55 protein-coding genes, 1 tRNA gene and 1 riboswitch (2 of these 57 running past the window's edge) are annotated in these 56,064 nt (G+C 64.5%); of the genes, 28 read left to right on the forward strand and 28 right to left on the reverse strand.

Translation table 11 applies throughout. The features are described 5' to 3' along the window. A protein-coding gene (locus FHS54_RS00605) for a DUF488 domain-containing protein (RefSeq protein ID WP_167301856.1) crosses the window boundary here: on the reverse strand, window positions 1-205 show its start. 227 nt of this gene lie to the left of the window's left edge; only the first 205 of its 432 coding nucleotides appear in the window; its start codon is at window positions 203-205; the stop codon falls past the left edge of the window. Window positions 206-310: 105 nt separating this feature from the next. On the opposite strand from FHS54_RS00605, the gene FHS54_RS00610 reads away from it, so the two are divergent. The 8 genes from FHS54_RS00610 to FHS54_RS00645 all read left to right on the forward strand — a co-directional run bounded on the left by FHS54_RS00610 (window position 311) and on the right by FHS54_RS00645 (window position 7,027). Then, on the forward strand, window positions 311-1,306 hold the full coding sequence (locus FHS54_RS00610; protein ID WP_167301857.1) for an aspartate carbamoyltransferase catalytic subunit: 996 nt from the start codon (window positions 311-313) through the stop codon (window positions 1,304-1,306). Between the two features lie 32 nt (window positions 1,307-1,338). Then, window positions 1,339-2,562, forward strand: coding sequence for a dihydroorotase (locus FHS54_RS00615; RefSeq protein WP_167301858.1), 1,224 nt, complete (start codon window positions 1,339-1,341; stop codon window positions 2,560-2,562). A 68-nt stretch (window positions 2,563-2,630) separates the two neighbouring features. Beyond that, window positions 2,631-2,706: transfer RNA gene (locus FHS54_RS00620), tRNA-Trp, on the forward strand. Window positions 2,707-2,873: 167 nt separating this feature from the next. Beyond that, window positions 2,874-3,080 carry a preprotein translocase subunit SecE gene (secE, locus tag FHS54_RS00625; RefSeq protein ID WP_167301859.1) on the forward strand — a complete coding sequence of 69 codons (207 nt, stop codon included), beginning with the start codon at window positions 2,874-2,876 and terminating at the stop codon, window positions 3,078-3,080. Window positions 3,081-3,161: 81 nt separating this feature from the next. Then, complete coding sequence (gene nusG / locus FHS54_RS00630; RefSeq protein WP_167301860.1) at window positions 3,162-3,698, forward strand: transcription termination/antitermination protein NusG; 537 nt, start codon at window positions 3,162-3,164, stop codon at window positions 3,696-3,698. A gap of 215 nt (window positions 3,699-3,913) precedes the next feature. After that, window positions 3,914-4,345, forward strand: a complete 432-nt coding sequence (rplK, locus tag FHS54_RS00635) for a 50S ribosomal protein L11 (RefSeq protein ID WP_167301861.1) — start codon at window positions 3,914-3,916, stop codon at window positions 4,343-4,345. 3 nt (window positions 4,346-4,348) lie between these two features. Continuing rightward, on the forward strand, window positions 4,349-5,047 hold the full coding sequence (gene rplA, locus FHS54_RS00640; RefSeq protein WP_167301862.1) for a 50S ribosomal protein L1: 699 nt from the start codon (window positions 4,349-4,351) through the stop codon (window positions 5,045-5,047). A 231-nt stretch (window positions 5,048-5,278) separates the two neighbouring features. Then, window positions 5,279-7,027 carry a DEAD/DEAH box helicase gene (locus FHS54_RS00645; protein ID WP_167301863.1) on the forward strand — a complete coding sequence of 583 codons (1,749 nt, stop codon included), beginning with the start codon at window positions 5,279-5,281 and terminating at the stop codon, window positions 7,025-7,027. Between the two features lie 63 nt (window positions 7,028-7,090). Here the strand turns inward: FHS54_RS00645 and ybaL are convergent, their stop codons facing one another. Next, window positions 7,091-8,731 carry a YbaL family putative K(+) efflux transporter gene (ybaL, locus tag FHS54_RS00650; protein WP_167301864.1) on the reverse strand — a complete coding sequence of 547 codons (1,641 nt, stop codon included), beginning with the start codon at window positions 8,729-8,731 and terminating at the stop codon, window positions 7,091-7,093. A 771-nt stretch (window positions 8,732-9,502) separates the two neighbouring features. On the opposite strand from ybaL, the gene rplU reads away from it, so the two are divergent. The 6 genes from rplU (at window position 9,503) to FHS54_RS00680 (ending at window position 14,353) form a co-directional block, all read left to right on the forward strand. Next, on the forward strand, window positions 9,503-9,802 hold the full coding sequence (rplU, locus tag FHS54_RS00655; RefSeq protein ID WP_167301865.1) for a 50S ribosomal protein L21: 300 nt from the start codon (window positions 9,503-9,505) through the stop codon (window positions 9,800-9,802). A 36-nt stretch (window positions 9,803-9,838) separates the two neighbouring features. Then, window positions 9,839-10,108 (forward strand): 50S ribosomal protein L27, encoded by a 270-nt coding sequence (rpmA, locus tag FHS54_RS00660; RefSeq protein WP_167301866.1) that lies wholly within the window; start codon window positions 9,839-9,841, stop codon window positions 10,106-10,108. A 271-nt stretch (window positions 10,109-10,379) separates the two neighbouring features. Continuing rightward, a complete protein-coding gene (locus tag FHS54_RS00665) occupies window positions 10,380-10,955 on the forward strand; it encodes a GNAT family N-acetyltransferase (RefSeq protein WP_167301867.1) in 576 nt (191 codons plus the stop codon). A gap of 154 nt (window positions 10,956-11,109) precedes the next feature. Further along, window positions 11,110-12,207: a GTPase ObgE gene (obgE, locus tag FHS54_RS00670; protein WP_167301868.1), complete on the forward strand. Its 1,098-nt coding sequence runs from the start codon at window positions 11,110-11,112 to the stop codon at window positions 12,205-12,207. Window positions 12,208-12,301: 94 nt separating this feature from the next. Then, window positions 12,302-13,432, forward strand: coding sequence for a glutamate 5-kinase (gene proB / locus FHS54_RS00675; RefSeq protein WP_167301869.1), 1,131 nt, complete (start codon window positions 12,302-12,304; stop codon window positions 13,430-13,432). 6 nt (window positions 13,433-13,438) lie between these two features. Continuing rightward, complete coding sequence (locus FHS54_RS00680) at window positions 13,439-14,353, forward strand: NAD-dependent epimerase/dehydratase family protein (protein ID WP_208404705.1); 915 nt, start codon at window positions 13,439-13,441, stop codon at window positions 14,351-14,353. 3 nt (window positions 14,354-14,356) lie between these two features. Here FHS54_RS00680 and FHS54_RS00685 read toward each other — a convergent pair whose 3' ends face one another. Together FHS54_RS00685 and radA are read right to left on the reverse strand one after the other, a co-directional pair. Beyond that, window positions 14,357-14,875: a CvpA family protein gene (locus FHS54_RS00685; RefSeq protein WP_167301870.1), complete on the reverse strand. Its 519-nt coding sequence runs from the start codon at window positions 14,873-14,875 to the stop codon at window positions 14,357-14,359. A 10-nt stretch (window positions 14,876-14,885) separates the two neighbouring features. Beyond that, on the reverse strand, window positions 14,886-16,253 hold the full coding sequence (radA, locus tag FHS54_RS00690; protein ID WP_167301871.1) for a DNA repair protein RadA: 1,368 nt from the start codon (window positions 16,251-16,253) through the stop codon (window positions 14,886-14,888). A 100-nt stretch (window positions 16,254-16,353) separates the two neighbouring features. Here radA and FHS54_RS00695 point away from each other — a divergent pair, with 100 nt between their 5' ends. The 7 genes from FHS54_RS00695 to FHS54_RS00725 all read left to right on the forward strand — a co-directional run bounded on the left by FHS54_RS00695 (window position 16,354) and on the right by FHS54_RS00725 (window position 22,510). Next, a complete protein-coding gene (locus FHS54_RS00695) occupies window positions 16,354-17,049 on the forward strand; it encodes an endonuclease/exonuclease/phosphatase family protein (protein WP_208404706.1) in 696 nt (231 codons plus the stop codon). Next, a complete protein-coding gene (locus FHS54_RS00700) occupies window positions 17,046-19,451 on the forward strand; it encodes a patatin-like protein (RefSeq protein WP_167301873.1) in 2,406 nt (801 codons plus the stop codon). The genes FHS54_RS00695 and FHS54_RS00700 overlap by 4 nt, the downstream gene beginning before the upstream one ends. Next, complete coding sequence (locus tag FHS54_RS00705) at window positions 19,414-19,890, forward strand: hypothetical protein (RefSeq protein WP_243855542.1); 477 nt, start codon at window positions 19,414-19,416, stop codon at window positions 19,888-19,890. Before FHS54_RS00700 ends, FHS54_RS00705 begins: the two co-directional genes overlap by 38 nt. A gap of 74 nt (window positions 19,891-19,964) precedes the next feature. Continuing rightward, window positions 19,965-20,372: a metallopeptidase family protein gene (locus FHS54_RS00710; RefSeq protein WP_167301874.1), complete on the forward strand. Its 408-nt coding sequence runs from the start codon at window positions 19,965-19,967 to the stop codon at window positions 20,370-20,372. Continuing rightward, on the forward strand, window positions 20,369-20,971 hold the full coding sequence (gene ccmA, locus FHS54_RS00715) for a heme ABC exporter ATP-binding protein CcmA (RefSeq protein WP_167301875.1): 603 nt from the start codon (window positions 20,369-20,371) through the stop codon (window positions 20,969-20,971). The genes FHS54_RS00710 and ccmA overlap by 4 nt, the downstream gene beginning before the upstream one ends. Next, window positions 20,968-21,615 carry a heme exporter protein CcmB gene (locus tag FHS54_RS00720; protein ID WP_167301876.1) on the forward strand — a complete coding sequence of 216 codons (648 nt, stop codon included), beginning with the start codon at window positions 20,968-20,970 and terminating at the stop codon, window positions 21,613-21,615. Before ccmA ends, FHS54_RS00720 begins: the two co-directional genes overlap by 4 nt. 7 nt (window positions 21,616-21,622) lie before the next feature. Beyond that, a complete protein-coding gene (locus FHS54_RS00725; RefSeq protein WP_167301877.1) occupies window positions 21,623-22,510 on the forward strand; it encodes a DMT family transporter in 888 nt (295 codons plus the stop codon). A gap of 4 nt (window positions 22,511-22,514) precedes the next feature. Here FHS54_RS00725 and FHS54_RS00730 read toward each other — a convergent pair whose 3' ends face one another. Further along, complete coding sequence (locus FHS54_RS00730; protein WP_167301878.1) at window positions 22,515-22,793, reverse strand: chorismate mutase; 279 nt, start codon at window positions 22,791-22,793, stop codon at window positions 22,515-22,517. Between the two features lie 101 nt (window positions 22,794-22,894). On the opposite strand from FHS54_RS00730, the gene FHS54_RS00735 reads away from it, so the two are divergent. From FHS54_RS00735 to FHS54_RS00765, 7 genes are all read left to right on the forward strand, one after another. Continuing rightward, entirely contained in the window at window positions 22,895-23,923 is a 1,029-nt protein-coding gene (locus FHS54_RS00735) for a polyprenyl synthetase family protein (protein WP_167301879.1), read from the forward strand. A 91-nt stretch (window positions 23,924-24,014) separates the two neighbouring features. Then, entirely contained in the window at window positions 24,015-24,794 is a 780-nt protein-coding gene (locus FHS54_RS00740; protein ID WP_167301880.1) for a TSUP family transporter, read from the forward strand. Window positions 24,795-24,832: 38 nt separating this feature from the next. Continuing rightward, window positions 24,833-27,280: an ATP-dependent helicase HrpB gene (gene hrpB / locus FHS54_RS00745; RefSeq protein WP_167301881.1), complete on the forward strand. Its 2,448-nt coding sequence runs from the start codon at window positions 24,833-24,835 to the stop codon at window positions 27,278-27,280. Window positions 27,281-27,340: 60 nt separating this feature from the next. After that, window positions 27,341-27,619 (forward strand): ETC complex I subunit, encoded by a 279-nt coding sequence (locus FHS54_RS00750; protein ID WP_167301882.1) that lies wholly within the window; start codon window positions 27,341-27,343, stop codon window positions 27,617-27,619. A 117-nt stretch (window positions 27,620-27,736) separates the two neighbouring features. Beyond that, the gene (locus tag FHS54_RS00755; protein ID WP_167301883.1) at window positions 27,737-27,979 is read left to right on the forward strand and encodes an acyl carrier protein; all 243 of its coding nucleotides are present in this window, start codon (window positions 27,737-27,739) and stop codon (window positions 27,977-27,979) included. 151 nt (window positions 27,980-28,130) lie between these two features. Continuing rightward, window positions 28,131-29,393 carry a serine palmitoyltransferase gene (spt, locus tag FHS54_RS00760; RefSeq protein ID WP_167301884.1) on the forward strand — a complete coding sequence of 421 codons (1,263 nt, stop codon included), beginning with the start codon at window positions 28,131-28,133 and terminating at the stop codon, window positions 29,391-29,393. A 140-nt stretch (window positions 29,394-29,533) separates the two neighbouring features. Beyond that, window positions 29,534-31,507, forward strand: a complete 1,974-nt coding sequence (locus FHS54_RS00765; RefSeq protein ID WP_167302636.1) for an ATP-binding protein — start codon at window positions 29,534-29,536, stop codon at window positions 31,505-31,507. On the opposite strand, the gene FHS54_RS00770 is transcribed toward FHS54_RS00765, so the two are convergent. The 23 genes from FHS54_RS00770 to FHS54_RS00875 all read right to left on the reverse strand — a co-directional run. Next, entirely contained in the window at window positions 31,464-32,360 is an 897-nt protein-coding gene (locus FHS54_RS00770; protein ID WP_167301885.1) for a hypothetical protein, read from the reverse strand. The genes FHS54_RS00765 and FHS54_RS00770 overlap by 44 nt on opposite strands. Window positions 32,361-32,455: 95 nt before the next feature. After that, on the reverse strand, window positions 32,456-33,103 hold the full coding sequence (locus FHS54_RS00775; RefSeq protein WP_167301886.1) for a DUF938 domain-containing protein: 648 nt from the start codon (window positions 33,101-33,103) through the stop codon (window positions 32,456-32,458). Further along, on the reverse strand, window positions 33,100-34,671 hold the full coding sequence (gene gcvPB / locus FHS54_RS00780) for an aminomethyl-transferring glycine dehydrogenase subunit GcvPB (protein WP_167301887.1): 1,572 nt from the start codon (window positions 34,669-34,671) through the stop codon (window positions 33,100-33,102). Before gcvPB ends, FHS54_RS00775 begins: the two co-directional genes overlap by 4 nt. Further along, on the reverse strand, window positions 34,668-34,793 hold the full coding sequence (locus FHS54_RS16500; protein WP_279589084.1) for a hypothetical protein: 126 nt from the start codon (window positions 34,791-34,793) through the stop codon (window positions 34,668-34,670). Before FHS54_RS16500 ends, gcvPB begins: the two co-directional genes overlap by 4 nt. Further along, window positions 34,790-36,148, reverse strand: coding sequence for an aminomethyl-transferring glycine dehydrogenase subunit GcvPA (gene gcvPA / locus FHS54_RS00785; protein WP_167301888.1), 1,359 nt, complete (start codon window positions 36,146-36,148; stop codon window positions 34,790-34,792). The genes FHS54_RS16500 and gcvPA overlap by 4 nt, the downstream gene beginning before the upstream one ends. Window positions 36,149-36,294: 146 nt before the next feature. Then, window positions 36,295-36,666 carry a glycine cleavage system protein GcvH gene (gene gcvH / locus FHS54_RS00790; RefSeq protein WP_167301889.1) on the reverse strand — a complete coding sequence of 124 codons (372 nt, stop codon included), beginning with the start codon at window positions 36,664-36,666 and terminating at the stop codon, window positions 36,295-36,297. 26 nt (window positions 36,667-36,692) lie between these two features. Then, the gene (gene gcvT / locus FHS54_RS00795; RefSeq protein ID WP_167301890.1) at window positions 36,693-37,856 is read right to left on the reverse strand and encodes a glycine cleavage system aminomethyltransferase GcvT; all 1,164 of its coding nucleotides are present in this window, start codon (window positions 37,854-37,856) and stop codon (window positions 36,693-36,695) included. A gap of 177 nt (window positions 37,857-38,033) precedes the next feature. Beyond that, window positions 38,034-38,133: riboswitch (glycine riboswitch) on the reverse strand. A gap of 69 nt (window positions 38,134-38,202) precedes the next feature. Beyond that, on the reverse strand, window positions 38,203-38,493 hold the full coding sequence (locus tag FHS54_RS00800) for a hypothetical protein (RefSeq protein WP_167301891.1): 291 nt from the start codon (window positions 38,491-38,493) through the stop codon (window positions 38,203-38,205). Between the two features lie 47 nt (window positions 38,494-38,540). Next, entirely contained in the window at window positions 38,541-39,698 is a 1,158-nt protein-coding gene (locus tag FHS54_RS00805; protein ID WP_167301892.1) for a deoxyguanosinetriphosphate triphosphohydrolase, read from the reverse strand. Between the two features lie 10 nt (window positions 39,699-39,708). Then, entirely contained in the window at window positions 39,709-41,382 is a 1,674-nt protein-coding gene (locus tag FHS54_RS00810; RefSeq protein ID WP_167301893.1) for a tetratricopeptide repeat protein, read from the reverse strand. Window positions 41,383-41,566: 184 nt separating this feature from the next. Beyond that, a complete protein-coding gene (ftsZ, locus tag FHS54_RS00815) occupies window positions 41,567-43,030 on the reverse strand; it encodes a cell division protein FtsZ (RefSeq protein ID WP_167301894.1) in 1,464 nt (487 codons plus the stop codon). Window positions 43,031-43,139: 109 nt separating this feature from the next. After that, window positions 43,140-44,426 (reverse strand): cell division protein FtsA, encoded by a 1,287-nt coding sequence (ftsA, locus tag FHS54_RS00820; RefSeq protein WP_167301895.1) that lies wholly within the window; start codon window positions 44,424-44,426, stop codon window positions 43,140-43,142. A gap of 4 nt (window positions 44,427-44,430) precedes the next feature. After that, entirely contained in the window at window positions 44,431-45,387 is a 957-nt protein-coding gene (locus FHS54_RS00825; RefSeq protein WP_167301896.1) for a cell division protein FtsQ/DivIB, read from the reverse strand. Continuing rightward, window positions 45,380-46,339 (reverse strand): D-alanine--D-alanine ligase, encoded by a 960-nt coding sequence (locus tag FHS54_RS00830; protein ID WP_167301897.1) that lies wholly within the window; start codon window positions 46,337-46,339, stop codon window positions 45,380-45,382. Before FHS54_RS00830 ends, FHS54_RS00825 begins: the two co-directional genes overlap by 8 nt. Further along, window positions 46,336-47,286, reverse strand: a complete 951-nt coding sequence (gene murB, locus FHS54_RS00835) for a UDP-N-acetylmuramate dehydrogenase (protein WP_167301898.1) — start codon at window positions 47,284-47,286, stop codon at window positions 46,336-46,338. Before murB ends, FHS54_RS00830 begins: the two co-directional genes overlap by 4 nt. Continuing rightward, the gene (locus tag FHS54_RS00840; RefSeq protein ID WP_167301899.1) at window positions 47,268-47,465 is read right to left on the reverse strand and encodes a hypothetical protein; all 198 of its coding nucleotides are present in this window, start codon (window positions 47,463-47,465) and stop codon (window positions 47,268-47,270) included. The genes murB and FHS54_RS00840 overlap by 19 nt, the downstream gene beginning before the upstream one ends. Further along, window positions 47,465-48,901: a UDP-N-acetylmuramate--L-alanine ligase gene (murC, locus tag FHS54_RS00845; protein ID WP_167301900.1), complete on the reverse strand. Its 1,437-nt coding sequence runs from the start codon at window positions 48,899-48,901 to the stop codon at window positions 47,465-47,467. Before murC ends, FHS54_RS00840 begins: the two co-directional genes overlap by 1 nt. A gap of 64 nt (window positions 48,902-48,965) precedes the next feature. Next, on the reverse strand, window positions 48,966-50,132 hold the full coding sequence (gene murG, locus FHS54_RS00850; protein WP_167301901.1) for an undecaprenyldiphospho-muramoylpentapeptide beta-N-acetylglucosaminyltransferase: 1,167 nt from the start codon (window positions 50,130-50,132) through the stop codon (window positions 48,966-48,968). After that, on the reverse strand, window positions 50,129-51,331 hold the full coding sequence (locus FHS54_RS00855; protein WP_167301902.1) for an FtsW/RodA/SpoVE family cell cycle protein: 1,203 nt from the start codon (window positions 51,329-51,331) through the stop codon (window positions 50,129-50,131). The genes murG and FHS54_RS00855 overlap by 4 nt, the downstream gene beginning before the upstream one ends. A 33-nt stretch (window positions 51,332-51,364) precedes the next feature. Continuing rightward, window positions 51,365-52,687, reverse strand: a complete 1,323-nt coding sequence (murD, locus tag FHS54_RS00860; RefSeq protein WP_208404710.1) for a UDP-N-acetylmuramoyl-L-alanine--D-glutamate ligase — start codon at window positions 52,685-52,687, stop codon at window positions 51,365-51,367. Window positions 52,688-52,692: 5 nt separating this feature from the next. Next, complete coding sequence (gene mraY, locus FHS54_RS00865) at window positions 52,693-53,766, reverse strand: phospho-N-acetylmuramoyl-pentapeptide-transferase (RefSeq protein WP_167301903.1); 1,074 nt, start codon at window positions 53,764-53,766, stop codon at window positions 52,693-52,695. A gap of 6 nt (window positions 53,767-53,772) precedes the next feature. Beyond that, window positions 53,773-55,158, reverse strand: coding sequence for a UDP-N-acetylmuramoyl-tripeptide--D-alanyl-D-alanine ligase (locus FHS54_RS00870; protein ID WP_167301904.1), 1,386 nt, complete (start codon window positions 55,156-55,158; stop codon window positions 53,773-53,775). Beyond that, window positions 55,155-56,064, reverse strand: the 3' portion of a protein-coding gene (locus FHS54_RS00875) for a UDP-N-acetylmuramoyl-L-alanyl-D-glutamate--2,6-diaminopimelate ligase (protein WP_167301905.1). The gene runs 533 nt beyond the window's last position; the window shows 910 of its 1,443 coding nt (coding positions 534-1,443); its start codon lies beyond the right edge, outside the window — the gene reads right to left on this strand; the stop codon is at window positions 55,155-55,157. The genes FHS54_RS00870 and FHS54_RS00875 overlap by 4 nt, the downstream gene beginning before the upstream one ends.

The raw sequence follows: 56,064 nt of genomic DNA on the forward strand, positions 1-56,064 counted from the left end.
CAGGCGGCGTTCCCAGCGCTTTCAAACCCACATAGTCTATCCCCGCCTCCCGAAGCCCGGCTGCCAATATATTCTTCGAAAAGCCGGGTCGCCGGGACAATGGCACCGCCCTGACATCGGCCAACAGCGTCACGCCCGCCTGCTGGAGCGCGGCGATGACGTCCGCCTGCGTGGCCCCTTCATATCCGATCGTGAAAATGCGCATGCAGGCAAGATAGGGAGGAAGGACGACTTTCCAACAGGGCGCCTGCCACAAGGCTTTGCCCGTCCATCTTGCCCTCTTTCCCAGCCTCGCTTAAAGGGTCCGTTCATGCCCGACATCACCGTTCCATCCGCCTCGCCTGACCTGACTGGTCGGGCGCTGTTTCCGCATCGGCATCTGCTGTCCATCGCGGACCTGAAGCCTTGGGAAATCCGCTTCCTGCTTGATGAGGCGGAACATTGGGCGAAGACCAATCGCGACAATGCGCGCAAGCATGATGACCGACTGGCGGGAATGACGCAGATCAACGCCTTTTTCGAAAACAGCACGCGGACGCTGCTGTCTTTCGAGATCGCGGGCAAGCGGTTGGGCGCGGATGTCGTGAACATGCATGCGGGCCAGTCGAGCGTGAAGAAGGGCGAGACCCTGATCGATACCGCGATGACGCTGAACGCCATGGCTGCTGACGTCATCGTCATCCGCCATGCCAGTTCCGGGGCGGTGGCGCTCATCGCGGACAAGGTGGACTGCCCGGTGCTGAATGCAGGCGATGGCTGGCACCAGCACCCGACCCAGGCCTTGCTCGACGCGCTGACCATTCGTCGGCGTAAAGGTGGATTTGAAGGGTTGATCGTCGCGATCTGTGGCGACGTGCTGCACAGCCGGGTCGCCCGGTCCAACATGCTTTGCCTTGCCGCACTCGGCGCTCAGGTTCGGGCGGTAGCCCCACCGACACTAATGCCGCCAGAGGTGGAGATGCTGGGCGCTACACCATTCTACCGCATGGATGATGGACTCGACGGTGCCGATGTGGTGATGATGCTGCGGCTTCAGAATGAGCGCATGGACGGAGCTTTCATCCCCTCGCCACGCGAATATCATATGCTCTACGGCCTGACGCCTGAACGGCTTGCCATTGCCAAGCCGGACGCTCTGGTGATGCACCCCGGGCCGATGAACCGCGGGGTCGAAATCTCCAGCGTCGTCGCGGATCATCCTGAACGGTCGGCCATTACCGAACAGGTGGAAATGGGGGTCGCCATCCGCATGGCATGCCTGGATGTGCTGACCCGCGGCGCGCGCGGCGTGGAGGGATGGTCTTGAACATTCCAGCCAATAACAAGGGGTCCCTGGGCATGAGCAAGCTCGCCATCGTCAACGGAAAGCTGGCAGACCCGGCTGGTCAGGCGCTCGGCAGCGGCGTCATCCTGATTGAAGGCGACCATATCGTCGCTGTAGGCGATGTCCCCGTGCCCGACGGCGCGGAGCGGATCGACGCAGCAGGCCTCGTGGTGGCTCCGGGCCTCGTCGACCTGGGCGTCTTTGCGACGGACAAGCCAGCCTTCCACTTCGGCGGGATAACCCGAGCGGCCCTGATGCCCGACCAATCGTCCCCGCTGGATGAATCGGGTCTGATCCGGCAAGCGACCCGGACGGGCAAACCTGATTTCTGGGTTCACCCGATTGCAGCTGCAACCCGTGCGCTGAAAGGGACCGAACTCGCCGAAATTGGCATGATGCAGGCGGCGGGAGCCAAGGCGGTCGGCACGGGACGGCAGTGGATCGCAGATTCCGGCGTGATGATGCGCGTGCTTGCTTATGCGTCGGGCCTGGGACTGACGGTCATCACTCATGCGGAAGATGGCGGGCTCGCCGGGAAAGCCGTTGCAACCAGCGGCGAAACAGCCACCCGCCTCGGCCTGCCGCATGCCCCCGCCTGCGCGGAAGCCATGGCGATTGCGCGCGATATCATGCTGGCGCGCGTGACCGGAGCAGCCATCCACTTCCGGCTCGTCACGACGAAGGCAGGCTTCGACCTGGTGCGCGCCGCCAAAGCGGAGGGGCTGAAGGTCACTTGCGGCATCAGTCCTGCCTATCTTTTCCTGGCCGATAATGCGGTCACGGATTTTCGCACCTTTGCGCTGATGTCGCCACCCCTGCGGTCGGAGGATGATCGAAAGGCCTCTATCGCGGCGGTGGCCGACGGGACGGTCGACGTGATCACCTCCAGCCATGACCCCAGGGGGCCGGAAGACAAGCGGCTGCCCTTTGCGGACGCCGCCCCCGGCATGGCGGGGGCAGAAACGCTGCTTGCCCTGTCGCTCAACCTGGTCCGCGACGGGCATGTGTCGCTGAACCGGCTCATGGCCCTGCTGAGTGCCAATCCCGCACGGATATTGGGCGTCGACGCAGGCAGCTTTGCGCGGGGCAGCGCGGCGGATCTCATCTTCATCGACCCCGATGCACCCTGGATCGTGGACTCGGAACGAATGGCGGCTCAGGCAGGAAACACACCCTTCGACCGGATGCCGGTGCAAGGCCGTGCGCGCCGCATCATGAAAGGCGGCGTTTTCCTTTGAGAGGAGGCGTGATTATCTCCCTTGCCCTCCCCGACAGGCCACGCTAAAGCGCCGTCCTTCGCCGGCACAGGAGTGTAGCTCAGCTGGTAGAGCGTCGGTCTCCAAAACCGAATGCCGGGGGTTCGAGTCCCTCCACTCCTGCCACGTCGCGTCTGCTTATCCTTGATTTCTCAGGGGTTCGGGGCTAGGCGGCCAAGCGAAGATGGGTCGCGAAGCGAGCGGCCGCACCCCGGGACGCCAACATGGCGGGGTCCGGAGGGCGGACTGTTGCTTCGCGCTTTGGTGTTTGGTTCGAAGGTTTAGAGGCATTGATGGCGAAGGTTTCTCCGGGCGAATTCGTCAATCAGGTGAAGACCGAAGCGTCGAAGATCGTATGGCCAACCGGCCGCGAAACGGTGATGACCGCAATAATGGTCGCCATCATGACGACGATCCTCGGCCTCTTCTTCTTTGGCATCGACACCTTCTTCGGCGCGATCGTTCAGTGGCTGCTGGCGTTCGCCGCCGATCAGGCCTGAGGAATTATTTGTGGCGCGATTTCCGATCCAGCCGGTCCGACCGGCTTCGAAATCGCTCTGACGGGAGTTTGAGACGGTAACATGGCGCGCTGGTACATCATCCACGCCTATTCGGGCTTCGAAAACAAGGTCAAGGAATCGATCCTGTCCGAAGCCGAGCGCATGGGCCTCTCCCAACTGGTCGAGCAGGTGGAAGTCCCCACCGAGACCGTGACCGAAGTAAAGCGCGGCAAAAAGGTGCAGGTCGAACGCAAGTTCATGCCCGGCTATGTCCTCGCCAAGCTGGCCTTGAACGACGACATCTACCATCTCGTCAAGAACACGCCGAAGGTGACGGGCTTTCTGGGGTCCTCCGGCAAGCCGCAGGCGATCAGCGAGACCGAGGCTGCCCGCTATTTCGGTGCCCGCAAGGAAGCCGAAGCAGCGCCCAAGCACAAGGTCAGCGTCGATTACGAAATCGGCGACAGCGTCAAGGTGCTGGACGGTCCCTTCGCCAGCTTCAACGGCACGGTCGAGGAACTGGATTTCGAAAAGAACCGCGTCAAGGTGTCCGTGTCGATCTTCGGCCGCGCCACGCCGGTCGAACTGGACTTCGAACAGGTCGAACTGTCGAAGTAAATATCTCCCTCTTCCGCAAGCGGGAGAGGGCAGCGAGACTTACCGAGCCGCAAGGCGAGGTTAGTCGCAGCGGGAGAGGGCTAACCCCCTCTCCAAATCGGTCTAAGCGGCGAGCCGCTAAGACTTCCTATCCTCTCCCCTGAAGGGGCGAGGTTAGCATGTGCGGGAGGTTCCTTCGGGAGCTGCTTGACCGCTTAACTTGAAAGAGAGTGAAAATGGCCAAGAAGATTACGGGCTATATCAAGCTCCAGGTGCCCGCTGGAGCCGCCAACCCCTCGCCGCCGATCGGTCCGGCGCTGGGTCAGCGCGGTGTGAACATCATGGAATTCTGCAAGGCGTTCAACGCCTCGACGGAAAAGATGGACAAGGGCACGCCGCTGCCGACCATCATCACCGTCTATGCGGACCGTTCGTTCAGCTTCGTCACGAAGCAGCCGCCCGCCACCTACCTGATCAAGAAGGCCGTCAACCTGAAGTCGGGTTCCAAGGAACCTGGCAAGGTTACTGCCGGAAAGATCACGCGCGCCCAGCTCGCTGAAATCGCCCAGGCCAAGATGGTTGACCTGAACGCGAACGACATCGACGCAGCGACGAAGATCATCGAAGGCTCCGCTCGCGCGATGGGCCTCGAAGTGGTGGAGGGCTAAGACATGGCAAAGCTGACGAAGAAGGCGAAGGCTCTCGCCACTGCGGTTGACCGCGAAAAGCTGCACGGCGTTGACGAAGCGCTGGGCCTGATCAAGACCCATGCGACCGCCAAGTTCGACGAAAGCGTCGAAATCGCGATCAACCTGGGCGTCGATCCGCGTCACGCCGACCAGATGGTCCGTGGCGTTGTCACTCTGCCCGCTGGCACCGGCAAGACCGTTCGCGTCGCCGTGTTCGCCCGTGGCGACAAGGCTGAAGCGGCAACCGCCGCTGGCGCTGATGTTGTCGGTGCGGAAGACCTGCTGGAATCGATCCAGGCTGGCAACATCGATTTCCAGCGCGTGATCGCGACCCCCGACATGATGGGCCTGGTCGGCCGTCTAGGTAAGGTTCTGGGTCCCAAGGGCCTGATGCCGAACCCGAAGCTGGGCACCGTGACGCCGAACGTCGCCGAAGCGGTCAAGGCTGCCAAGGGCGGTCAGATCGAGTTCCGCGTTGAAAAGGCCGGTATCATCCATGCCGGCCTTGGCAAGGCCAGCTTCACTCAGGACGACCTGCGCAAGAATTTCGACGCTTTCGTCGACGCGATCGTCAAGGCGAAGCCGTCGGGTTCGAAGGGCAAATATGTCCGCAAGATCGCCCTGTCGTCGTCGATGGGCCCGGGCGTGAAGGTCGATGTGGCGGAAGTCGCTTCGGCCTGATCCCTCGCGGATAATCAATAAAGGGGCCGCCTTCCCTCTTTGCGGGGGGAAGGCGGCCTTGTTATTTTGGTGCTTCTCCGCACCATGGCTGCCTTGGGCAGAAGTCCCTCAGGGACGGTGTGAACTTCGGGGTGCGTGACCTTGCACCCTGGGCTCCGGCAACAGCCGGAGTATGTCAGGTCATCCATGTATCCGTCGGGAATGGCGGGTCGCTTACCGACGGAAAATATAATGTCTTTTGAACATCTCCCCGCCCTCCTTTCCGACGCATTGACGCGAAAAGGATATGAAAAACTTACCCCGGTGCAAGCCGAAGTCACGCAACCCGAAGCGCAAGGTCGCGACCTGATCGTCTCGGCCCAGACCGGGTCCGGCAAGACGGTTGCGTTCGGCCTGACAATGGCTGGCGAACTACTGGGCGAACAGAACCGCCTTCCCGTCGCGGGCAAGCCGCTGGCGCTTGCCATTGCGCCGACCCGCGAATTGGCGCTCCAGGTCAGCCGCGAGCTGGAATGGCTCTACGGCGAAGCCCGCGCCCGCATCGCAACCTGCGTCGGCGGCATGGACGCTTCCAAAGAACGCCGAGCATTGAGCCATGGCGCGCATATCGTCGTCGGCACACCAGGCCGTCTGCGCGATCATCTGGAACGCGGCGCTCTGGACCTGTCCGGCCTGAAGACCGTGGTGCTCGATGAAGCAGACGAAATGCTCGACATGGGCTTTCGCGAGGATCTGGAAGAGATTCTGGATGGCGCTCCCGACGATCGCCGCACCCTGCTGTTCTCCGCCACCATGCCCAAGCCGATCGTCGCGCTCGCCAAACGCTACCAAAAGGACGCGCTGCGCATTTCCACCGTCAGCGATGAGCGTGGCCATGGCGACATCAGCTACCAGGCGGTGACCGTCGCCCCCGCTGACATTGAAAACGCCGTCGTCAACCTGCTGCGATATCATGAGGCGGAAACGGCCATCCTGTTCTGCGCCACCCGCGACAATGTGCGTCACCTCCACGCCAGCCTCACCGAGCGTGGATTCGCGGCAGTGGCCCTGTCGGGCGAGCACAGCCAGAATGAACGCAATCACGCCCTCCAGGCGCTGCGCGACCGCCGCGCCCGCGTCTGCGTCGCGACCGACGTTGCCGCGCGCGGCATCGACCTCCCGAACCTGAGCCTGGTCGTCCATGTCGAAATTCCACGCGACGCCGAAACGATGCAGCATCGTTCCGGCCGTACCGGGCGTGCGGGCAAGAAGGGGACTGCGGTGCTCGTCGTCCCCTACCCGCGCCGTCGCCGTGTCGAATCCATGCTGCGTGGAGCGAAGATTCCCGTCGAATGGGGTACTCCGCCGAGCAAGGAGGCCATTCAGGAGCAGGACAACGTCCGCCTCCGCGCGACCCTGATGGAACGTACCGACCTGGATGAGCAGGATTGGGCATTGGGCGCGGAACTGTTGGCGGAAAAGAGCGCCAAGGAAATCGCGGCGATGCTGGTGAAGAGCGCACGTGCCGCGCTTCCCGCCCCCGAGGAACTGCTGGACGCCAGCGAAGCCCCTGCCCGCCGGGAAGGGCCTCGTCCTGGCTTTGAAGACACGGTCTGGTTCCGCATGGATATCGGGCGGCGGCAAAATGCCGATCCCCGTTGGATTTTGCCGCTGATCTGCCGTCGCGGACATGTGTCGCGGCAGGATATCGGCGCGATCAGGATCGCGGCGAACGAAACCATGTTCGAAATCCCGTCCGCCTTTGCCGAACGGTTTATGAGCGCGGTAAAGCGGACCGGCCAGGCCAGCGATGAAGGGGCAGAGGTGGCCATTGAACGGATCGAGGGCGCGCCACGGGATGTCGCTCGGGAACACCGACGTGAAGGCGCTTCGGGGAAAGGCCGTCCCAACAGCGATCGAGGACCGCGGCCGCCAGCCCACAGCCCCCGGCCATTCAAGGGCGGCGCCCGGCACGGAGGCCCCCGCAAACCTCGCGGGTAAATTTCACAGGGCCGCCTTCGATGAGGCGGCCCTGCGCATCACTTCATCGGGAAGGCTAGCAACTCATCCCGCGCCGCACAGCGACAACATCCGCGCCGCCAACTCTCGCTCGCCCATGACCACATGCCGAACGCCCAGCTTTTCAAGATGAGCGACCTCCGCATCAGAATGAGCGCGGGCGATGACCTGAAGATCGGGGTTAAGATGGCGGGCATGTTCGTGAATCGCGCCACCCTCAAACCCTTCCGGCACCGCGATCAACATGCGACGTGCTTCACGAATGCCGGCTGCCAGCAGGTGACGGTCCTCCAGCGCGCTACCTCGCACCACTGACAGGCCATCCTCCTCAGCTTCATCCGCCCGGTCAGCATCGCTTTCCATGACGACGAAATGCACCCGTCTTTCGGTCAGCCGGGCCGCAATCAGCTTGCCGACCCTCCCATATCCCACGAGCAGCACGTGGCCGATCAGCGGCACCTGCCTCGCTTGTTCCGCTGCATGCTCTTCTTCAATTTCCTCTGCCTTATGATCCCGCACGATCAAGGAGAAAATCAACGGGTTAAGGAATATGGACACGATCGCTCCCGCCAGGATCAGGTCACGCGCATCAGCTGGCAGGACACCCAACGTCGTACCCAGCGACGCAAGGATGAAGGAAAACTCACCGATCTGAGCAAGACTGGCGGCGATAGTAAGCGCCGTGTCGCCCGGATGACCGAACGCGCGCATGATAGCGAAAGCGGCAATGGACTTGCCGATTACGATGATCAGGACGGTCGCCAACAGCGGTAGGGGCTGCTGCACCACGATGGCTGGATTGAACAGCATGCCCACCGACACGAAGAACAGCACTGCAAATGCGTCGCGCAGCGGTAGAGTCTCTTCCGTCGCGCGCCTGCTCAGCGGCGTTTCGCCCAGGATCATCCCGGCAAAAAATGCACCCAGCGCGAAGGAAACATCGAAGGCAATCGCTGCGCCAAAGGCGACGCCAAGCGCAATGGCGAGCACGGCAAGGCGAAACAGCTCCCGCGAACCGCTGTGAACGACCCAGTGTAGCACCCAGGGAATGACGCGGCGGCCGACAACCAACATGAGAGCAACGAAACCGGCGACCTTCAGCAACGTGCTGAAGAGTGGTGCAAGCAAGGCCTGAGCGCCGCCCGAACCTTCCGCACTGTTCATGACCCCGGCGAGCGCTGGGAGCAGGACCAGAGCCAGGACCATCACCAGATCTTCGACGATCAGCCAGCCCACAGCAATTCGCCCTCGCCGCGTTTCAACCAGGTCAGCTCCCTGCAGTGCGCGTAGCAGGACCACGGTACTGGCCACCGACAGCGCCAATCCAAAAACCAAGCCTCCAAGCAGCGGCCATCCCATGAAATGGCCCAGCGCCATCCCCATGAGCGTCGCGACGGCGATTTGCCCAATCGCTCCGGGGACTGCGATATTTTTGACGGAAAGAAGGTCGCGCAGGGAAAAATGCAGGCCGACGCCGAACATCAGCAGGATGACCCCGATTTCGGCCAGTTCGTTGGCGAGCCCGGTATTGGCGACAAAGCCCGGTGTGAAGGGTCCAACAAGAATCCCGGCAATGAGATAGCCAACAAGGGGCGACAGTTTCAGGCGGTGGGCGATCGCGCCCATGATGAAGGCGACGACCAGGCCTGCGACGATGGTGCCGATGAGCGGCGTGTGATGGGGCATATGCTATTCCTGTGCGTCGACGTGACAGCCAAAAGCGGGGGGTTCATCCTTCGGTCGGCATCGCTGCCCCGAAAGGGAACGCCGCCTCTTCCCGCCTGCTGGGTGGGGCATGGCAATTTCCTTCGGATGAGGACGGTGCGCGGCGGCGAACCGGCAGAGTCATCAGAGGGGGGCTGGGGGATCGCGTGCGTGTTGTTGCGAAACGAGGACGGATAGGCGGGAATGGGCGTGATAATGTGGCGTTTGCCGTGCCGCTATTGTTGCGGGGACGCCCGGAAAAGGTATCTTGGCAGGGAAAAAGCATGAATGAAACAAAGGAAAGAAACGGAATTTCGACTGATCGCCTTCCGGTTCGTGCAGGGCCGCGCCAGCGGCTGCCAGGGGGGATCGTGCCTTTAGGACGACGCTGGTGGTCGCCGGGTTGAAGGCCGATCCGGTCAGCCTGCTGGCAGGCAGGCCCAGTGGTGCGAGGGCGGAGAACAGGGCGACGCCGATTGCCATGCACAGGGCTGCGAAGAAGAGACGGCGGCCCTTCCACTTGCAGTCCCTGGGCGACGTTGGTGTCATGCGCGCTACTGATCCCTTCGGCCCACAGATAGTCGCGGATCGGGCCGAAAACCAGTGTCGATCGCCAGTGCCCGTCGGAGGCCATATCAGTTGACAGGTCCGAGTCATTGCACTACCGGGCCACATTCCCACGCGGGTCAACAGGACTTCAAAAGGTCCTCGACGATCTGCGTCAAAGCAGATTTGAACGAGAAGAGAAGAGCCATGTTCGCAGTCGTGCGCACGGGCGGCAAGCAATATCGCGTCGCCGCCGGAGACAAGATCGTCGTTGAAAAGCTGGCCGGTGAGGCTGGCGACAAGGTGACGCTGGACGACGTCCTGTTTGCCGGTGAAGGCAAGGACGTCAAGGACAGCCAGAAGCTGACCGTAGCCGCCGAGATCATCGCGCAGGCGAAGGGTGAGAAGGTGATCGTTTTCAAAAAGCGTCGCCGTCACAACTATCGCCGCAAGAACGGCCACCGCCAGAACCACACGATCCTCAGGATCGTATCGATCGGCGCCTGAGCGCTTCTGGCAAAGAAATTTCGAGGAGTTTGAGTCATGGCACATAAGAAAGCTGGCGGTTCATCGCGTAACGGTCGCGATTCGGAATCGAAGCGCCTTGGCGTGAAGAAGTTCGGCGGTCAGGAAGTGATCGGCGGCAACATCATCATTCGCCAGCGCGGCACGCGCGTCTATCCCGGTCGTAACGTCGGCATGGGCAAGGACCATACGCTGTTCGCTCTGGGCGAAGGCCGCGTGGTATTCCACACCGGCAAGCTCGGCCGCAAATATGTGTCGGTCGACGCAATGGCAGCAGCAGCCGAATAACGGACGATCGATGACGGATCGTCCCTCACAAATGGGGCGATCCTTTCGGCACATGGTTTTCTGACCTGCCGGTATTCGAGGGAAAAAGGGGGCGCCTCCATCAGGGAGCGCCCCCTTTTTCCGTTCAGCGGCGTCTCCCCTCATTTTCCCTCAACCCTCTGGAACTCCTGACCGTCGTGCGCGTCTTGCGGGCGGGCTCAGCCAGAGAAATATCGTCGTCAAGCCGTAACTTTTCGCGGCCATGGCGAGCCGACAGAGGAGAGATTTGAAGATGTTCGCCCGTACCCCACGCCTGCTCCTGAGACCCGGCTGGATGGAAGACGCACCCGCGCTGGCCAAGGCGATTGGCGACCCGGCAGTCCTGCGCAACCTGAGCCGCGTTCCCGCGCCCTATGGCGAAGAGGATGCCCGCAGCTTCCTGGCACAGCCGCATGATGCGCGCATGCCGCAACTGCTGGCATTCACCCGCACCCAGGGCGCTCCGCGCCTGGTGGGCGGATGCGGCGTGCATCTGGCGGACAACGGCGCGCCGGAGATCGGGTATTGGATCGCCCGCCCCTATTGGGGGCTTGGCTTTGCCACCGAAGCGGCGGGCGCGGTGCTGAGCATGGCGCGCGCAGCAGGCATTGGCGCGATTCGCGCGGCGCATTTCGCCGACAACCCCGCGTCGGGCAATGTTTTGCGGAAGATCGGTTTCCGACCGATGGGCCGGATCGAACAGCGCTACAGCCCCGCTCGCAATGCCCTGGCCGACTGCCTGGTCTTTGAAGAAGGCGTAGGCGACCGAATGATCGTGGACGTGGCAATCGACCTCTACCGGGATGCCGCCCCGGCGCTGGCGGCCTGAAGCGGTGATGACAGGATGAGGCGGCCCATTAAGAGCCGCCTTATCCTGACGAACGAATGTTCTGTCACGGGTCGCACGCCCCCGAAAAACAACGGCCAGCTTTGCTGCGCGAGACGAGGTTTAATTCCGCGTCATAAGCGGCTATGGGCCAGCGATGCATTTTCTCGATCAGGCAAAGATATTCGTAAAATCCGGCTGGGGCGGACCCGGCGCGGTCAGTTTCCGGCGGGAAAAATATGTCGAATATGGCGGTCCCGACGGCGGTAACGGCGGCAAGGGCGGCGACATCATTTTCGAAGCGGTCGCTGGGCTGAACACGCTTATCGATTTTCGATACACCCAACATTTCAAGGCACAGCGCGGCAAGCCGGGCGCGGGCAAGAATCGTTATGGCGCGGGGGGCGAAGACCTGATCGTCAAGGTGCCGGTCGGCACCCAGATCCTGTCGGACCCCGTGCCAATCGATGGCACTGAGGATGAAGACGGCTATCCCGAATATGAGGAGCAGCAAGTGCTGGCCGACTTTACCGAAGTCGGACAGCGCATGGTGTTCCTGCGGGGCGGCGATGGCGGTCGCGGCAACCTGTCCTACAAGACGAGCACCAATCGCGCCCCACGTCAGCATGGCACCGGGTGGCCGGGGCAGGAAATGTGGGTGTGGCTGCGCCTGAAACTGCTGGCCGATGTCGGGCTGGTCGGCATGCCCAATGCGGGCAAGTCGACCCTGATCAATCAGGTCACCAATACCAAGGCCAAGGTCGGGGCCTATGCCTTTACCACCACCAAGCCGCAGCTGGGCGTGGTGCAGCATCGTGACCGCGAGTTCGTGCTGGCCGACATCCCCGGCCTGATCGAAGGCGCGGCTGAAGGCGCTGGCATTGGCGACCGATTTTTGGGGCATATCGAAAGGTGCCGCGTGCTGTTGCACCTGATCGACGCGACCAGCGACGATCCGGTCGATGCATTCCGCATCGTGCAGGACGAACTGGCGGCTTATGGCGGCGGTCTGGATGAAAAGCCGCAGATCGTGGCGCTCAACAAGGGCGACCTTCTGGGTCAGGAGTTGATGGAGGATATTGCGGCGCAGCTTCGCAGCGAGGCGGGCGTGAAGGATGTGTTCATCATCTCTGGCGCGACCGGGGAAGGTGTATCCGCTTTGCTGGACGCGGTGTTGCCCCTGTTCGGGGACGCCAAGGCCAAGCAAGTGGAAGCGCCGGGCGAAGAAGGCGAAACGTCATGGTCGCCGATCTGAACGGATCGCCCGGAAAGCACTCGCTGCGATCCCGCCCGGATAGCAGGCGCGCGGCAATCCTCCGCTGCGTTCAACCCTGATGGATGTTGTTGCCGTGACCCCCTCGCTGTCGGGCTTTTCCCCTTCCCTCGTCCGCCGTCTGGTCATCAAGATCGGATCGGCGCTGCTCGTCGATGCGCATGGCCAGGTCCGGGACAGCTGGTTGCGGACGCTGGTCGATGACATCGCCGTGCGCAAGGCAGCGGGACAGCAGATCATTGTGGTGTCGTCGGGCGCGATCGCATTGGGCGCGCGGCGGCTGAAATTGCCCAAGGGCGGACGAGGCAGCCTGGAAGATGCGCAGGCCGCCGCCGCGACGGGGCAGATCGCCTTGTCGCAATGCTGGGCCAGCCTGTTGCAGGAACGGGGCATCACCGCCGCGCAGATGCTGGTGACGCTGGATGATCTGGAACATCGGCGGCGCTATCTGAACGCTTCGGCGACGCTGGAGCGGTTGATGGCGCTGGATGTCGTGCCGGTCGTCAACGAGAATGACAGCGTTGCGACGGCGGAAATCCGCTTTGGCGATAATGACCGGCTGGCGGCGCGGATCGGACAGGCGGCACGGGCTGACGCGGTTGTGCTGCTGTCGGACGTGGACGGGCTTTACACCGCCAACCCGCACGCCAATGCGGACGCGATGCTGATAGAGACAATAGAGCGTATCGACGCCCACATCGCCGGAATGGCGGACAGCGGCTCCGCGTCCGGCATGGGATCGGGCGGCATGACGTCAAAGATTGAGGCGGCCCGGATCGCCACCGGCGCGGGCGCTCACCTGGCGATCATTTCCGGCAAGGTCGACGCCCCATTGTCACATTGGGAAAAAGGGGGACGCGGGTCTATTTTCGTGGCTGCTCCCGCCAAGCGTGCGCGCAAGGGATGGTTGGCCGGACGGCTGACGGTGCGCGGACGCATCACGGTGGACGCGGGAGCCGAACGGGCGCTGGGCAAGGGCAACAGCCTGCTGCCTGCGGGCGTTTCCGGGGTCGAAGGCGTGTTCGAGCGCGGCGATGTCGTGGACATATTGACCCAGGATGGTCGGGTGATCGCCCGGGGCCTGAGCGAATATGATAGCGAGCAGGCGACGCGCATCATCGGCAAGCGCAGCGAAGATATTGCGGCATTGCTGGGCGAACTGCCCCGGTCGGTGCTGGTCCATCGCGACCATATGGCGATGGTCTGACGCAGCATGAGCCTTCGCATTGCAATGACGGGCGCGACGGGATTCGTCGGTGCCGAGACGCTCAATCAGGCGCTGGCCGCCGGTCATCACGTCACCGCCATCACGCGGCGGGCGCAACCGCCGCGCGCGCGCCTGAAATGGGTGCCGGGTTCGCTGGGTGATCGGGCCGCGCTGAACACGCTGGTGCGCGATGCCGACGTGGTGATCCACATTGCGGGCGTGGTGAATGCGCCTGACCGGGATGGTTTTGAAGCGGGCAATGCGCGCGGCACCATGGCGCTAGTCGATGCCATGCGCCAGCGCGGCGTGCGGCGGTTGATCCATGTGTCGTCGCTGGCGGCGCGGGAACCGGATCTGTCCGATTATGGTTGGTCCAAGGAAATGGCGGAGCGCCATGTGAAGGCGAGCGGCCTTGACTGGACCATCGTTCGGCCCCCCGCCATTTACGGACCTGGCGACCGTGAGATGCTGGAACTGTTCCGCATGGCCCGGCGCGGCATCATGCTGTTGCCGCCGGGCGGACGGCTTTCGCTGATCGAGGTCAGCGACCTGTCCCGGTTGCTGCTGACACTGGCGGCCGAGAAGGAAGAGAGCCTGGCCCATTGCTATGAGGCGGATGACGGCACGCCGGGCGGATGGGACCATATAGAGTTTGGTCAAGCCATCGGGCGCGCCGTTGGTCGTTCGGTGCGGACCTTTTCAACGCCCAGCTGGGTGCTGGGTCTGGGCGCGCGGCTGGACCGGATGTTGCGGGGCAAGGGCGCGAAACTGACGCAGGATCGGGTCAGCTATTTCTGCCATCCCGACTGGGTCGTGACGAAGCGGAAGCAACCGCCCAAGAGGCTGTGGCAGCCGCAGGTCGCGACCGAGGACGGGTTGAAGGCGACCGCTGAGGCCTATCGGGTCAAGGGCTGGATTTAGAGGCTATTCATCCTCCGCGGCGGGTTGGCGGGCGCGGCGTTCCGCTACAAATTCACTGATCGCCTGGCCGCTGGCATTGAGCAGCGGATAGGTGCGCGCGTCGGAAAGCCAGTCAGGCCGCCGGGCGGTGCTGCCGTAAAATGTGTCGTAGACGAGGCTGAAGGCAAGGAAGGCGAGCGTTGCGCCGATCAGCCCCTTTACCGCGCCAAATCCCCCACCCAGCACACGGTCCACTGGCCCCAGGATCGATTGGCGGGTGCGGCGACCGATGGCGTGGGCGATGATTTTTCCAGCGCCGAACGTGATGCCGAACACCAGGACGAATGCCAGAATGGCCGCGCCGCTGCTGGTGCCAACGAAGGGGGTCAGGAGTTCGGTCGCCGAGCTGTGGAAGAGGCGGACGGCGAAGATGCCCGAAACCCATGCGATCAGCGATAATGTTTCGAGAACGAAACCACGCAGCAGGCCCAAGACAGCGCAGCCACCAAGGGCCAGGAGGACGAGGATATCGACGGCGTTCATGGCCGATGGGCTATCCGCGCCCGAGCATCTGGTCAACCAATTGGCTGAGCGCGCGATAGCCGCTGACGGAAATACCCTTCACCCCGTCGGCGGCGGCAGCGGGCACATAGGCGCGGTTGAAGCCGAGCTTGGCCGCTTCGCGCAGGCGCAGCGGTGAGTGGGCGACGGGGCGTATTTCCCCCGAAAGCGCGAGTTCGCCGAACAGGACGACATCGGCGGGCACGGGCCGTTCGGAAAGCGCGGACATGAGCGCGGCAGCGACGGCAAGGTCGGCAGCCGGGTCTGAAAGCCGGTATCCGCCCGCGACGTTCAGATAGACTTCGCAGGTCGAAAAGCTGAGGCCGCAGCGCGCTTCCAGCACGGCAAGGACCATGGCGAGGCGACCGCTGTCCCAGCCCACGACCGCGCGGCGGGGAGTCGCGCCGCTGGACAGGCGGACGACCAGCGCCTGGATTTCCACCAGCACAGGCCGCGTTCCTTCCAGCGCGGGAAAGACGGTGGCGCCGGTCACATTTTCATCGCGGTGGGTCAGGAACAGGGCGGAAGGGTTCGCCACCTCCTCCAGCCCTTCGGCCACCATGGCGAAGACGCCGATTTCATCGGTGCCGCCGAAGCGATTCTTGATCGCGCGCAGGATGCGATATTGATGGCTGCGCTCGCCTTCGAAACTGAGCACGGTGTCGACCATATGTTCCAGCACGCGCGGGCCGGCGATGCTGCCGTCCTTCGTCACATGGCCGACGAGGATGAGCGCGGTGCCGCGCTGCTTGGCGAAGCGGATCAGTTCCTGGCTGGAGGCGCGGACCTGGCTGACGGTGCCCGGCGCGCCTTCGATCAGGTCGCTATGCATGGTCTGGATCGAATCGATGACGAGCAGAGCGGGCGGCTCCCCCTCCCCCAGCGTGGTCAATATGTCGCGGACCGACGTGGCGCTGGCGAGTTGCACCGGCGCGCTGCCAAGGCCCAGACGCTGGGCGCGCAGCCGGACCTGATCGGCGGCTTCCTCTCCGCTGATATAGGCGACCGACAGGCCACGCGCGGCAATGCGGGCCGCCGCCTGAAGCAGCAGGGTCGATTTGCCGATGCCGGGATCGCCGCCGATCAGGGTCGCAGAGCCTGCCACGATCCCGCCGCCCAGCGCGCGGTCGAATTCGGCTATGCCGGTGCTGGTGCGGGGGGGAAGCTCGACTTCGCTGTCCAGCCCTACGAGCCTGAGGGCGCGACCGCCGGTATGGAGATCGTGCCGCGCTGAAAAGACGGTTTCGGCGGCCTCTTCGGCGATGCTGTTCCATTCGCCGCAATCGTCGCACTGCCCCTGCCAGCGATTGGAGACGGTGCCGCACTGCTGGCAGACGAATTTGCGCTTTGCCTTGGCCATGGGCGACCTATGGCGCGGCTTTGCGAACGTTTCAAGAACAAAGCTGGCGAGAGTTTGCAAAGCTATGGCAACCGGCGGGCGAGTGAGGCATTGTTTCGGGATGAAGTCCTTTCGCGTCGCCAGCTACAATATCCGCAAGGCCATAGGAACCGACCGCCGCCGCAGCCCCGAAAGGGTGCTGGAGGTGCTAAACGAAATCGACGCCGACGTGATCGCGCTGCAAGAGGCCGACCGGCGATTCGGCGTGCGGTCGGCGGCGATTCCGCCATGGCTGCTGGAAAGCCTGAGCCCCTACAAGGCGGTTCCGCTCAACATTCAGGTCGATTCGATGGGCTGGCACGGCAACGCCATATTGGTGCGCAAGGAAGCGGAGGTCGGCATCCATGACGTGCTGCACCTGCCATGCCTGGAACCGCGCGGGGCGACCATGGCCGAAGTCACGCTGGGCGGGACGGTGATGCGGTTTTTCGGCATGCATCTGGACCTGTCGGGGCTGTGGCGGCGCAAGCAGGCGGCGGCGGTGATCCATGCCGCCGCGGTGCGCGAGGCGATGCCGACCGTGCTGATGGGCGACCTGAACGAATGGAGCGCCAACCGGGGGTGCCTGGCCGATTTCGCGCGGCATTACAGCTTTGCCCCCTGCGGCCGGAGCTTCCATGCGCGGCGGCCCGTGGCGCAGCTGGACCGCATCATGCATTGCGGCAAGTTGAAGCTGCTGGATTGCGGGGTGCATGACAGTGCAGCGGCGCGCAAGGCTTCGGACCACCTGCCGATCTGGGCGGAGCTACGGGCATGAAGGAGCGCGAGCTTCGCCTTGCCCTGGTCTGCTATGGCGGCATCAGCCTGGCGGTCTACATGCACGGCATCACCAAGGAAATCTGGCGGTTGGCGCGCGCGAGCCGGGGATTTCATGACGGCACGGCCAGCGGCAACAGCAGCGAAGCGGTCTATCGCAAGTTGCTGGAGGATCTGGAGACCGCCAGCGGCGTGCGGCTGCGCGTCATGCCGGACATCATAGCAGGCGCAAGCGCGGGCGGGATCAACGGCATTTTCCTGGCGCAGGCCATCGAAACCGGCCAGTCGCTGGAGCCTTTGACGGACATGTGGCTGGAAAATGCCGATGTCGAAAAGCTGCTGCATCCCGACGCCCGCCCGGCACGGCGCATCACCAAATTCTGGGCCGCGCCGCTGGTGTGGATGGCCGCGCGACACCCCGGCGACACGGTGGAGAAGACCGTCGCCCCCGGCGCGCGCGAGGAAGTGCGGCACAAATTGTCCCATTTCATCCGGTCCCGCTGGTTCGAGCCGCCGTTCGGAGGGGCGATTTTCACGTCCATGCTGCTGGACGCGTTCGACGCGATGGAGAAGACCGAGCGGGGGCCGACATTGCTGCCCGAAGGTCATCCGCTGGACCTGTTCGTCACCGTCACGGATTTTGAAGGGCATCCCCAAAGCCTGAACCTGAACAGCCCGCCCCAGGTCGTGGAAACCGAACATCGGCTGTCGATCGGGTTCCGGGCGCGCGGGCGCGACGTGGGTGGCAAGCGCCGCACATTCGCCGATCCCGCCGAACTGGTCTTTGCCGCGCGCGCGACGGCCAGTTTCCCCGGCGCTTTCCCGCCCTTCACGGTGCGCGAACTGGATCAGGTGCTTGAGGAAAGGCATCGCGACTGGCCGACGCGCGACGCCTTTCTGGCGCGCGCGCTTCCCCGGCATTGGACGCATGGCACGGCGGAGGACGCCATATTGATCGACGGATCGGTGTTGGCGAACGCGCCTTTTGCGCAAGCCATCGGCGCGCTGCGCAACAGGCCGTCGCGCCGCGAAGTCGACCGACGTTTCGTCTATATCGATCCAAAGCCGGGTCGCCGTTCCGTGCGTTTCACCAAGCCGGAAGCATCGGAAGAAGAGGCAGGCAGGGACAGCGCCGTCCTGCCCGGATTTTTCAGGACGATATTCGGCGCGCTGAGTGACATTCCGCGCGAACAGCCGATCCGCGACAATCTGGACGCGATCGATCACCATAGCTCGCGCATTCGTCGCATGGTCCGCATCCTCAACGCCCTGAGGCCGGGGATCGAGGCGGAGGTCGAAAGCGCGATCGGCAGGCTGTTGTTCCTGGATCGGCCGACACCGGCGCGGCTGTCCGCCTGGCGCGCCAAGGCGCAGCAACGCGCCGCCAGTTCGGCGGGCTTTGCCTTCCCCGCTTATGGCCACTTGAAACTGTCCGGCATCGTCGAGGATCTGGCGGCGTTATTGTTCGGTCTGGGCGGTGAGAAAAGCCCGCTGATGCGCGAAAGCTATCGGCAGGCGCTGTGGTCGCATGTCCGGGCCATCGGGGCAGACCAACTGACGGAGGATGTCGGGCCAGCATCGCCGCCGGTGACCTTCTTTCGGACGCATGACCTGGCATTTCGCATTCGCCGGTTGCGGTTTTTGGCGCGGCGGCTGGCGGAAACGCTGGAGGTCCAATCGGAGGCGGAGGCAGCGGTCGTTCAAAAGATGCACGACGCCATCTACAGCGCGATCGCCCATTATACCGAGTGCGAGGGAGCGGACTTTTACAACGGCGCGATACGGGAAGCGGCCAGTGAGGTGCCCAACGATCCGGGCAAGGCACTGGACGCCATTGCCGAGGCGCGCGGATTGAAGGAAAGGGACGAGACCGCCGACCTGATGCTGGCCGAAGCGCTGGCTGCCCTGCCCAAGGCGGAACGGCGCGTCATGCTGCTGTCCTATCTGGGCTTTCCTTTTTACGACATCGCCACGCTACCGTTGCTCCAGGGACACGCCATGGATGAATATGATCCGGTCAAGGTTGACCGGATTTCGCCGGAGGATTGCTCCGCCATCCGTACCGGCGGCGCGGAAGCAACATTAAAAGGAATAGAATTCAATAGCTTCGGTGCATTTTTTAGCAGGGCCTATCGAGAAAACGACTATCTGTGGGGGCGGCTGCATGGTGTGGAGCGGCTGCTGGATATCGTGAATTCCGCAATACCCATGGCAAGCCGCCTTTCCGAAGAGGCGGTGCACGCCTATAGGCAAGCCGCTTTCATGGCGATTCTCGATGAGGAAGAACAGCGGCTGCCACATGTCGCTGATCTGATCGCCATTTTGCGGGAGGAAATCGGTGGGCGCACGGGCGGGGCTGTTTCCGATGATGCTGATACTGGCGCTGGCCGCCGGTTGCCGTGATTCGTCCAGCGAAAATGTTCCCGCCGACAATAGTGTGACGCCTGCCCCTGTTGCCGCAATCGCCGAGAATGTCGTGGAGGCGGCACCGCTGAAGGTTGCCGCCGCGCCTGTCAGGCCATCCCCCAAGGTCACGGTCAAGGCACATCCCGCGCCGCTGGGGTCGCTGGACCTGCCCCCGTCCCCTGACGCAGCCCAGCTGACGGCTTTCCCTGACGAAGTGACCAGTTTCATGGTCGTGCGCGACAGTTGCGATCATTTCCGGGGCGAAGAACCCTATGACGGGGAACGGCGCGTGTTCCTGACCGAAAGCGTCGCCAGGCTCTGCACTGGCACCGATGCGCGGCTGGCGACGCTGCGTCGCCGTTATGCGGGCGACCCGTCGGTTGTGTCCGCGCTGCGCGGCTATGAGGACCGGATCGAAACCGCCCGGCGGAATTGATGGGTCGGGACACCGCCGCAAGGCAGGCGATGATCGCTCTATCCACATGACTGGCTTTCGCATATGGCCCAGCCATGTCCGATAATGGTCAGCACTGCCAGTTCGCGCCGACCCGCGCCCAGATCGAAGCCCTGGCGCTGGGCGCGCTGGCGCGCCTGCCCGATCCTTTCCGGTCCCATTTGTCCAACGTTGTCCTGTTCGTCGAGGAGTTCGCCGACGCGCAGGTCCTGAAGGAAATGGAGATTGACGATCCATTTGGCCTGACCGGCCTGTATACCGGACGGCCAGTGGGCGATCCGGTGCAGACCGGGGACAGTCCCCCGACGGTCCATCTGTTCCGCAGGCCGCTGCTGGATGAATGGATCGAAACCGGGGTGCCGCTCGACGCGCTGATCACCCATGTGGTGGTGCATGAGATCGGCCATCATTTCGGCCTGTCCGATATCGACATGCACGTCCTGGAGGACATGGTCGCGCCATGAGCGGGGCGGCGCTGCGCCTGTCGGGCATTGCCTGCGCGCGGGGCGGGCGGCTGTTGTTCCGGGGTGTGAACCTGACGCTGGAAGCGGGCGGCAGCGCATTATTGCGTGGCCCCAATGGCGTCGGCAAATCCAGCCTGATGCGCATCTGCGCCGGGCTGTTGCGGGAAGCGGCAGGCACGGTCGAACGATGCGGGCGGATCGCAATGGCCGACGAGCGGCTGGCGTTGGACATGGAGCAATCGCTGACGCAGGCGCTTTCATTCTGGGCGCGGATCGATGGCGCGGACACGGCGGCGCTGGACCGGGCATTGTCGGCGATGGCGCTGATGCCGTTGCGCGACATGCCGGTGCGGATTTTGTCGACCGGGCAACGCAAGCGCGCGGCGCTGGCGCGGGTGATTGCGAGCGGCGCGCCGGTCTGGCTGCTGGATGAGCCGGGCAACGGGCTGGACGATGCGTCGCTGGCGCTGCTGGGACGCTGTGTGGAAGAGCATCTGGCGGGCGGCGGCATCGTGCTGGCGGCGTCGCACCAACCCTTGCCGATGCGCGCGCCGGTGACATTGGACATGACCGATTATGCCGCCGAGGACGCAGCATGAGGGTGCTGGCGTTGCTGGTAGCGCGAGACCTGCGGCAGGCGTGGCAATCCGCCGGACTATGGTTGCCCGTCGCCTTCCTGCTGCTGGTGGCCAGCCTCTATCCCTTTGCCGTCGGGCCGGACGCGGCGCTGCTGCGGCGGTCGGGGGGCGGGATGCTGTGGATTGCGGCGCTGCTCGCCAGCCTGTTGCCGGTCGACAGGCTGGTCGCGCCGGATCGCGATGCGGGCGTGCTCGACCAGCTGGCGGCGCGCGGCATTGGCGAGGAAATGGTGGTGCTGGCGCGGTTGGTGGCACACTGGCTGGGCTTTGGCCCGGCGTTGATGCTGGCGACCCTGCCCGCCGCCGCGCTGCTGAAGCTGGACGGCGCGACCGTCGGGTTGCTGGAGCTGGGGTTGTTGATCGGCACGCCCGCGCTGGCGGCGCTTGGGCTGCTGGTGGCGACGTTGACCGCAGGGCTGCGGTCGACCGGGGCGCTGGCGGGATTACTGGCGCTGCCGCTGGCGGTGCCGCTGTTGATATTCGGCGCGGGGACGCTGGGCGACGGGAGCGGCGCGGCGTTCAAATTCCTGGGCGCGGCTTCGCTGCTGCTGGTCGCCATCACCCCCTTTGCCGGGGGCGCTGCGATCCGGGCGGGGCGGGAATAGCGCGGGCATGATCGCGCTGGCCGCCTGCATCCTGTTCGTCCTGATCTGGTCAACCGGCTTCATCGTCGCGCGGGCGACGGTGCCCCATGGCGCGCCGGAATTGATATTGAGCGTGCGGCTGACGCTGACGGCGCTGCTGCTGGGCATTATCGCAATGCGGGCCGGGCAGGCTTTGCCACCGGCCAGGCGGCTGCGGCTGCATCTGGTGGCGGGCGCGATGCTGCATGGCCTTTACCTGACCGTGAGTTGGTGGGCGGTCTATCATGGCATGCCTGCGGGCATCATGTCGCTGCTGGGCGCTCTGCAGCCGCTGATGGTGGCGGTGGCGAGCGTCGCCTTGATGGGCGAGCGGTTACCGGGGCGCGCCTGGGCGGGGCTGGCGATTGCCATAATGGGCGTGGGGTGCGTGCTGATGCCTGCCATCGAGCGGTCGGGCGCGGGCGGCATTCCCGTCCTGCCCGCCATCGCCGGGCTGGCCGCGGTCATCGCCATGACCGGCGGAACGCTGATCCAGCGCGGGACGATTTCCGGCGATGGCATCTGGATTTCGGGCGCGGTGCAGAATGCGGGCGGCGCGCTGGTCGCGATTGCGGCGGCGGCAACCATTGGCGAGATGCGTTGGGACAATGCGCCGCTATTGTGGGTCGGGCTTGGCTGGGCCGTGCTGGGGCTATCGGCGGGCGGGCTATCGCTGCTGGTGTGGCTGGTGCGCACGCAGGGGCCGACGCGCATGTCGATGCTGCTGCTGCTTGTCCCGCCGTTGGCCGCCATCGAAGCCTGGGCGCTGTTCGGTGAAAGGCTGGGGCCTGTGCAGTTGGCGGGATTTGCGCTGGCGCTGGCGGGCGTGCTGCTGGGCCGGTCGCAGGGGCGCGAACCGGTGGCGGAGCCTGCCTGAGGACTTAGCCTTCGCGCAGGCGTTCGTGGTGCCGGATCACCTCGTCGATGATGAAGCGCAGGAATTTTTCGGTGAAATCGGGGTCCAGATTGGCGTCCATCGCCAGTTGACGCAGGCGGCCGATCTGCCGTTCTTCCCGACCGGGGTCGGCGGGCGGCAGGGCGTGCTGGGCCTTATATTCGCCCACGGCCTGCGTGATCTTGAAGCGTTCGGCCAGCATGAACACGAGCGCCGCATCGATATTGTCGATGCTTTCCCGATACCGCTTCAAAGTGTCGTCCACGCCGATCCTCCATGTTTCGCGCGCTTTTTGCGCCTTCCCGCCGCCCGCGCAAGCTATTCCCGCTTGCTATCTGCATTTTGCACCGCCACATGGGCCGGGTCATGACCGCACCCGCCTCCGGCAATGTCCACCCCATCGGCCGCGCCAACGGCGCGCCTTCGCTCGACCCGATGATGGCGCTCGTCGCCGACGGGATGAACCAGGTGAACGCGGTAATCCTGGACCGGATGCAGTCGCGCATTCCGCTGATCCCTGAACTGGCCGGGCATCTGATCGCGGGCGGCGGCAAGCGGATGCGCCCGATGCTGACGCTCGCCTGCGCCGATCTGGTCGGCTATGCCGGGACGCGTCATTACAAGCTGGCCGCGGCGGTCGAGTTCATCCACACCGCCACCCTGCTGCATGACGATGTGGTCGACGGGTCGGGCCTGCGCCGGGGCCGCAAGACCGCGAACATCATCTGGGGCAACAGCGCCAGCGTGCTGGTGGGAGATTTCCTCTTTTCCCGCTCATTTGAGCTGATGGTCGAAGCGGAATCGCTCAAGATCCTGAAGATCCTGTCCAACGCATCCGCCGTGATCGCGGAGGGTGAGGTGAACCAGCTGACCGCCCAGCGCCGGATCGATACCAGCGAAGAACAATATCTGGACATTATCGGCGCGAAGACCGCCGCCCTGTTCGCCGCCGCCTGCCGCATCTCCGCTGTCGTGGCCGACCGCGACGAGTCGGAGGAAAAGGCGCTGGACGTGTATGGCCGCAACCTTGGCATCGCATTCCAGCTGATCGACGACGCCATCGATTATGAATCGGATGGCGCGACCATGGGTAAGGATGCGGGCGACGATTTCCGCGACGGCAAGGTGACGCTACCGGTGATCCTGGCTTACGCCCGTGGACCGGAGGAAGACCGCGCTTTCTGGAAACAGGCAATCGCTGGCAACCGGACGAGCGATGAGGATTTGGCTCGCGCCACCCAATTGCTGCGCGCGACCGGTGCCATCGACGACACGCTGGCCCGCGCGCGCCATTATGGGCAGCGGGCCATCGACGCGCTGGGCCGTTTCGACAGCGGCAAGGCGAAAGCAGCGCTGGTCGAGGCGGTCGAGTTCGCGATCGCGCGGGCTTATTAAGAGATGCCGGGGGGCGGAGCCGCGCTCCCATGATAGAGCGGGACTGGGTTCCTGCCTTCGCAGGAACATGTCAGCGCATGAGGGAGAGGTTGTGATCCTTTCTCCTGAAACACTGGGTTTTTTGATCGCGGCGGCGCTGATGGCCGGGTGTATCGATGCGATGGCCGGTGGCGGGGGCCTCATCACCCTGCCCGCGTTGATGGCGGCGGGTGTCCCGCCCGTCGCAGCCGTGGCGACCAACAAGTTGCAATCGTCGATTGGGACGCTGGGCACCTGCATCGCCTATGCGCGGGCGGGGCATATGAACCTGCGCGCCTATCGATGGCCAATCGCCGCCGCCTTTGCCGGATCGGTGGGCGGCGCGTGGCTGCTGCAGCGGATCGATCCGTCGATCCTGGCCGGGCTGATGCCGGGATTGCTGATCGCGCTGGCCGCCTATTTCACCTTTTCGCCCCGGATTGGGGAGATGGACCGGCATAGCCGCCTGGGCATGGCGGGACTGAGCCTGCTGATCGGTGTCGTCGGATTTTATGACGGATTTTTCGGTCCTGGCGCCGGGGCCTTTTACGCGACCGTGTTTCTGGCGATGGGTGGGCTGGGGCTGGTAAGGGCGACCGCGCAAACCAAGGCGGTGAACCTGGCGAGCAATGTCGCGGGGCTGCTGACCATGATCGCTGGCGGGCATGTGATATGGATCGCGGGCCTTGTCATGGCTGTGGGCAGCATCACCGGCGGTCAGATCGGTTCTCACCTCGCCATGCGGTTTGGGAGCCGACTGATCCGGCCGCTGCTGATCATCATGTCGCTGGGGCTGACGGCCAAGATGTTGCTGGACCCCAGGAACCCTATCCACAGCCTGCTGTTCGGCTGACCATTGCGCCGGGCCGCGAATAGCGCGAGAGGATCGGCATGACTGCCGCGCTGCCCATTGCCCAGGTGCTTCCCCTGTTGCTCGACGCCTTGCGCGCGGGAAGCAATGCCGTGCTGGTCGCACCGCCGGGCGCGGGCAAGACGACGGCGGTGGCCCCTGCCCTGCTGACCGAGCCATGGTGCACGGGGCAGATATTGCTGCTGTCGCCCCGCAGGCTGGCGGCCCGCGCGGCGGCTGAGCGGATTGCCGAGCTGATGGGGGAACAGCCGGGCGGAACGGTGGGATATGCCACGCGGATGGATTCCAGATCGTCGGCCCGCACCCGCATATTGGTGCTGACCGAGGGTATTTTCGTGCGGCGGGTACAGGACGACCCGGAATTGTCCGGCGTGTCGGCGGTGCTGTTCGACGAAGTGCATGAGCGCAGTCTGGACAGCGATTTCGGGCTGGCGCTGGCGCTGGACGCGCAGGCGGCCCTGCGGCCAGACCTGCGGATCGTGCCGATGTCGGCGACGCTGGACGGCGCTCGCTTCGCGCAACTGCTGGACGGCGCGCCGGTGATCGAGAGCGAGGGCCGCATCCAGCCGCTGGAACTGCGCCACATCGGACGGGCGGCGGAAAAGCGGATCGAGGATGAGATGGCGGCGGCGATCCGCCGGGCGCTGAAGGAGGAAGCGGAGGGCGATATCCTGGCCTTCCTGCCCGGCGTGGCGGAGATTGAGCGCACGGCGGAACGGGTGGAAGGCGAAGCGGTCGAGCTTCACAGGCTGCACGGCAGTCTGGACCCAGCCGCCCAGCGCGCCGCCATCCGCCCGTCGCGTGATGGACGGCGCAAGATCATCCTGGCGACGTCGATTGCCGAAACCAGCCTGACCATCGACGGCGTTCGCATCGTGATCGATTCAGGACTGGCGCGACGTCCGCGCTATGACCGGGCGGCTGGCGTGACCCGGTTGGTGACCGAGCGGGCGAGCCAGGCGGCGGCGACCCAGCGGGCCGGGCGCGCGGCAAGGCAACGACCCGGTGTCGCCTATCGTTTGTGGGAGGCGGCGGCGACGGCGGGGATGCCGCCATTTGATCCGCCCCAGATATTGGAAAGCGACCTGTCGAGCCTGTTGCTGGACTGCGCCCTGTGGGGCGTGACCGACCCGGCCAGCCTGCGCTGGCTGGACCCGCCCCCTGCCGCAGCGGTGAGCGAGGCGCGCAAAAGGCTGACCGTGCTGGAGGCGCTGGACACCTACGGGCGGATCACCACCCATGGCAAGGCGCTGGCAAAGCTGCCGCTGGAACCGCGCATCGGCCATATGCTGGTGCGCGCGGGCGATCTGGGGCTGGCCGATATTGCGGCAGAGATCGCAGTGCTGCTGGGCGAGCGCGGCATAGGGGGGCAGGACGCCGACCTGTCGCAACGGCGGCTCCGCTGGCGTCGAGAAAGCGGCAAGCGCGCAGATGCGGCGCGGGCGATGGCGAAGCGGTGGGCGCGGCTTGTTCCAAGGCAGGAAGCAGAGCAGCCAGGCAATCACGACACGGGCCTGTGTCTGGCCCTCGCCTTTCCCGACCGGGTGGCGAAGCGGCGATCCGCCGATGGCGCGGAATGGGCGAGTGTCGGCGGTCGCGGCTTCCGGCTCGATCCGCTAAGCCCTCTGACGCGCGAGGATTGGCTGGCGGTGGGCGAGGTGCAGGGCAGCGCGGCGGGCGCGCGCATCCTGTCCGCCGCGCCGATCAGCGAGGCGGAGGTGCTGCGCCTGTTCGGCACATATGTCGCCGAACATCGCACCGTGCGCTTTCGCGCCGAAACCGGCGGGATCGAAGCGTTGCGTGAGCGTCGTCTGGGCGCGGTGCGGCTTTCATCCGGGTCCGACGACCGGCCCGACCAGGACGCGGTGGCTCAAGCGTTGATGCACGGCGTCCGGCAAGGCGGGCTGGACCTGCTACCATGGTCCGAGGCGGCGCAATCGCTGCGGATGCGTGCTGGTTTCGCGGGGGTGGAGGCGATTTCGGACGAAGCGCTGATGGCGACACTGGACGACTGGCTGCCTGCGTTGCTGGCGGGCAAGCGGCGATTGTCGGACATCGACCGGTCGCAATTGTCCGCCGTGCTGGAAGGGCTGATCGGCTGGGACGGCAAGCAGCAGCTCGACCGGCTGGCCCCGCCCGATTTCCGGTCCCCGGCGGGCAGCAGCCATGCGATCGACTATATGGCCGAAGGGGGACCGCGCGTCGAATTGCGCCCCCAGGCGCTGTTCGGCCTGGGTGAGCATCCGGTCGTGGGAAGCCAGCGCATCCCGCTGGTCCTTTCCCTCACGTCCCCCGCCGGGCGGCCGATCCAGACGACGCGCGACCTGCCCGGTTTCTGGGCAGGTAGCTGGAGCGCGGTGGCCAAGGAAATGCGTGGGCGCTATCCCCGGCACCCCTGGCCGGACGATCCGGCGGGTGCGGCGGCGACGCTGCGCACGAAACGCGCCGATGCGCGCGCCAAGCCTTGACTTTGCGCCTTACGCTGGTGCAACGCAAAGCCGGTTTCCCAAAGGGAGTTTGACGCTTCGATGTCCGCGCGCATCCACCAGATTCAGAAGAACGCCATGCAATCGGGCAAGGCGCGCACCAGCACGTGGGTGCTGGAATATGCGGCGACGGAAGCCAAGCGCCCCGACCCGCTGACCGGCTGGGCCGGATCGGGCGACACGCAGACCCAGGTGCGGTTGAACTTCCCCACCCAGGCGGCGGCGATTGCCTATGCCGAAAAAAACGGCCTGTCCTACACCGTCATCGCGACCCCGCCCAAGACGCTGAAGATCCAGGCCTACGCCGACAACTTCCGCTGATCATGCCGCGGACGGCACAATCAGGCGCGATGCTGCCCGATTGCCGCCTTATTCCCTTGCCAAGAGGCAGCGCTTGGGGGCAAAAGCCGCCCTTTGACGGGAAAGCCTGAAGAGATAATGACGGATCGCCAGCAGATTTTCGACAACATCGCGGCGCAGATCGCTCCCTTCAACAAGAAGGGCGTCGAACTGACCGAGACCACATCCTTCGCGGGCGACCTGGAATGGGACAGCCTGACCGTCATGGACTTCGTGGCGGCGATCGAGGATGAATTCGACATCATCATCACCATGAACATGCAGGCAGAGATCGAGAATATCGGCCAGCTTGTGGACGCCGTGGCGAAGCTGAAGGGCTGAACCGCCCAAAGGATCAATATCCGTTCGCCCTGAGTAGCCATCGAGATTGTCGAAATGGCGGATCGAAGGACGGAACTGGGCGCGAATGCTTCGATACGGGCTTTCGTCTTTGCTCAGTCCCTACTCAGCACGAACGGACAGGGGACATGATATGACCGACGCCGCTGAAACCGCCACCGACGCCCATACACCCGCAGAGGTCGCCGGGGCGCGTGACCTGTTTTCAAAATTCGATCCGTTGATCGCTGAGCGTGAGGCGCTGCTGGCGACGGGCGTGCGCGATCCGTTCGCCATCGTGATGGACGAAGTAAAGTCCCCCACCCTTGCGATCATCAAGGGCCGGGAAACCATCCTGCTGGGCACCTATAATTATATGGGCATGACGTTCGACCCGGACGTGGTCGCCGCCGGCAAGAAGGCGCTGGACGATTTCGGCGCGGGCACCACCGGCAGCCGCGTTCTCAACGGCACCTATCTGGGGCATACGGAAGTCGAGAACGCGCTCAAGGATTTCTACGGCACGTCCGGCGCGATGGTCTTTTCGACTGGCTATCAGGCGAATTTGGGCGTGATTTCGACGCTGGCGGGCCGAGGCGACTATGTCGTGCTGGACGCGGACAGCCATGCGTCCATCTATGACGGCTGTTTCCTGGGGGATGCGGAAATTGTCCGTTTCCGCCACAATAATGTCGAGGATCTGGACAAGCGCCTGGGCCGCCTGCCCGCCGACGCGCAGAAGCTGGTCGTGTTGGAAGGCGTCTATTCCATGCTGGGCGACGTGGCCCCGCTGCCTGAGATGGTGGCTGCGGTGCGCAAGCATCCCAACTGCATGATCCTGGTGGACGAAGCGCATGGCATGGGCTTTTTCGGCCCCAATGGCCGGGGCGTCTATGAAGAACAGGGCGTGGAAAAGGATGTGGACTTCGTCGTCGGCACCTTTTCCAAATCGGTTGGCACGGTGGGCGGATTCTGTGTGTCCAATCATCCCAAGTTCGAAGTGCTGCGCCTGGTCTGCCGCCCCTATGTCTTTACCGCGTCGCTGCCGCCCAGCGTCGTCGCGACTGCCGCCACGTCGATCCGCAAACTCATGGATGCTGGCGAAAAGCGCGCGCATCTGTGGAAGAACAGCAAGCGGTTGCACAAGGGGCTGACCGACCTCGGCTTCACGCTGGGCACGAAAGCGCCGGAATCGGCGATCATCGCCGTCATCCTGACCGACCAGACGCAGGCTGTCGCGATGTGGCAGGCGCTTTTGGAACTGGGCCTGTATGTCAACATGGCGCGTCCCCCGGCTACGCCAGCGGGAACGTTCCTGTTGCGTTGTTCGCTGTGCGCGGAACATAGTGATGAGCAAGTCGGGCAGATTATCGCCATGTTCGAAGCGGCGGGACACGCTACCGGCACCATCGGCTGATCGACGGGGAGCATCTTTTCCGCGACGAGTCGGGCTACAGGCGGGACGAATTGTGCGGATGAGGAAAATCCGTTTCATCCACTATATTCCGCCGGTAGCACTGTTCGACTAATGTCCCGATAATGCCGGACAGCTATTATATGGAAGAGCAGGCGACAGGATGGCGAGCCGCAGTAGGAGGCTTCCTGCCGCTGGTCCTCGTCGTCTTGCTGATCGGCTCGCTCGGCACCCTGCTCTACAATGCCAGCAACGCAGCGCGCGACCATGATCGCGCCCTGCAGGAACAACGCCGCAGTTTTGAAATCATCGCCGTCGCCCGCGCGTTCGAGGCCAAGACCGCGCGCGCCGAAGTCACGCTGGCCCGCTATGTCATCAGCCTGGACCCCGATGTCGGCCGATTGTTCCAGGATCAATGGCGCACCGCGTCCAGCCAATTGAAGATGCTGGCCTATGCCACCCGCAAGTCGGGATGGCAGAGCAACAATGTGCGGGAACTGCAGGCAGCGTTCACGCAGCGCGGCAAGACGCTGACCGAAATCGGCCTGCGCACCACTTATGACCAGAAAATGGCCGCGCTGGGCCAGTTTCATCGCGCCGGACGGTCGGCAGACCTGCAGCGCATCACCGTCCTGCTGGACCGCGTCATCCGGGCCGAAAATGCGCGCCTGCAGGAACGCAGCGTCGCCGTGACGCTGGCGGGGAACCGTACCGAATCGGTTGGCAAGACGTCGCGCCTGTTCGGGCTGGTCCTGCTGGTCTGCGTGCTGTTCGCGCTGTGGATCGCGAACGCGGCCTATACAGAGCGGCGGAATGCGGGTCGGATGGCGGAGATGGAGACCGAACGCGCCGACCGGATGGAAGCCGCCGTCGCAGCGCGTACCGCTGAGCTGTCGGGTGCCTATGAGCAGCTGAAAAAGGAAACGGCCGAACGCGCCATGGCCGAGGAAAATCTGCGGCAGATGCAGAAGATGGATGCCGTGGGCCAACTGACCGGCGGCATCGCGCATGACTTCAACAATATGCTGGCGGTCGTTGTTGGCGGGCTGGAACTTGCCAAGCGCAAACTTCGGCTGAAACCGAAGGAGGCCGCCCATCATCTGGACAATGCGATGGAGGGGGCAACCCGCGCCGCTGCCCTGACGCGACGCCTGCTCGCCTTTGCCCGGTCGGAACCGCTGTTGCCCAGCGCGGTGGCAGTTGAAGCTCTGGTATCGGACATGGCCGACCTGATCGACCGTTCCATCGGCGACCAGATCAAGGTGTCGATCGTGAACCGGGCCGAGGGTTGGCGCATCTTCGTCGATCAGCATCAAATGGAAAATGCCATCCTGAACCTGTGCGTGAACGCGCGTGATGCGATGGATGGGCGGGGCAAGTTGGTCATCGAAACGGCGCAAGTGCATCTGGCGGCCAATGAGGTCGGCGAATGCGCGGAAGGCGACTATGTCAGGCTAAGCGTCATCGACAATGGCTGCGGCATGAGCCCGGAGGTCGCCGCGCGAGTGTTCGAACCCTTCTTCACCACCAAGCCGGTCGGCAAGGGCACGGGCCTGGGCCTTAGCCAGATTTTCGGCTTCGTCCGGCAGAGCGAGGGCGAAGTCCGCATCGAATCCGCAGAAGGCAAGGGCACCAGCGTCCACCTTTATCTGCCACGCAAGGTCGGGGCAGAGGCAGATGAGAGCGCCGACATCGCTCCGGCAGAACGGGAGCCGGTGCTGCACCCCCCCACCCGCATATTGGTGGTGGAAGACGACCCGCGTGTGTTGAACCAGACGATGGCGGCGCTGGCGGAGCTGGGGCACCTGCCCGTCGCCTGCGAACATCCATCGCAGGCCGCAAAACTGCTGGCCAGCTATCGCGACATCGGCCTGATCGTCAGCGACGTGCTGATGCCCGACATGACCGGGCCGGAAATGATACGCAACCTGCCCGCGACCCACGCGCATGTGCCGGTGCTGTTCGTCACCGGCTATGCGGGCGACACGGCCATCAGCGCCGATTTCGGCGGACATGAGGTTTTGCGCAAGCCCTACACGCTGACCGGCCTTTCCCAAGCCCTGTCCCACGCGCTTAACGGATCGCACCGCCCCGGAACAGCCGCGGCAGCAGAGTGATTGCGCCCAGCAGCGGCCAGCGTCGCTGCCATGGTTTGATCTGGATCGCCGTTCCCGCGTGGCGGTTGATCTTCCACGCCAGATAGTCGATGCCGCCGGCATAGGTGAAGCTGGCCTTCGCCAGGCGGATGACCGACAGCCATTTGCCGCGCCGTTGCAAACGCAGCCACCGCGCGGGGGCCTGTTCCGGGCTGGGCGATGGGGTCAGCCCCGATGCCAGGCCCTGGGCCAGAGCCGCTTCACCGAAACGGCGGTAGCGGTCGGGATCGGCATCCACGATGGAAAAGGACCGCCCCTTCCGCTCCGCCCGCAATTCCGCATTGTAGGTGAGGGAAAAGCCGGTCTTCCACAGGGTCAGGACATCCTGCTGCCCCTGCGCCATGGGCCGGGCGAGCGACAACAGCGTCGGCGCGGATTGGGCGACGGCGCTGATGGCGCGATGGCGGGCTAGGTCATTCGCCGCCCACAGCAGGCGCGATGGCTGAGCGAAGCGCGCCCAGACCGAGACATTGTCCGCTGCGGGGCTATTGAGCCGGGCGAAGTCCGCTTCCGACAGGACCGCATATTTGGCGATCAGGCCGCCATGTTCGAACGGAAAGACATTGGGAGGGATCAGGCGGTTCGCGCTGGCCAGCCAGCTTTTGCCATAAGCCGCCGCATAGTCCGAGACGATCAGGTAAAAGTCGAGCATCAGCCCGTCGAGATTGTCCTCCCGCAGGCAGGAGCCGTAGAACAGGACGGCGCGGGCGGCGTCGGGATATCTGGCCGCCAATGCCCCCGCCATCGCGCTGGCGCGCGGGTCGGCCGGGGCGGAAAGTTCGGCGGTGACGAGGGCGATGAGCTGGTTTGGCATTGCGCTCCCCATATCCGTTCGGCCTGAGATTGTCGAAGGCCACGACCAGGTTCACAGAAAAGTGAGGCGCTTCGAAGTTCAGCGCGAACGGTTTTTCAGGAAAGAGACTTTCGAAATAGCAACGAGAGGTTGTTGGCGGGCATTTCGACCAGCCGGTGGAATGCGAGTCCTTCCGCCTCTGCTGCCGCGATGACCTCTTCGACCTGGCGCAGGCCCCATTGCGGGTCGCGGGCTTTAAGCGAGGCGTGGAAGGCGAGATTGCTGGGCGCGGTTGCCACGCCTTCGCGCAGATAAGGGCCGTAGAGATAGAGCAGGCCGCCTGACGGCAGCGCCTGCCCTGCCCCCTTCAGCAGCCCGAGCGTCGCGGTCCAGGGGCTGATATGCGCCATGTTGATGCAGAGGATTGCGTCGGCCCGCGCGATTGGCCAGTCGCGCGTCGCGTCCAGCAAAAGCGGTGGACGCAGGTTGGGAAGATCGGCTTCCGCGCGCCATGCCTCAATCGATGCGAGTGCCGTCGGATCGGGATCGCTGGGCTGCCAGTCGAGTTGCGGCAGAGCCGCGGCGAAGTGAACCGCATGTTCGCCGCTGCCGCTCGCCACTTCCAGCACCAGGCCGGACGGGGGAAGCTCATCCCGCAATATGGTCAGGATCGCGTCGCGGTTGCGCCGCGTGGCGGGAGCGTGACGCTTGCCCGCCACGGCGCGGCCGGAACCGGGTTCCCACGGTTCCGGCTTGTCCATCATTCCGCCGCCTGCGCCAGCGCCGGGTCGGCCCAGGTCAGGACCGGCTTGCGCGCGGCCAGCGTTTCATCCAGGCGGCGGCGTGGAGCATGGTAGGGCGCGCCCTTCAGCGCCTCATCCCCCGCCTTCGCCCTTTCAGCCAGGCTGCGCAGCGCCATGATGAACTGGTCCAGCGCCGCTTTGCTTTCCGTTTCGGTCGGTTCGACCAGCATCGCGCCATGGACGACCAGCGGGAAATACATGGTCATCGGGTGGAAGCCCTCGTCAATCAGCCCCTTGGCAATGTCGAGCGTGGTGAAGCCTTCGGCCAGCCCCTTGTCGCTGAACAGCGCCTCATGCATGCACGGGCCGCTGGCACCGAACGGAGCGTCCAGCACATCGTCCAGGCTGCGCAGGATATAGTTGGCGTTCAGCACCGCATCGCTCGCCACCTGGCGCAGGCCATCGGCGCCATGGCTCAATATATAGGCCAGCGCGCGGGTGAACATGCCCATCTGGCCGTGGAAGGCGACCATGCGACCGAAGGTCGAACGATGATGCTGCTCGGCGGTTTCTTCCTCCACCAACACAAACTGGTCGCCCTTGCGTTCGACGAAGGGCAGCGGCGCGAAGGGAGTCAGCGCTTGTGACAGCACCACGGGGCCGGAACCGGGGCCGCCGCCGCCATGGGGCGTCGAAAAGGTCTTGTGCAGGTTGATGTGCATCGCATCGACGCCCAGGTCGCCGGGGCGAACCCGCCCGACAATGGCGTTGAAGTTCGCGCCGTCGCAATAGACGAAGGCTCCAGCAGCGTGGACCGCGTCGGAAATCGTCTTCATTTCGCGTTCGAACAGGCCGCAGGTGTTGGGGTTGGTGATCATCACCGCCGCCACATCAGGGCCAAGCCGCCCCTTCAAGGCTTCCAGATCGACGCGGCCATCGGGGGTCGCGGGAATATCTTCGACCTTGTACCCGCAAAAGGCCGCCGTGGCCGGGTTGGTGCCATGCGCGCTTTCAGGCACCAGCACGACGCTGCGGGCGTCGCCGCGCGCTTCCAGTGCGGCGCGGATCGCGAGCAGGCCGCATAGTTCGCCATGCGCGCCTGCCTTGGGGCTCATTGCGACCGAATGCATACCGGTCAGCGTGACCAGCCATTGCGCCAGTTCATGGATGACAGCGAGCGCGCCCTGTACCGTCGATTGCGGCGCGAGAGGGTGCAGATCGGCGAAGCCGGGCATCCGCGCGACCTTTTCATTCAGGCGCGGGTTGTGCTTCATCGTGCAACTGCCCAGCGGGAATAGGCCCAGGTCAATGGCGTAATTCTGGCGGCTGAGGCGGGTATAGTGACGCACCGTTTCCTGTTCCGACAGGCCGGGCAGGCCGATGCTGTCGGTGCGGGCGAGGTTGCCGATGCGGCTGGCGACGGGGGGAATCTCCCCAAAATCGACGCCGGTGGTGCCGGTCGAGCCGATCTCAAAGATCAGCGCTTCTTCCAGCATCAGCGCGCGATTGCCGGTAGCGGTCGCGGGGGCCATATGTGCTTCCTTGACAGGCACGGGGGTGGTGGGGCGGCCTTCCCTCATCATGGTCATGCGAACAAACCTTTCACCACAACGCGTTCGCCCTGCGCTTGTCGAAGGGCTGCATTTTTCTTCGAATGGAAGGACTGGGCTTCGACAAGCTCAGCCCGAACGGAGGAGGGAAACGCGCTCATGCCAGTTCCTCCTCAAGCGCCTGGGCAAAGGCTTCGATATCCTCCGCCGTCACGGTTTCAGTCACTGCCACGACCAGACCGTGGCCGATGTCCGGCGCGTCGGGGAACAATCGGCCCAGCGATACGCCGCCCAGCACGCCCTTGTCGGCGAGGTTGCGGACGACTTCGCGGGCGTCCTTCGACAGGATCAGCGTAAATTCGTTGAAGAAACTGTCGTTCATCAGCGTGACGCCCGGCACCTTGCTCAGGCGGTCAGCGGCCTGGCACGCCAGTGCATGGTTGAGACCGGCGAGGTCACGCAGTCCCTTTTCGCCCAGCAGCGTCATGTGGATGCTGAACGCCAGCGCACACAGGCCTGAGTTGGTGCAGATGTTGGACGTCGCCTTTTCACGGCGAATATGCTGTTCGCGGGTCGAAAGGGTCAGCACGAAGCCGCGCTTGCCCGCTGCATCGACTGTTTCGCCACAGAGGCGGCCCGGCATCTGCCGGACATATTTCTGTTTGCAGGCAAAGAGGCCGAGATAGGGGCCGCCGAATTGAAGGCCTACGCCGATCGACTGCCCTTCGCCGACGACGATGTCCGCGCCCATATCGCCCGGAGCCTTGATCGCGCCAAGGGCCACTGGCTCCGTCACGACAACCACCAGCAGCGCGCCCGCTTCATGGGCGGCGTCGGCAATCGGGGTCAGGTCGGCAATGCGGCCCAATATGTCGGGATATTGAACGACGACGCAGCTGGTATCCCGGTCGATGCCCGCGATCAGCGCGTCAATATCGGTCGCGGCGTCAAGGCTGGGCGCTTCATGCACCAGCGCATCGCCGGTGAATTTCGCCATGGTGTTGGCGACGGAGACATAATGCGGATGCAGGCCGGACGACAGGACCGCCTTGCCCCGCTTGGTGATGCGACGGGCCATGCCGATCGCTTCCCAGCAGGCGGTCGACCCGTCATACATTGACGCATTGGCGACATCGCAACCGAGCAGGCGGGCGACCTGCGTCTGGAATTCGAACAGCACCTGCAACGTGCCCTGCGCGATTTCGGGCTGATAGGGCGTGTAGGCGGTCAGGAACTCGCCCCGCTGGATCAGATGGTCGACGCTGGCCGGGATGTGGTGCCTGTAGGCACCCGCGCCCAGAAAGAAGGGCGCTTCCCCCGCCGACAGGTTTTTCCGCGCGAGCGCCGCCATATGGCGCTCGACTTCCAGTTCGCTGGCATGGTCAGGCAGGCCCGCGATCTTGCCGGACAGGCGAGCCTCAGCAGGCACGTCCACGAACAGGTCATCGATCGATTCTGCGCCGATGACGGAGAGCATTTCGCCCCGGTCGCTGTCGGTAAGGGGTAGATAGCGCATATTTCCAAAAACTCCCCCCTCCCTTTCAAGGGAGGGGCTGGGGGTGGGTCGCGAGCGGAGCGAGCGCTGCTCCGTAGCGATAGGGCAGACGCTCCCTGCGGTCGCGACCCACCCCTTCCCCCTCCCTCGAAAGGGAGGGGCTTATTTTAGAGCGAGGCCACGAACTTCTTGTAGGCGGCTTCGTTCATCAGGCCTTCCAGCTCGCTGGCGTCGGTGATGCGCAGCTTGAAGAACCAGCCATCCTCCTCCGCATCGCTGTTCACCAGCGCGGGTTCGTCCTCCAACGCGCCGTTGGCTTCGACGACTTCGCCGGAAATCGGCGCATAGACGTCGGACGCGGCCTTGACGGATTCCACGACGGCGGCGTCGTCGCCCTTGTCAAACGTCGCGCCTTCGACGGGCAGTTCGACGAACACGATGTCGCCCAGCTGTTCCTGCGCATAATCGGTGATGCCGACCGTCGCGATTTCGTCCTCTACGTCGATCCATTCATGTTCTTCGGTAAAATAGCGGCTCATGGTTATTCTCCCCTCGGAAAAGTGGGTCATGCCTTGCGGCGGTAACGGTGCGGCACGAACGGCATCGGCGCGACGGTGGCGGCGATGCGCTTGCCGCGCACTTCGATTTCAAGCGCGGTGTCGATGGCGGCATGGGGCAGGCTGACCCAGCCCATCGCAATCGGCGCGCCCACGGTCGGCGCAAAGCCGCCGGACGTAACCTCGCCCACCAGCACGTCGCCGGCAAAGATGTTCGCGCCCTCACGCGCAGGCAGGCGGCCGTCGATCTTCAGGCCCACGCGGCGGCTGCCCGGCCCTTCGGCCAGTTCCTTCATCACGCGGGCATGGCCGATGAAGCCGCCTTCTTCGCGGCGGCGCTTTTGGATGGCGAAGCCAAGGTCCGCGCCGATCGTGCTGACGGCGGGGGTCAGGTCATGGCCGTAGAGCGGCAGGCCCGCCTCCAGCCGCAGCGAATCGCGCGCGCCAAGACCGATGGGCTTCACCTGCGGCAGTTCGCAGAGCGCGTCCGCCAGCAGCTTTGCGTCGTCCGCCGGAAGGCTGATTTCGAACCCGTCTTCGCCGGTATAGCCCGACCGGCTGATCCACAGCGGGACGCCGCGCCATTCGAACAGGCCGGATTGCATGAACAGAAGGTCGGCGGTTCCGGGGACAAGGGCGGCCATCGCCTCCCCGGCTTCCGGTCCCTGCAGCGCAAGCAGCGCCTGTTCGTCCATATGGTTCATGACGACTTCGTCAGGCAGATGTTCGATCACCCAGCCGATATCGTCATATTTGGTCGCGCCGTTGACGACCATGTAGATGTCCGCACCGTCGAATGCGCCGTCGCCGACCCGCGAGACCATCAGGTCGTCGAGAATCCCGCCTTCTTCGTCAAGCAGCATCGAATAGCGTTGGCGAAAGGGTTTCAGCCCCTTGATATCGCTTGGCAAAAGCTGTTCCAGCGCGTCGTCTACGCCCCGACCCTCGCTATCATCCGAAAAGGTCAGCTGCCCCATGTGGCTGACGTCGAACAGCCCGGCATGTTCGCGCGTCCAGCTATGTTCGGCCATGATGCCTTCATACTGGATCGGCATGTGATAGCCGGCAAAGCCGACCATGCGCGCGCCCTTTGCGCGGTGCCACGCGTCGAGCGGCAATGGCTGCAGCGGCAATTCTTCTTCGAGATGAGTGACGTCTTCATTGCCGGACATGAGCGGCCTTTCCGTGCGGGTTTACGGGCGACAAACGCACATGGCCGCAGTCGGACCCATGCGCATTGCCACCCCCTCTGTCACGGGACCTGAGAGCTTTGACCACCGGTCAGGCGACCGGATGGCTTACCCCTTCGGTGGGACGGCGTTAAACGCAGTCCGCTTTCCAGAGTGCCTGCCCATGATGCGGTCCTTTGGCCTGAGAGATTCCGGGGCGGTTGCTCCTTCGGCGACGGGGTGGCCTCAAAGGCTTCCCATCCTCTCCCGCATCATGTCCAAAGGCCGAATCCAATCGGCCCGTGAAGACGCCTTCGCATTGCTGGAATTGGAGCGCGCCGTCAATCGCTCAATCGGCTCCCTCCTCCTTTGCCAGCCGCCCGGCAAGGACGCGCGCGGCCTTTCGCAGCCGGTCCAGCTCTGCCGTGTCGCCGGGATCATCCAGCCTGACGTCATCCAGATTATCGTCACCCTCAAACAGGCGCAGAAAGTGATCGACTCCGGCGAAATTGGAATCGGCGACCAGATGGCGGCAAAGATCCACCTTGCCCGACCAGATGCGATCCCCATGGACGCGCAGGAAGATCGAAAGATCCTCCAACTGGACTGCGAGCGCGGCGATCTGGGGATGCAGGTTCATGACGACAGGCCTACGCCCGGCGCGGGTCCGAAGCAATCACGGCTGCGTCAGGCGGGCAGCGCTTCCCCGAATAACTCGGCATGACGCCTTTCGGCATAGCGGTCGGTCATGCCCGCGATAAAGTCGGCGACGTGGCGGCTGCGGCGCGGTTCATCCAGCGAGCAATCGTCGCGCCATTCCGGCGGCATCAGGCCGGGTTGTTCGCGATAGGCCTGGAAGAGGTCCCTAACGATGATGCGGGCGCGGTCGGCTGCGGCTTGTTGCGAGGGATGATGGTATAGCATGGCGTACATGAAGCGTTTGAGGTCGCGTTCCTGCGCCGCAAGTTCGGGGGAAAAGCCGACCAGCGTCTCCCCCGCCGCGCGGACATCATCGACCGTGCGCACGCCCGACCGGCGGATGTTCTCTCGCGTGGCGGCGATCAGGTCGTTGGCCATGACGCCGATCTGTTCCCGCACCAGTTCGCGCAGCAGCCGGTCCTGCGCCACGTCAGGATAGCGGGCGCGCACCCGGTCCCAGCAGCTTTTCACCAGCGGCACGGTCATCAGCTGATCCAGCGTCAGCAATCCCGCGCGCAGGCCATCGTCAATGTCGTGATTGTCATAGGCAATGTCGTCGGACACCGCCGCCAGCTGCGCTTCCAGCGACGCATGGCGGCCAAGGTCGAGCGGCAGCAGCGCGTCGACTTCCCGCATTGCCCAACCGGGATGGTCGATGGGGCCATTGTGCTTCGCCAGCCCTTCCAGCATTTCCCAACTGAGGTTCAACCCCTGAAATAGCGGATAGGGCGATTCCAGCAGCATGAGCGTGCGCAGCGTGTGGGCATTATGATCGAACCCGCCATGATCATCGAGCGCCGCCTCCAGCGCATCTTCCCCCGCATGGCCGAAGGGCGGGTGGCCGATGTCATGGGCCAGGCAAAGCGCCTCGGTCAGATCTTCGTTGAGGCCGAGCGTGCGGGCGGTGGTGCGGCCGATCTGCGCGACTTCCAGGCTGTGGGTCAGCCGGACGCGGAAATGGTCGCCATCGGGGGACACGAACACCTGCGTTTTATGGCGCAGGCGGCGGAAGGCGATGGAATGAATGATGCGGTCGCGGTCGCGCTGAAAAACATCGCGCGGGCCGCGAACCTCCCCCCCGATTTCAGGATGGAGCCGCCCACGACTGTGGTCCGGGTGCGACGCATAGGTGGCGAGGGTCGTCATGCGGGAGCCTTTACTTGGCTGCCAGCCGTTCGACCACTTCGCCCGCGTCGCTTTGCCAGGCGAAGGCGTCAGCCCCCGCCCCTTTCAGCTTCGATTCCACGGTTTTGGCGCGGGTGAAGCTGGCAAAGGGACCAATCAGCAAACGGTTGGTGCGGCCCCAACTGGCGACCCAGCCATCCTGCGGGGCGACATCATCATATTTGCGACGCAGATTTTTGAGCGTGAAGGCCAGCGCGCCACGATCGCTGCCGATGCCAAGCTGCACCCAGTTGCGCGCCGGATTGGCCGCCAGTTTGGCCTTTTCCTCCGCCGCCTTCTTTGCCTTTGCATCGGCCTCAGCCTTTACCTTGGCGGCGGCTGCGGCCTTGGCCTTTGCGGCCTGCGCAGCCTTTTTCGCCTGTTCGTCGGCGGCTTGCTGTTCGGCTCTGCGCGCTGCCTGAAGCGCCGCAACCTCCGCCAGATCGACGGCGGCTACCGTTGGACGCCGTTCGGAATCGGGCACGTCGAGGGTGCGAATGATGTCAGCGAGTGTCCGCGTTGCTGCCGGGTCAGGTTGCGGCGCGGCGGTTGGGGACGCGGCAGGCTGAGCAGGCGTGGGCTGGACGATCTGCGCCGGGGCTTGAGCAGCAGGGGCGGGTTGGGTCGCGGCGGGTTGAGCCGAGAGGGACTCGAAGCCCGGTGCGGGTGGCCCCTGGACCTGTGCGCTGGCCGACGCAGATGGGCGTGCCGGGGTGGTCGTCAGCGGCGTAGAGGACGGGGCGGGGCGTGCCTGCTCCGGTTCGACCGGCGTCGTCGCGGTGGTGGTAGCAGCGCGCGTCTGGACGGAGGCGGACGGAGCGACACGATTGTCCACGCGGGCAAGCGCCGTGGTTTTCCCCGATTGCAGCGGCACCCGCGACTGCCCTGCCGGAGCTGCCGTTGCCGTTGCGGGAGCAGCCTGTGACGGAGCAACGGACGATGGCGTGGCGGGTAGTGGCGCAGGCGTCGGCGTTACGGCGGCGATCGCGGACCCTATCGTCGTCGGGAAGTGGCCGAAATGCACCGCCGCAGCTTTCTGCGCTGCGGTGAGATAGGGCATTTTGAGCATGTAGGGCGTGATCGCAGCGGCAAGCTGGGCTGGCATGGTCTGGCTGGCGATCTTGCGCGCGTCGTCCTGACGGTTGTTCATCGCCAGGATGAAGGCCCGGAAACGCCACGCTGGCCGGTCGCTCTTGTACAAAAGCGGTTGAAGCACCTTGTCCGCCGCTTCCACCTGGCCGGAGATTCCGAGCGAGGCAGCATAGCGATAGGTGAGTTCGGCGTCGTCCGGCGTGCGCTTGAGCCCGGCCTGATAATCCCGCTGCGCCCCGGCCTGATCGCCAGTCAGGTCCCGCGCCAATCCGCGATCGCTGAGCAACGTCGCTTCGGGATAGCCGAGCTTTGTCGCCTGGTCGAACATGCGCAGTGCTTCGGTGGGGTTCTGCGTTTTCAGCATGATCCTGCCCAGACCCGCCTTTACGCGGCCATTGTTCGGCTGGATCATATCGGCGCGGGCGAAGAACCCGGCGGCAGCGCGCATGTCGTCCAGATCAATCGCAGCCTCACCCGCTCCGATCAGCGCGTCCACATCGCGCGGGTTGGAGGCAAGGCGTGAAAGATGGCGATTGAGATTTTCGGTGCTGGGCGGGCGAATAGCCTGCACCATCCCTGGTTGCGCGTGAGCAGCCCCCGCTACAAGCAGGCCCGCAATGAACGATATAGCCGAAAGTTTCACACCATCCCTTTAGCGAATTGCTGCGTGAATGGACAATTTACCATGACGAAAAGCGCGCCGGATCGCCTTGGGCGACCGACGGCGCGCTCTTGAACCGCTGGGCAGCGCCCAAGGATTACTGATTGCTCTGACGATTGAGGAAACGCGGAATGTCCGGAGTGGCCGCATCGTCGTCAGCCGACGGCGCGACCTTGTCCGCCCCACGGGTCAGGCCGGCCATCCGTTCGAACAACGTGCCGCCGGTAGCGACGCGCGGCGCGGGCTGCGACACAGCGGCGGGAGCCGGAGTGGGGCGAGCCTGTTCCGGTTCTGCTTCTGCCTCTTCGGCACCCAGCAGCAGTTCGTCCTGCGACGGGTCCTCGTCCGAGAAAACAGCCGCCGGGCGCGACGACGCAGGCTTTTCGGCAACAGGCGGAGCCAAAGGCGCGGGTTCAGGCGCGGCAGGAACGTCCAGTTCCAGCGGTTCCGGCTCCGCTTCCAGTTCTGCGGCAGGGGCGGGTGTCGGAGCGGGCTGCGGCGCAGGGCGCGACGGTGCGGCGGCGGTGGGAACCGAAACAGCCGGACGGCTCGCAAAGCTGAATGGCTGGGTCAGCGGCGCTGCGCCAGCCGTCATGTCGCTGTCGATGCCGGTCGCCACGACGGAAACGCGGATCTTGCCGTTGAGGCCGTCATTGAAGGCGGAACCCCAGATGATGTTCGCGTCCGGGTCGACCAGTTCGCGGATATGGTTGGCGGCTTCGTCCACTTCCATCAGGCGCATGTCTTCGCCGCCGACGATGGATACGATCACACCCTTCGCGCCGCGCATCGAAACGCCGTCGAGCAGCGGGTTGGCAATCGCCTTTTCAGCGGCCTGCAACGCGCGGCCATCGCCTTCGGCTTCGCCCGTGCCCATCATCGCCTTGCCCATTTCGCCCATCACCGACCGGACGTCGGCGAAGTCGAGGTTGATAAGGCCCGGCATGACCATCAGGTCGGTGATGCCGCGAACACCCTGTTGCAGCACCTCGTCCGCCATCTGGAAGGCTTCCTTGAAGGTGGTGTTGGGGTTGGCGATCAGGAACAGATTCTGGTTCGGAATGACGATGAGCGTGTCGACATGCTTCTGCAGTTCGTCGATGCCCGATTCCGCCGACTTCATGCGGCGATTGCCTTCAAAGGTGAAGGGTTTGGTCACGACGCCGACGGTCAGGATGCCCTTGTCGCGCGCAGCCTTGGCAATGACGGGAGCAGCGCCAGTGCCGGTGCCGCCGCCCATGCCAGCGGCGATAAAGCACATGTGCGCGCCGTTCAGAGCCTCTTCGACCGAAACAATCGTTTCTTCGGCTGCAGCCTTGCCGATTTCAGGACGCGATCCGGCGCCCAGCCCTTCGGTGATCTGCGGGCCAAGCTGGATCCGACGCTCCGCAGGCGAGGCGTTGAGCGCCTGCGCATCGGTATTGGCGACAATGAAATCCACACCTTCAACCGACGCAGCGATCATGTTCGCAATGGCATTGCCGCCCGCGCCGCCGACGCCGATCACCGCAATACGTGGCTTCAGTTCATCCACATGCGGTGGGCTGATTTCAATGCTCATAAATATTAGCTCCCTTTAGCTCCGGCGACGTGAGCCAAACTGTCATCGAAGGTTAATGCAACAGATGATGGCGTATTTCACTAGTAAAATTCGTTTAGCTTTCGATTATTCAATAGTTGGTCTTGATAGCGCGGACCATACGCTGCCACCATTGCGGCGCACCGATACGGTGCACGGTCTGCGGGGTCGTTGCTATCGCCCTAAGGTCAACCGGGTTCGAAGCGCCATAAAGCGCAAGTCCGGCCAAAGTGGCGAAGGCCGGGCCGCTATGCGCTTCGGGCAGGGCCGCCAATCCGCGGGGCCGCCCGATCCGCACCGCACGGCCCAGCGCGCCCTGGGCATAGTCGGCAATCCCCTTCATTTCCGCGCCGCCGCCGGTCAGCACGACCTGACGCCCTGTCGGCGTGTTGAAGCCCATCCCGGCCAGCGCGGCGTTGATTTCCGTCATCAACTGGTTCAGCCGTTCGCAAATCACCGCGACCAGCGCGGCGCGCGTAATCTTGCCACCGTCGGCGTTCGGCCCGGCGCTCTGGCCCGGCAACGCGACGTCGCCATGGGGCGGCGCGATCTCAATCATCTCGCGGAAATCGCGGCGGTTCTGCATCGCCGATCCGTAAAAGCATTTGATCCGTTCCGCCTGGCTGCGGCGGATGCCAAAGGCTGAGGCGATGTCGTCGGTAATGTCGGCCGCGCCAATCGGGATGCTGTGCAGGCCCACCAGCATGCCGCCTGCGTAAAGGGATACGTTGGTGACGCCTGCGCCCATCTCTATCAGAGCGACCCCCAGGTCCCTTTCCTCTTCGGACAGGCAGGCAAGGCCGGTCGCGATCGGGGATGCGACGATGCTGTTGACGTTCAGATATGCGCCACGCACGCACAGGTCCAGATTGGCGAGCGGCGCGCCATCCGCCAGCACGACATGGATATCCACGCCCAGCAGGTCGGCGTGCATGCCAAGCGGCTTTTTTACCGGGACCCGGCCATTGATGGTGAAACAGGTAGGCTGGGCATGCAGAACGACGCGGCCATCGGGGTCGATGCCCTGTTGGCCGGTGGTCAGCAGATCGTCGATGTCGGACTGTTCGATGCGGTAGCCGCCCATGTCGCGTTCGACCGTGACGACGTCGCTGACCAGGCTGCCGCCCGAAAAGCTGACCCACACATCTTCGATATTGGTGCCCGCGACCCGTTCGGCCTGCTCCACCGTTTCGCGCACGGCCAGTTCGGTGCGTTCCATATCGGCGATGAAACCACGGCGCACGCCCCGGCTTTCCCGCTGGCCAGTGCCCAGGATCGCCAGTTCGCCCGCTTCGGTCCGCCCGGCGATGAGCGCCGACACTTTCCACGATCCGATGTCGATTGCGGTGACGAGCTTTTCGACCTTAGGCTGGGCCACTGGGTCAGCCCTCCTCGCCCACGGGCGCGGCATCAGCTTCGGCTTTGCCTGCCTCCGCCGCGACGGGCTTGTCCCGTGCCTGGTCGCGCGGCAGGCGCAGGACGAAGCGGTCCGGGTCGCGCATGTCGAATTTCACGATGCCCCGGCCCAGCAAGCGGTTGACGCCATCCATACGGGCAAAATTGACGAGGGCGGTGGCAGAGGACCTGTCTCCTTCCGGCAGGGAAAGCGTTTCCCCCGACTGAAAGCGCAGATCCCAGCGACGGTTCCCGACCCATGTCGCCCCAGCCAGCATGGGTTTGAGCGCAGGGGCGTTTTCCATCAGCTTGTTCAGGCCCGCCGTCTGCAGATTGGCGCTAGGCCCGACGACCAGCGGCAGGTCGGGCATGGCGCTGGCAGACACGGATTGCAGCACGACGCCGTGCACATCGATCAGGTGCAGCTGACCATCATGCTGCCACACCGCAACCGGGTCGCGCTCGACAATGTCAACCACCAGCGTGTCGGGCAGGCGGCGGGAAATGCGCGCGTCCTTGACCCAGCCAAGCTGCAACATTTCCGACCGCACCCTGGGCAGGTCGAGCGAGAGCATCGAACGGTCCACCTGGCCCAGCGCGATATTATAGACCGGCAGTTCGTCCATCCGTTCGACGCCGCGAACTTCGACCTTCTGCACTTCAAAACCGGCATTGGCCGCGACCTCCGCCGCTTTTTGCCCGGCCATGGCGGGAACGCCCATCAGCACGGCGATGCCGCCCACGACAGCCACCGCGATGCCAACGATCGCCCAGCTGGCCATGCGCTGCAACATATCTTCGCTGACCGGCAGCGCATGGACCATGCGCCCGATCCAGGACCGGCGCTTACTGGGCCGTCCCCGCGCGCCGCCCTTGCGTCCGCCCATGGATGCGGTCTGCGACAGCCGCGCCGTGCCGCCGCGCCGGATGCGTGCTTCAGCCATGCCCTGCCCCTTGTCTTTCCTGTGCCTGGCTCAAGGCATCCTCGACGATCCGTTCGACCAGTTCGGCATATTCGATGCCCAGCCTCGCCGCCTGTTCGGGGACCAGGCTGAGCGGCGTCATGCCCGGCTGGGTATTCACTTCCAGAAGGAACAGCCCCTCCACCCCCTGCGTGTCGTCCCAGCGGAAGTCGGAACGCGACGCGCCCCTGCACCCCAGCAGCTGATGCGCGCGCAGGGCGATGGCCTTGCACGCCTCACCAATGTCGTTGGGAATGTCGGCGGGGCAGACATGTTCGGTCATGCCGTCGGTATATTTGGCGTCGAAATCGTAAAAGCCGCTCTTTGGGCGCAGCTCCGTCACCAACAAGGCTTCATCGCCCAGCACGGCGGTGGTGAGTTCCCGGCCACGAATATAGGGTTCGGCGAGCAGCTGGTCGAAATGCTGCCACGGCCCCTCGACATCGCGGCCGATGGGCGATCCGTAATTGCCATCCTGCGTCACGATGGCGACGCCCACCGAGCTGCCTTCATTGACCGGTTTCACCACATAGGGGCGCGGCAGGGGATCGGCTTCGAACAGGCTGGCGCTGTCGACGATGTGGCCGCCGGGCATGGGGATGCCGTGAGGGACAAGCGCCTGCTTGGTCAGTTGCTTGTCGATGGCGATGACCGACGTGGCGAGACCGGAATGGGTGTAGGTCAGGCCCATCAGGTCCATCATGCCCTGCACCGTGCCGTCCTCTCCCGGAACGCCGTGAAGCGCGTTGAAGACCACGTCCGCTCCGGCTTCGGTCAGGCGTTGTGCCACGTCGCGGTCCATGTCGATCCGCGTTACCTGATGGCCGCGCGATTCCAGCGCCTTGGCCACGCCCTCGCCCGAAGACAGCGACACGGAGCGTTCGGCCGACCAGCCGCCCATCAGAACGGCAACATGCCAGGGGCCACGAGTCATGTGTCTTTTCCTTGTGATAGCGGCTCCAGCGGGGACTTGATCCCCACCCGCTGGATTTCCCATTCCAGTTCGACGCCGCTCTTTGCCTTTACCCGGCGGCGGACTTCTTCGCCCAGTGCCTCTATGTCAGCGCTGGTGGCGTCGCCGGTGTTGAGCAGGAAATTAGTGTGCTTTTCGGACACCTGCGCGCCGCCCAGTTGCAGGCCACGGCAACCGGCGTCATCCACCAACGCCCATGCCTTGTGCCCGGCGGGGTTTTTGAAGGTTGAACCGCCGGTCTTGCTGCGCAGCGGCTGGCTTTCTTCCCGAGCGGAGGCGATGCGGTCCATTTCCGCCTGAATGGCGGCAGGGTCACCGGGAACGCCGCGGAATATAGCGCTCACCACGACCGCGCCCTGAGGCAAGCTGCTGTGGCGGTAGGTATAATCCAGCGCGTCCAGCGACAGCGTCACCTGCTCGCCCGACCGCAGCACGACATCGAATTCGACCAATATGTCGCAGGTTTCGCGGCCATAGGCGCCGCCGTTCATTCGCACGAACCCGCCCACGGTGCCGGGGATCGAACGCAGAAATTCAAGCCCGGCTATTCCTGCGTCGCGCGCGGTGGAGGACACCAATATGCCGGACGCGCCGCCGCCGCAACGAAGCGCGGTCGCGTCGACCTGCTCCACCCTGGCGAACGGCTTGCCCAGGCGCACGACCACGCCCGGCACGCCGCCATCGCGCACGATCAGGTTGGAACCCAGGCCCAGCGCCATCACCGGAACATCGGGGTCGAGACGCGCCAGAAAATCGGAAAGATCCTGCGCGTCCTTCGGTTCGAACAGCCATTGCGCGGCCCCGCCCGCCTTGAACCAGACCAGCGGAGCCAGCGGCGCATCAGCCTTCAGAGTGCCGCGAACCGGAGGAAGGGCCGCCGCGATCAGCGTCAAGCGCCCATTCCCCACAGCCGCATCCAGCGCGTGATCGCCTTTGCCCCCGCCTCTCCCGCAGGCGTGGCCGCTAGCCCAGCATCGACGTTACGTTGCGCGGTTTCCACCATGTCCTGCGCCGCTTCGATGCCCTGCATGTGGATGTCGATCATCCGCTTCTGCATTTCCAAGCCGACGCTTAACAGTTCGAACATCAGGCCGCTTCCTTTTGCGCCACTGCCGCCGCAAGGCCGGCCGCCCATTTGGTGATGTCGCCCGCGCCCAGGCAGATGATCATGTCGCCATCCTGACAATCCTGCGCGATGGCACGGGCAAGGTCGTCCGCGCCCTCAATCGTCGCGGCGTGGCGGTGGCCCCGGCGCTTTAGCCCGGCGACCAGTTCGGCGCTGTCCACGCCGTCGATCGGCTGTTCGCCCGCCGCATAGACCGGCGCGGCATAGACGATGTCGGCGTCGTTGAACGCCTGCTGGAATTCATCCATCAGGTCGCGCAGACGCGTGTAACGATGCGGTTGCACCACGGCGATGACGCGGCCCCCGCTGGCCGAAGCAGGCAGGCCTTCCCGCGCGGCGGCGAGCACGGCTTTGATCTCGACCGGGTGGTGCCCATAATCGTCGATGACGGTCGCAACGCCTTGCCCAGCGCGGATTTCGCCCACCTTGGTGAAGCGGCGTTTCACGCCCCCAAACTTGGCAAAGCCGGTCTGGATGGTCGCGTCGTCAATCCCCATCTGCAGCGCCACGCCGATCGCCGCCATGGCGTTCAGGACATTGTGGCGGCCCGGCATCGGCATTTCGATGCCTTCGATGCGGCGGATCGATCCGTCGCGCTCGCGGATCTGCACGTCAAATCGGTTGCCGCCCGGAATCGGCTGGACATTTTCGCCGCGGATGTCGGCCTGCGCCGAAAAGCCGTAGGTGACGATGCGGCGATCCTGCACGCGGGGAAGGATCGCCTGAACTTCGGGATGGTCGAGGCACAGCATCGCCGCGCCGTAAAAAGGCACATTTTCGACGAATTCGACAAAGGCGTCCTTCACTTTGTCGAAGCTGCCATAATGGTCGAGATGTTCAGGGTCGATATTGGTGACGACCGCCAGCGTGCCGTCCAGCCGCAGGAAGCTGCCGTCGCTTTCATCGGCTTCGACTACCATCCAGTCACTCTTGCCCAGGCGGGCGTTGGAACCATAGCTGTTGATGATGCCGCCATTGATGACGGTCGGGTCCACGCCCCCCGCGTCCAGCAGCGCCGCGACCATGGACGTGGTCGTCGTCTTGCCATGCGTGCCCGCAATCGCGACGGTCGATTTGAGCCGCATCAGTTCCGCCAGCATTTCCGCGCGGCGAATGACGGGCACGCGCTTTTCCAGCGCCAGATCGACTTCGGGATTACCCTTCTTGATCGCGGTAGAGGTCACGACCACGGCGGCGTCGCCCAGATTTTCGGCCTTATGACCGATCATCACCGCAATGCCCTTCTTGCGCAGTCCTTCAACGACATAGCCTTCCGCCACGTCGCTGCCCTGAACCTTGTAACCCAGATTGTGCATCACTTCGGCGATACCGGACATGCCAATGCCGCCGATACCGATGAAATGGATCGTGCCGATGTCGGTGCCGACACCCTTCATGCGCGGGATTCCTTATACGAGAAGCCGTTCAGGCTCAGCCCGAACGGGGAGAGGTGGGTACGGGTCATGCAGGGACGCCCTGTAGATTGAGGCTGGTTGGCACCGGGCCAACTTTCAAAGGATCATTCATGATCGGCGCGGGGCCGATGCTTTCCAGCAGGTCAGCCATGTCACGCGCGGCATTGGGACGGCCGCAGGCGCGGGCGCGCCGCGCGGCATTTTGCAGCGCGCCGGGTTCCAGCGCCATCTTCTGCATCTGCTTGGCGAGTTCGACCGCGTTGAAACGGGCCTGCGAAATGGTGCGCGCGCCGCCCGCTTCGGTCATTTCGCGCGCATTTGCGGTCTGGTGGTCGTCCATGGCGCTGGGCAGCGGGACCAGAATGGCGGGACGGCCCGCGCACGTCAGTTCGGCCAGCGTCGATGCGCCCGCCCGCGCGATGACCAGATGCGACCAGCTCAGCTTTTCCGGGACATCGTTGAAATAGGTGGCAAGGTCGGCGGGGATTTCCAGGTCAGCGTAGAAGCGGCGGACGCGCTCAATATCCTCTGCACGGCACTGCTGCGTCACCTGCAAGCGGCGGCGCAGGCTGAGCGGCAACATGCCGAGGCCATCTGGCACGACGCTGGACAGGATCGACGCGCCCTGGCTGCCGCCGATCACCAGCACGCGGAACACGCTTTCATCGGTCAGCGCGGGAAATTCCTCGTCGCGCAGCAGCTTGACCTCTTCGCGCACCGGATTGCCGACCAGGTGAACCTTGCCAGCATATTTGTCCTTCAGCCGCTCGACTGCCGGATAGGCTGTGGCGATGGCGTCAACACGGCGGGCGAGCAGGCGGTTGACCCGGCCCAGGACGGCGTTCTGTTCGTGGATCGCGGTCGGGATGCCGTCCGCCAGCGCACCAAGCAGCGCGGGCATGGCGGGATAGCCGCCAAAGCCGACGACGGCGGTGGGACGGAATGTTTCAATAAGGCGGCGGGCCATGGCGCGGCCAGCCAAAATGGCCTTCAGCGCGCCCGGCCAGCTGCGCGGATTGCGCGTCATCCGACCGGCGGGCAAGACATGCACCTGCGCCTTGTCAAAGATGCCGGGGATCTTCGCGCCGCGTTCATCCGTCACCAGCGCGACATGATGGCCCCGCGCCATAAGCTCCTCCGCCACGGCATGCGCTGGAATCATATGACCACCCGTCCCGCCTGCAGCGAGGACGAAGTGACGGGAAATGCTCATCGGCCACTCCATTTGACGACGGTATGCCGGCCCATGAATGGGTTGCGCCGCGTGAATGCGAGCAACAGGCCTACCCCGATACAAAGCGCCAGCATAGAGGAGCCGCCGTAGCTGATAAAGGGCAGCGTCATGCCCTTTGAAGGAAATATCTGCGCATTGACGCCCATGTTGATGATCGCCTGCAGCCCGAACTGCGTCGTGAGGCCCGCGGCGGCCAGAATGGTGAAATGATCATCCTCATCCAGCAGGCGCAACAGCACCCGGACGATGATGGCCAGATAGACGCAGGCGATGCCGATGCAGGCGAGCAGGCCGAACTCTTCGCCGATGACCGAAAAAATATAGTCGGTATGCGCTTCGGGCAGGCGGAACTTATGCTGTCCGCCGCCCGGCCCCACGCCGGTGAAGCCGCCATGGGTGATGGTGCGGAACGCCAGTTCGGTCTGGTCCGGCCCCACATCCTGCGCGACGCCGATCCCTAAAAAGTCATTGATGCGCTGGCGGCCATTTTCGTAAAACATATACATGGCGACCAGCCCGGCCAGGCCCAGCCCGCCCAATATGCCGATGACGCGCATCGGCACGCCGGACAACAGCAGCAGGCAGCTCCAGCAGGCCAGGAATATGACGGTCTGGCCAAAGTCCGGCTGTTTCATCAGGACGACCGCGATCAGCAGCGTCACCCCGCCGGTCAGCCGGATGAGCGGCAGCGTGGCGTCCCTTTCCCGCAGCGACAGCAGCCAGGCGAGGCTGACGACATAGACGGGCTTTAGAAATTCGGACGGCTGGAAACGAAAGCCGGGCAGGTCGATCCATCGCTTGGCACCGTTTACCGCCGTTCCCAGGACCGGCACGGCCAGCAGCATGACGATGAAGAAGGCAGACAGGAACATGGCCAGGCGCCGCGCCTGTTGTCGCGGCAGCATGGAAATGACCAGCATGATCGGCAGGCCGATAAAGACCCAGATCAGCTGCCGATAGAAATAGATGAGCGGCGTGACGGCGACGGTGCTGGTCGACCGGTCGATTGCCGCGACCGGCGAGGCAGCCGCCACGGCGACAAGGCCGATCGCCATCAGCGCAACGATCAGCGACAGCAGCACGCGGTCGATTTCCCAGAACCAGATGGCCAGCGCCGTGCGCTCACGCGGAACGGTGTGGTTGCGGAACCCCTTCACCAGTTCGCCTGCCCTGAACATCCCTGTTGCCCCTTCTTCGCGCCAACCTGGCTTCTAACCGCTGACGCCGCCTTCTTCCAATGCCGCGATGGCCGCTACAAAGGCGTCGCCCCTGGCTTCAAAATCGCGAAACTGGTCGAAACTGGCGCACGCGGGCGAAAGCAGCACGACATCCCCCGGTTGCGCCGCCCGCGCGGCGCGGCGAACGGCGGCCGATAGCATTTCACTGTCGTCCACCGCCATATGCGGGCGCAACAGGTCGGCGAACATATGGCCCGCTTCACCGATGGTGTAGGCATGGGCGACATTGCCGAAATAGGGCGCGCATTCGTCCAGACTGGCGCTCTTGGCCAGCCCGCCGACGATCCAATGCAGCCGGGGCCGCCCATTTACCGGCGGGTAAGCGGCCAGCGCCGGTGCGGTGGAGGCGGGATTGGTCGCCTTGCTGTCGTTGACATACAGGACGCCGCCAACCTCACGCACACGCTGCATCCGGTGCGGCAGGCTGGCATAGCTTTGCAGGCCCTTTTCAATCGTCGGCTGATCGATGCCCAGAGCGCGGGCGACGGCAATGGCGACCGCTGCATTCTGGGCGTTGTGCGGCCCCTGCAACGCGGGCCATCCGGCCTGAGCGGCGGGATCGATGTCGCCCGACTTCACCTCAACCACGGCGTGCAACTGCGCCGCGATGGCCCGGCTTGGCTCATCCTCGGTCGCGATGACGGTGGCGTGGTCGGGCGATTGCATCGCGAACAATCGTGCTTTCGATGCCACATAGCCTTCAAAGCCATTATAGCGATCCAGATGGTCCGGCGTGATGTTGAGCAGCACCGCCACGTCGCAGTCCAGGCTGTGCGTCAGGTCGATCTGGTAACTCGACAGCTCCAGCACATAGACGCCGCCTTCCGGCAACGGGTCCTGCCCCAGGATCGGCAGCCCGATATTGCCGCCCATGCGCGTCGGGATGCCCGCCGTTTCGATGATGTGGTGAACCAGCGCCGTCGTAGTCGACTTGCCGTTGGTGCCGGTGATGCCGACGACCCGGTGGGCGGGCAGCGTCGTCCGGGCGAGCGCGAACAGTTCGATGTCGCCAATGACAGGGACGCCCGCCAGCTTGGCATGCATGGCGATGGGATGCCTGTTGAGCGGGACGCCGGGCGACACGACCACGCCGTCAAAGCCCGCAAGATCGATGTCGAGCGGATCGGCCAGTTCCGCCTTGTCGGCGACCGCCGCGCGGGCTTCATCCCGATTGTCCCAGGCGACGACCCGCGCGCCGCTAGCCACCAGGCATTCGACCGTGGCGAGGCCCGACCGGGCGAGGCCCAGGACCGCATAGGTTTTGCCAGCGAAGGCGGCCGTGGAAACAATGCCCATCCCGATCACCTCAGCTTCAGCGTGGCAAGGCCGGCGAGCGCCAGCACGAAGGAGATGATCCAGAAGCGGATCACGACGGTCGGCTCTGCCCAGCCCAGCTGTTCGAAATGGTGATGGATGGGTGCCATGCGGAACACGCGCTTGCCCGTCCGCTTGTAGAAAAACACCTGGATGATGACGCTCATCGCCTCCACCACGAACAGTCCGCCGACCACGCCCAGCACGATTTCATGATGCGCCGTCACCGCGATCACGCCGATGGTGCCGCCCAGCGCCAGGCTGCCGGTATCGCCCATGAAAACGGCGGCGGGGGGCGCATTGAACCAGAGGAAAGCCAGCCCCGCGCCGATGATCGCGCCGCACAATATGGTCAGGTTGCCCGCGCCCGGCACATGCGGAATGCCCAGATATTCGGCAAAGTCGGCGCGTCCCACCAGATAGACGATGGCCATGAACGCCATGCACGCGACGATGACCGGCATGGTGGCCAGCCCGTCCAGCCCATCTGTCAGGTTCACCGCATTGCCGAACGCTACGATCACGAAGGCGGCAAACAGGAAGTAAAACGGCCCCAGTTCAATCGCCGGACCATTGTAGAAGGGAAGATAGAGCGCGGTATTGCCATGATGATTGACGATCAGCCAGGCAGCGAAGCCCGCGATCAGGAACTCCAGCACCAACCGCATCTTGCCCGAAAGCCCCTTGTGGCTGGCCTTCGTCACCTTGTCATAATCGTCCAGAAAGCCGATCGCGCCGAAACCCAGCGTCACGAACAGGCACGCCCACACATAGATGGACGACAGGTCCATCCACAGCAGAACCGACGTCATCACCGACGTCAGGATCATCAGGCCGCCCATGGTCGGCGTCCCGCGCTTGGCGAGATGGGTCTGCGGGCCGTCATCGCGGATCGGTTGCCCCTTGCCTTGACGCACGCGCAGCCAGCCGATGAAGCGGGGACCGATGACCAGCCCGATGACGAGCGCCGTCGCAATCGCCGCGCCCGCACGAAAACTCAGATAGCGGACGAGGTTGAATACTCCCGCGAAATCCATGTTTTGGGCAAGCCAGTAAAGCATCGGTCCTCAGCTCCCCAGATTCTTGTCAGTGACGAGGGCAGCGACCAGGCGGGACAGGCCGATGCCGTTCGATCCCTTGACCAAAATCGCGTCACCAGCGCGCATTTCCTGCTGGATGAGGCGCGTCGCTTCCGCCGCGTCGGATACATGGTCGAACGACACGACCCCGGCAAGCGCCTGCGCCAGCGGCGTCATTTCCGCGCCGACCAAAATGGCGTGATCCACCTTAGCCGCCGTCAGCGGATCGACCAGACCGCTGTGCAGTTCGCCGCTGCGGTCGCCCAGTTCCCGCATGCCGCCCAGCACGGCGATGCGGCGGCTGGCCTGCTCACGGCCCAGCTGCTTCAGCGTTGCCGCCATGCTGACCGGATTGGCGTTGTAGCTTTCATCGATCAGCAGCGCCTCGCCCTCTCCCACGGCCAGCCTGCTGCGCTCGCCCCGTCCGGGCAGGCCCGGCATTTCGGCAAGGGCCAGGCCCGCAACGGCCAGGTCGCCGCCCAGCGCTTCGACCGCCGCCAGCACCGCCAGCGCGTTGGACACCCAATGTTCGCCCGGCGCGCCGACGGTGAAGCATAGCTCCGCGCTCGGCAGTTTCGCCGTTACCAGCGTGCCGCCGTTCGCCGCGGGCACCATGTCACGAACATGGACGTCGGCTTCGGGGTCAAATCCAAAGGTCAGGATATGGGCGGCATGCCGTTCCGCCTTGTCATACAGGGTCGCGACATGCGGGCTGTCATAGGGGATAATCGCCGTTCCGTCCGGCTCCAACCCTTCGAATATTTCCGCCTTCGCCTGCGCAATCGCGGTTTCGGTCGCGAAAAATTCGATATGGGCAGGCGCGATCGCGGTCACGATGGCAACGTGAGGCCGGACCAGCCGGGTCAGCTGGGCCAGTTCGCCCGCATGGTTCATCCCCATTTCAAACACACCGAACGCCGATGAGCGCGGCATGCGCGACAGGCTGAGCGGGACGCCGACATGGTTGTTATAGCTTTTGACCGAACGGTGCACATTGCCGGGGCGGATGCGGTCAAGCGCGTGGAACAGCGCTTCCTTCGTGCCCGTTTTTCCGACCGATCCGGTGACGCCGACCACCTTGCCCGCCATGCGTTCACGGGATGCGCGGCCCAATGCTTCGAGCGCCGCCGCGCTGTCCTGGACCAGTACATGCGGCTGTTCGATCGGTTCGCTGACGATTGCGCCGGACGCGCCCTGTTCGAACGCCTTGCCGATGAAACGATGGCCGTCGGTCGATTCGCCCTTCATCGCGACGAACAGGTCGCCGCCGGTCACTTCCCGGCTGTCGAACGCCACGCCCGAAACGGCGAAGGGCGCCGATGCGACGCCCCCCGCGGCCTGCGCGATTTCATCGGATGTCCACAATAGGCTCACCCCGCGCACTCCCGTGCGACGGTGACATCGTCAAATGGCAGGACGCGGTCGCCGATGATCTGGCCCTGTTCATGGCCCTTACCAGCCAGCAGGACGATGTCGTCCGCACCGGCCTGCGCGATGGCGGCGGCGATGGCGGCGCGGCGACCGCCGATTTCTTCCGCACCCGGCGCGCCCGCCATGACGGCGGCGCGGATGGCGGATGGATCTTCTGAACGCGGATTATCGTCGGTGACGATGACATGGTCGGCAAGTTCAGCCGCCACCTGGCCCATCTGTGGCCGCTTGCCCGCATCGCGGTCGCCGCCCGCGCCGAACAGAGCGATCAGCTTGCCCCGTGTGTGCGGGCGCAGCGCCTCTATCGCGGCGCGCAAGCCATCGGGCGTGTGCGCATAATCGACATAGACCGGCGCGCCCGCCCTGGTGATGACCGCGCGTTCCAGGCGTCCACGCACCGGCTGGACCCGGCCGAGCAGTTCCAGGACCCGCACCACGTCCTCGCCCCCTGCGATCACCAGCCCGGCGGCGGTCAGAGCGTTGGCGGCCTGATAAGCGCCGATCAGCGGCAGGTTGACCCTGTGCAGCTTGCCGTCGGCCTCGACCTCCAGCGTTTGGCCCAACTGGGTCGGGGTGCGGTTGGCAAGACGCAAAGCCTGCCCCTGCACCCCGACGCTCAGCACACGAAGCCCCCGCTTCGTAGCTCGCTGGATCACCTTGTCCGACCAACTGTCGTCGGCCCACACAATTGCCGTCCCATCGGCAGCGACAACTTCATCAAACAGCCGCATCTTCGCGTCGAAATAGCTGTCCATGTCGCCATGATAATCGAGATGGTCGCGCGACAGGTTGGTGAAGGCCGCCACCGACACAGGCAGGCCCTCCGTCCGATATTGGGCTAGGCCGTGA

Source organism: Sphingobium vermicomposti (assembly GCF_011762025.1).
GTDB lineage: Bacteria > Pseudomonadota > Alphaproteobacteria > Sphingomonadales > Sphingomonadaceae > Sphingobium > Sphingobium vermicomposti.

What these genes read in the sequence shown, in the direction of transcription:
- gcvT (WP_167301890.1), bottom strand. Translation starts at nt 37,856, where the DNA reads ATGTCCGGCAATGAAGACGTCACTCATCTCGAAGAAGAATTGCCGCTG.
- mraY (WP_167301903.1), bottom strand. Translation starts at nt 53,766, where the DNA reads ATGCTTTACTGGCTTGCCCAAAACATGGATTTCGCGGGAGTATTCAAC.
- ybaL (WP_167301864.1), bottom strand. Translation starts at nt 8,731, where the DNA reads ATGCCCCATCACACGCCGCTCATCGGCACCATCGTCGCAGGCCTGGTC.
- FHS54_RS00755 (WP_167301883.1), top strand. Translation starts at nt 27,737, where the DNA reads ATGACGGATCGCCAGCAGATTTTCGACAACATCGCGGCGCAGATCGCT.
- FHS54_RS00810 (WP_167301893.1), bottom strand. Translation starts at nt 41,382, where the DNA reads ATGGTGCAGGCTATTCGCCCGCCCAGCACCGAAAATCTCAATCGCCAT.
- secE (WP_167301859.1), top strand. Translation starts at nt 2,874, where the DNA reads ATGGCGAAGGTTTCTCCGGGCGAATTCGTCAATCAGGTGAAGACCGAA.
- FHS54_RS00720 (WP_167301876.1), top strand. Translation starts at nt 20,968, where the DNA reads ATGAGGGTGCTGGCGTTGCTGGTAGCGCGAGACCTGCGGCAGGCGTGG.
- FHS54_RS00840 (WP_167301899.1), bottom strand. Translation starts at nt 47,465, where the DNA reads ATGTTCGAACTGTTAAGCGTCGGCTTGGAAATGCAGAAGCGGATGATC.
- FHS54_RS00685 (WP_167301870.1), bottom strand. Translation starts at nt 14,875, where the DNA reads ATGAACGCCGTCGATATCCTCGTCCTCCTGGCCCTTGGTGGCTGCGCT.
- FHS54_RS00770 (WP_167301885.1), bottom strand. Translation starts at nt 32,360, where the DNA reads ATGCCAAACCAGCTCATCGCCCTCGTCACCGCCGAACTTTCCGCCCCG.
- obgE (WP_167301868.1), top strand. Translation starts at nt 11,110, where the DNA reads ATGCATTTTCTCGATCAGGCAAAGATATTCGTAAAATCCGGCTGGGGC.
- radA (WP_167301871.1), bottom strand. Translation starts at nt 16,253, where the DNA reads ATGGCCAAGGCAAAGCGCAAATTCGTCTGCCAGCAGTGCGGCACCGTC.
- FHS54_RS00775 (WP_167301886.1), bottom strand. Translation starts at nt 33,103, where the DNA reads ATGATGGACAAGCCGGAACCGTGGGAACCCGGTTCCGGCCGCGCCGTG.
- FHS54_RS00665 (WP_167301867.1), top strand. Translation starts at nt 10,380, where the DNA reads ATGTTCGCCCGTACCCCACGCCTGCTCCTGAGACCCGGCTGGATGGAA.
- FHS54_RS00800 (WP_167301891.1), bottom strand. Translation starts at nt 38,493, where the DNA reads ATGAACCTGCATCCCCAGATCGCCGCGCTCGCAGTCCAGTTGGAGGAT.
- FHS54_RS00615 (WP_167301858.1), top strand. Translation starts at nt 1,339, where the DNA reads ATGAGCAAGCTCGCCATCGTCAACGGAAAGCTGGCAGACCCGGCTGGT.
- FHS54_RS16500 (WP_279589084.1), bottom strand. Translation starts at nt 34,793, where the DNA reads ATGAGCGCGTTTCCCTCCTCCGTTCGGGCTGAGCTTGTCGAAGCCCAG.
- murC (WP_167301900.1), bottom strand. Translation starts at nt 48,901, where the DNA reads ATGAAGGGTGTCGGCACCGACATCGGCACGATCCATTTCATCGGTATC.
- FHS54_RS00765 (WP_167302636.1), top strand. Translation starts at nt 29,534, where the DNA reads ATGGAAGAGCAGGCGACAGGATGGCGAGCCGCAGTAGGAGGCTTCCTG.
- rplK (WP_167301861.1), top strand. Translation starts at nt 3,914, where the DNA reads ATGGCCAAGAAGATTACGGGCTATATCAAGCTCCAGGTGCCCGCTGGA.
- FHS54_RS00855 (WP_167301902.1), bottom strand. Translation starts at nt 51,331, where the DNA reads ATGTTCAGGGCAGGCGAACTGGTGAAGGGGTTCCGCAACCACACCGTT.
- FHS54_RS00805 (WP_167301892.1), bottom strand. Translation starts at nt 39,698, where the DNA reads ATGACGACCCTCGCCACCTATGCGTCGCACCCGGACCACAGTCGTGGG.
- rpmA (WP_167301866.1), top strand. Translation starts at nt 9,839, where the DNA reads ATGGCACATAAGAAAGCTGGCGGTTCATCGCGTAACGGTCGCGATTCG.
- hrpB (WP_167301881.1), top strand. Translation starts at nt 24,833, where the DNA reads ATGACTGCCGCGCTGCCCATTGCCCAGGTGCTTCCCCTGTTGCTCGAC.
- FHS54_RS00705 (WP_243855542.1), top strand. Translation starts at nt 19,414, where the DNA reads ATGATGCTGATACTGGCGCTGGCCGCCGGTTGCCGTGATTCGTCCAGC.
- FHS54_RS00725 (WP_167301877.1), top strand. Translation starts at nt 21,623, where the DNA reads ATGATCGCGCTGGCCGCCTGCATCCTGTTCGTCCTGATCTGGTCAACC.
- murG (WP_167301901.1), bottom strand. Translation starts at nt 50,132, where the DNA reads ATGAGCATTTCCCGTCACTTCGTCCTCGCTGCAGGCGGGACGGGTGGT.
- murD (WP_208404710.1), bottom strand. Translation starts at nt 52,687, where the DNA reads ATGGGCATTGTTTCCACGGCCGCCTTCGCTGGCAAAACCTATGCGGTC.
- FHS54_RS00610 (WP_167301857.1), top strand. Translation starts at nt 311, where the DNA reads ATGCCCGACATCACCGTTCCATCCGCCTCGCCTGACCTGACTGGTCGG.
- FHS54_RS00710 (WP_167301874.1), top strand. Translation starts at nt 19,965, where the DNA reads ATGTCCGATAATGGTCAGCACTGCCAGTTCGCGCCGACCCGCGCCCAG.
- FHS54_RS00695 (WP_208404706.1), top strand. Translation starts at nt 16,354, where the DNA reads ATGAAGTCCTTTCGCGTCGCCAGCTACAATATCCGCAAGGCCATAGGA.
- gcvH (WP_167301889.1), bottom strand. Translation starts at nt 36,666, where the DNA reads ATGAGCCGCTATTTTACCGAAGAACATGAATGGATCGACGTAGAGGAC.
- FHS54_RS00825 (WP_167301896.1), bottom strand. Translation starts at nt 45,387, where the DNA reads ATGGCTGAAGCACGCATCCGGCGCGGCGGCACGGCGCGGCTGTCGCAG.
- rplA (WP_167301862.1), top strand. Translation starts at nt 4,349, where the DNA reads ATGGCAAAGCTGACGAAGAAGGCGAAGGCTCTCGCCACTGCGGTTGAC.
- FHS54_RS00700 (WP_167301873.1), top strand. Translation starts at nt 17,046, where the DNA reads ATGAAGGAGCGCGAGCTTCGCCTTGCCCTGGTCTGCTATGGCGGCATC.
- ccmA (WP_167301875.1), top strand. Translation starts at nt 20,369, where the DNA reads ATGAGCGGGGCGGCGCTGCGCCTGTCGGGCATTGCCTGCGCGCGGGGC.
- FHS54_RS00830 (WP_167301897.1), bottom strand. Translation starts at nt 46,339, where the DNA reads ATGACTCGTGGCCCCTGGCATGTTGCCGTTCTGATGGGCGGCTGGTCG.
- ftsZ (WP_167301894.1), bottom strand. Translation starts at nt 43,030, where the DNA reads ATGAGCATTGAAATCAGCCCACCGCATGTGGATGAACTGAAGCCACGT.
- nusG (WP_167301860.1), top strand. Translation starts at nt 3,162, where the DNA reads ATGGCGCGCTGGTACATCATCCACGCCTATTCGGGCTTCGAAAACAAG.
- FHS54_RS00680 (WP_208404705.1), top strand. Translation starts at nt 13,439, where the DNA reads ATGAGCCTTCGCATTGCAATGACGGGCGCGACGGGATTCGTCGGTGCC.
- FHS54_RS00645 (WP_167301863.1), top strand. Translation starts at nt 5,279, where the DNA reads ATGTCTTTTGAACATCTCCCCGCCCTCCTTTCCGACGCATTGACGCGA.
- gcvPA (WP_167301888.1), bottom strand. Translation starts at nt 36,148, where the DNA reads ATGCGCTATCTACCCCTTACCGACAGCGACCGGGGCGAAATGCTCTCC.
- rplU (WP_167301865.1), top strand. Translation starts at nt 9,503, where the DNA reads ATGTTCGCAGTCGTGCGCACGGGCGGCAAGCAATATCGCGTCGCCGCC.
- FHS54_RS00735 (WP_167301879.1), top strand. Translation starts at nt 22,895, where the DNA reads ATGACCGCACCCGCCTCCGGCAATGTCCACCCCATCGGCCGCGCCAAC.
- FHS54_RS00750 (WP_167301882.1), top strand. Translation starts at nt 27,341, where the DNA reads ATGTCCGCGCGCATCCACCAGATTCAGAAGAACGCCATGCAATCGGGC.
- spt (WP_167301884.1), top strand. Translation starts at nt 28,131, where the DNA reads ATGACCGACGCCGCTGAAACCGCCACCGACGCCCATACACCCGCAGAG.
- gcvPB (WP_167301887.1), bottom strand. Translation starts at nt 34,671, where the DNA reads ATGACCATGATGAGGGAAGGCCGCCCCACCACCCCCGTGCCTGTCAAG.